The following is a 56,632-nucleotide window of genomic DNA, read 5'->3' as shown; positions in this document are numbered from 1 at the left end:
CATGATCCCGAAGGCCGCAGACCGCCTGCTCTTCTCGATGGCGCCGGCAATGGCCGCAATCCCGGCCATACTGACCTTCGCCATCATCCCGGTGGGGGCTCCGCTGCAGCTCTTCGGGCGCCAGGTGAACCTGCAGGTCGCCGACCTGAACGTAGGGGTGCTCTTCTTCATGGCGCTCTCCTCCGTCGCGGTCTACGGCATCGCGCTGGGGGGGTGGGCCTCCAACTCCAAGTACGCGCTCTTGGGAAGCATCCGCGGCCTGTCCCAGCTGATCTCCTACGAACTGTCCATGGGGCTGTCGCTGGTCCCGGTGGTGATGCTGGCCAAGTCGCTGAGCCTCGCCGATATCGTCAACGCGCAGGCCGACATGCCCTTCATCGTGTACCAGCCGGTCGCCTTCGTGATCTTCCTGGTCAGTATCCTCGCCGAGTGCCGCAGGATCCCCTTCGACCTGCCCGAGGCGGAGGGGGAACTGGTGGCCGGCTTTCACACCGAATATTCCGGGATGCGCTTCGGGCTCTTCTTCGTCGGGGAGTACATCAACATCATCTCGCTGAGCTCGCTCGCTTCGCTCTTCTTCCTGGGCGGATGGCGCGGGCCGCTGCTGCCGCCGATCGTGTGGTTCTTCATCAAGGTCGGATTATTCTCGTTCCTGTTTATCTGGGTCAGGGGAACCCTCCCACGCCTTCGCTACGACCAGCTCATGCACCTGGGCTGGAAGTTCCTGACACCGCTAGCTCTTCTCAATATTCTAGTCACCGGGTGGTGGCTGGCTTTACGATAAGAGGCGTTGTACTGGGCAATGTATTCTCACAAAGGAGGAACTGCGATGACAACAACCGTGGAAGTCGAGTTGGGGGCAGGGTTCAGGGCACAGGTGGATGCGGTGGACAAAAACGGCCACACCGCTCTCATGGACGCAGCGAAGGCCGGCAACCTGGCCGAGGTGGTCGACCTGATGGAGAGGGGCGCCAACCTCGCGGCCAGAAGCGACAAGGGAAAGACCGCGCTGCACTTCGCGGCGGCGCACGGCAACGCGGACGTGGTACGCCTGCTGTTGCAAAAGGGGGCCGAGGTCGACGCCCGCGACCGTGACGGCCACACGCCTCTCATGCTGGCAGCGAACTACGGCTGCACCCAGACCACGCAGATGCTGGTCGACAGCGGGGCCGACCCGCTGGCAATGTCGTACTCCGGAACCACCGCCCTGGCCTACGCAGAGAACAACCAGCACAGACAGACCCTCGACGTCTTGATGAAGTCACTACGGCCCAACTAACACCTCCTTCCGGCAGGCAGCCCCGCGCTGCCTGCCGGGCCCCGGCCGCGCCGGCTGAGCTGTTGACGCTGCGAGCGGCCGAAACCCATTTCGCCGGCATCTACCACGGCACCAACGACACTTCGAGCAGGAACAGATGCCCATACTGAACGACATAAAAGAAATCCTGACCGGACTTTCCATCACCTTCCGGCACATCTTCCGGAAGCCGGTCACGGTGCAGTTCCCCGAGGAACGCAGGGCGATGCCCGAGCGCTTTAGGGGCAGCATCGTCCTGACCCGCGACCCCGACGGCGCCGAGCGCTGCGTCGCGTGCTATCTGTGCTCCGGGGCCTGCCCCGTCGACTGCATCTCGATGGCCGCGGCGGAGGGGGAGAACGGACGGCGCTACGCCGCGTGGTTCCGTATCAATTTCTCGCGCTGCATCCTGTGCGGCATGTGCGCCGAGGCGTGCCCGACGCTGGCCATCCAGATGTCGCCCGAGATGTTCCATTGCAAGCGCCAGGTCATCGACATGGTCTACGAGAAGGAGGACCTGCTGATCGACGGCACCGGCAAGGATCCCAATTACAATTTCTACCGCCATGCCGGGACCGGCGTGGTGCAGCCGCGCGGTAGCGGCGCAGGTGAACAGGCACCGGCAGATCCGAGGAGCCTGTTGCCGTAAGGCTAGGAGTCCGGAGACTTGCCCCCTCTCCCTCTGGGAGAGGGGATGAAGAAGCCCCATCTCATGCAGATGAGGAAAACTGGAGCGAAATGGAAGCAACCCTTTTCTACATACTGGCGGCGGTACTCCTGATCGGGATCCTGCTCGCCATAACGGCCCGGCAGGTGGTGCGCTCCATCGTGTACCTGGTGACCTCGTTCTTCGCCCTGGCCCTGATGTTCTACCTCCTGGGTGCGCCGCTCATCGCGGCCTTCGAGGTGATCATCTACGCCGGGGCCATCATGGTGCTCTTCCTGTTCGTCATCATGATGCTGGAACTGGAATCGCCCGAGAAGCTGCCGCACCCGCACCTGAAAAACTGGCTCCCGGCCCTGCTCCTGGCCGGCGCCGTTGTCGGGTCGCTGGTGGTCCTGCTCTGCTCCCGCCTGCAGGCGGTGCCGCCCGGATTCATCGAGATCCCGGTACGGCAGTTCGCCTTCGCCCTCTTCAAGCAGTACGGGGTTGCCGTGGAGGTGGTTTCCATGCAGCTTCTCTTCGCGCTGGTGGGCGCACTCTACCTCGGGAGGCGCAGATGAGCGTACCGCTTTCCCACGTGCTGATCGTGGCGTCGCTGATGTTCGCCATGGGCCTTGGCTGCGTGGTCGCCTGGCGCGCCAACGTGATCATGATGCTGATCGGCATCGAGATCATGCTGAACGCGGTGATGCTCACCTTCGTCGGCGGCTCCGCCCACTGGGGCATCGCCGATGGCCAATTGTTCTCCCTGATGCTGATGGCGCTGACCTCGGCGGAGGTCTCGCTGGCGCTCGCCATGGTCGTGTACCTGCACCGGCGCAAGCAGACGGTCGATACGGACCAGTTCGATTCGATGAAGGGATAGCGTTCTTTCCCTCCCTCTCCCCCCGGGAGAGGGCCGGGGTGAGGGCGCCGGCAGCGGCAACCAGGTGCCTTGGCACCGCCCTCACCCGCCCTGCGGGCACCCTCTCCCAAAGGGAGAGGGGATGTGGACGGACACAAGGACAACAAATTACGGCAAGGATGACAATGCTTCCCATCTACCTGACATTCATGCTCCTGTTACCGCTCCTAGGCGGCCTCACCTGCGCCGTTGCGGGCCGCAAGCTGCCGCGCGCGCTGGTGGAGGTGCTGGCCTGCGCCACGGTCTGGGGAAGCTTCGTCTGCTCCGTCTTGGCGGCCACAGTCTACACCGGTCCGCAGGTGATCACCCTTGCCGACTGGTTCGCCAGCTTCGACCTTGCCATCCCGGTCTCGCTCTACCTCGACCCCCTTTCGCTCTCCATGGTCGTCATGATCGGCTTCGTCTGCGGGCTGATCCACGTCTATTCGGTGTTCTACATGCGCGAAGACGAGGACTACGCGCGCTACTTCGCCCTGCTGAACCTGTTCGTGTTCGCCATGCTGACCCTGGTCCTCGGGGAGACCCTGCCGCTTCTGTACCTCGGCTGGGAAGGAGTCGGCTTCTGCTCCTACCTCCTGATCGGCTTCTGGTACTCGGATCCCGACAACGCCACCGCCGGCAGGAAAGCATTCATCACCACCAGGTTCGGCGACGTCGCGCTGATGATCGCACTGGCCTGGATGTTCCAGCTCTTCGGCACCCTCTCCATCACCAAGGTGAACGGGATGGGCTTCCTGATGCCCGTCTCCGTCCTCACCATGCTGGGCATCCTGTTCCTGGTCGCCGCCATGGGCAAGTCGGCGCAGATGCCGCTCATGGTCTGGCTCCCGGACGCGATGGCCGGCCCGACACCGGTCTCCGCCATGATCCACGCCGCCACCATGGTGACCGCAGGGGTCTACCTGCTGGCGCGCCTGTTGCCGCTCATCGGCAGTTCCAAGGCTGCCCTCGCCGCCATCGCCGTGACCGGCGGACTCACGGCCTTCTACGGCGCCACCTGCGCGCTGGCGCAGCGGGACCTGAAACGGGTGCTGGCCTATTCGACCATCAGTCAGATCGGCTACATGATGCTCGGCGTCGGCGCCGGGGCGGTGACCGCGGCCACCTTCCACCTGCTGGTGCACGCCTTCTTCAAGGCGCTGCTCTTCCTCGGAGCCGGCTGCGTCATCGCGGCCATGCACCACGAGCAGGATATCTACAAGATGGGCGGCCTGAGGCGCTCGCTGCCGCTCACCTTCTGGAGCTTCCTGATCGGCGCCGCCTGCCTGGCCGGAATTCCGCTCACCGGCGGCTTCTTCAGCAAGGACAGCATCCTGCTGGCGGTGTGGCTCAAGGGGGGCGTGCTGTACCAGGCCCTGTACCTGCTTGGCCTGCTCACGGCCCTGATCACCGCCTTCTACAGTTTCCGCCTGATGTTCCTGGTCTTTGGCGGGGGCAACGGGCACGTGCACCGCAGTTCCGGCCTCACCGTCATGCAAGCCGTGCTGATCCCGCTCGCCATCCTGGGTCTGTTCGGCGGCCTGCTCGACCTCCCCTCTTACCTCGGCGGCGGCTACCTGAGCGGCTTCTTCGCGACGCTTCCTGCCAGCGACATCCCGACCGGTTCGCACGAGCAGGAGATTGCGCTGCAGGTCGTGGCAGGGATCGTGGCGCTGCTTGGTCTGGGAGCCGCGTACTTCCGCTATGGCAAGGGACGCTCCGAGCGGATGCGGGAGGCGCAGGCGCAGCCGTCGCCCCTGCTCTCTTTCCTGGCCCAGGGTTGGTATTTCGACAAGCTGTACCACCTGGTCCTGATCCGTCCCTACCAGGCCTGCGCCGGTTTCTTCTCGGAGCGGGTGGACCGCGGAGTCATCGACGCCTCCGTGGACGGTCTCAGTGCCGGACTCGGCGGCGCCGGGCGCCTGTTCGGGCGCTGGAGCACCGGGAAGGTCGCCGTGTATCTCATCAGTTTCGCCGCCGGGGGAGCCCTGATCCTGGGCTACCTCGCCTGGCTCGCGCTGTAACGTAACCGGCGCCTGCGCGCCAACGGGAATTGCCGATGACTTCTCTCATCCCGATGCTCACGCTGCTCATCTTCCTCCCGCTCTGCGGGTCGCTGCTGGTCTTCGCCCTCCGGCGCAGCGATGCGGCAGTGCGCGGTGTGGCGCTCGCCTTCAGCCTGGCTGAACTGGCGCTGTGCCTTTGGCCGCTCGCGCTCTCCGGTGAGAAAGCCACCGGCGCGCCTGCCGGGTTCTTCCTGTACCAGGATGCGGCGTGGATCGAGCGTTTCGGGATCCGCTACACCCTGGGCATGGACGGGATCAGCCTGGTCATGACTATCCTCACCGCCTTCATCACCTTGATCGCGGTCCTCTCGGCCTGGCAGGTGAAGGAGCGCGCCGGGCTGTTCTTCGCGCTTCTGCTCGCCCTGCAAGCCGCCGTCCAGGGGCTGTTCCTGAGCCTCGACCTGTTCCTCTTCTACCTTTTCTGGGAGGCGATGCTGATCCCGATGCTGCTGCTGATCGGCGTCTGGGGGAGCGGCCGCCCGGTGTACTCCACCATCAAGTTCTTCATCTACACCTTCGTGGGTTCGCTGCTCATGCTGTTGGCGATCATCGCGCTCTACCTGATGCACGGCGCGCAGAGCGGGAGCTACACCTTCGCGCTTCCCGAACTGGTGCGCACCAACATCCCGTACGACATCGGGCTGTGGCTGTTCGCCGCGTTCCTGCTCTCCTTCGCAATCAAATTCCCGCTGTTCCCGCTGCACACCTGGCAGCCCGACGCCTACTGCGACGCCCCGGTAGCCGGCACCCTGATGCTCGGCAGCCTCCTCTCCAAGACCGCCGCCTACGGCTTGATCCGCATCGCCTTTCCGCTCTTCCCGGAGGCATCCCGGGCGCTCACGCCGCTGATCTTCGTGGTGGCCGTGCTCGGCATCGGCTACTTCGCCTGGATCGCTTTCGCGCAGCGGGACATGAAGCGGATGCTGGCATATTCCAGCGTCAGCCACATGGGCTTTGTCGCGCTCGGCATCGCCGCCTGGAGCCCCGTCGCGGTCTCCGGCGCGCTGCTGCAGATGGTGAACCATGCCGTCACCACCGGCGCGCTGTTCATCGTGGTGGGCATGCTGGAGCAGCGGGCAGAGAGCCGCGATCTTTCCAGCTACGGCGGCACCTGGGGCAAGATCCCGGTCTTTTCCTTCTTCTTCCTGCTCTTCAACATGGCGTCAGCCGGGGTGCCGGGGCTAAACAACTTCGTAAGCGAGCTGATCATCCTGGTGGGGACCTTCCGGGTCGCGCCGTTAGCGGCGGCCATTGCCTTCCTCGGGACGATACTGACACTGGTCTACACGGTGCGGCTGGTGCAGGAGGTGCTGTTCGGCAAAGAGAAGCAGCCGCTGGAACTGAAGGACCTGTCGCTGAGAGAGGCGGGGGTATTGGCGGTTATGGCGCTGGTGGTGGTAGGGCTGGGCGTGCACCCCGGGCCGGTGCTGGAGCTGTTCAGGATGCCGTTGGAGGTACTGCTTAAACCATAACCCCGGAACACAGAGGACCCAGAGGTCCACAGAGGGCACGGAGGAAAACCTTGTATGGATGCTAACGTCATTACAGGGCATATCATCGATGCAGCTCTCAAAGTCCATACGGCACTAGGTCCGGGCCTACTGGAAAGCGCGTACAAGGCATGTCTGGTCCACGAAAGAATTATCCTCTGAGCCCTCTGTGGACCTCTGTGTCCTCTGTGGTGAGCTTTTCTGCTTTGGAGCCTGAATGACTCTACAAGACTTATATACGATCATGCCGATCTTGATCACCGCTGGGGCCGCGCTGTTTGTGCTGCTGTGCGGACCGGTGCTCTTGTCGGCGAGCCTCACGGCCATTGGGGTGACCGCGTCGGCGGCGGCGGGCGTGTGGGCGGCGCTCTCGATACCGACATCCACCCAGGCGGTCGCGGGCCTCGCATTCACGCCGCTGGCGCGATTCCTTATCCCGCTTTTTTGCTTTGCGGCGGCACTCACACTGCTCCTCTCCCATAGCTACAACGAACGCCGCGGCATCAAGGGTGAGGAGTTCCCCGCCACGGTGCTCTTCGCCCTGTTCGCCTTGTGCGTCCTTCCTTGCGCCACCAACATGCTGATCCTGTTCCTCGCGCTTGAGTCGGTCTCCTTCGCCTTCTACATCCTGGTCAGCATGGACCTGAACCGGGCCGAATCGGGAGAGGCCGGCCTTAAGTACCTGCTTCTGGGGGCAGTGGCTGCGGCCTTCACGGCCTTCGGCTTCGCCCTCCTCTTCACCGGCAGCGGGACGCTGCAGCTCTCCGGGGCCCTGGCCCGGCCCGACAACAGGGCCATCATCTCCGCGGGATGGGGCGTCATCCTGGTGGGCATCGCCTTCAAGCTCTCCCTGGTCCCCGGGCACCTCTGGACGCCGGACGTCTACCAGGGCGCCCCGGCGCCTGTCTCGGCCTTTCTCTCCACCAGCTCTAAGGTCGCCGCCGCAGCGCTGCTGCTGATGCTGCTGGCCCTGTCCCCCCCGATGCCGGAGCTGCGCGTCCCGCTGGCCGCGTTGTCGGTGCTCTCCATGGTACTGGGTAACCTGGCCGCGCTGATGCAGCAGAACATCAAGAGGATGCTGGCCTACTCGTCGGTGGCCCACATGGGCTACCTTACCCTCGCCCTCTTGAGTGGCAGCCGTGACGGCTATGCCGCCGTCCTCCTATACGGCGCCATCTACACCGCGATGAATCTTGCCGCCTTTGGCGCGATTGCCTCCCTCTCTGTCGATCAGGAAAGGGAACTGCTCACCGATTATGCCGGACTCGGCTTTGCGGCTCCCCTCCGTGGGGGCGTGCTGGCCCTCGCCATGATCTCCCTGGCCGGCATCCCGCCGGCTGCGGGATTCATCGGCAAATTCTTCATCTTCTACTCCGCCATCAAAGGCGGGGCGATCTCCCTCGCCATCATCGGCATCCTGAGCGCTGCCGCTTCGGCCTATTTCTACCTCAGGGTGGTGGCTCAACTTTACATGCACCGTAGTGAAGCTCCTGCGCCTCAGCCCGTCTCTCTCGCTGAAGGCCTCGCCCTCTGCTGCGCATCTGTCGTGATCCTCGTGATCGGTGTCTACCCTGGGCCGCTGCTGGACGCCATCGAGGCGGTGCTGCACTGAAGCGGTGTTGGGAGGGATGGCAGAGGGGACAGGCTCCGTAGGTGCCTGTCCCCCTAGCGGAACGCTCACTTCTGCACTTCTTTCCACAGGCCTAAGGGGACAGGCACCTAGCGGAGCCAGTCCCCTCCTTCGGGGAGAAAAAGGCACCGCCCCATCGGGCAGGTGCCTTTTTCTTTTACCCACGTTATCTCGTGTTGTGATTACTGCAGGCTATCCCGGAAGGTGTTCAGGTACTGAAGATCGAAGGAACCGTCCATCTCGCCGTACATGATCTCGAGGGCCTTCTCTTTGGTAAGTGCCTGTCGATAGGACCTGTTGGTGGTCAGAGCGCTGAAGACGTCGGCAATGGCGGTGATCTTCGAGCTCCTGGCGATGTCGTAGCTGGAGAGGCCATCGGGGTAGCCGCTGCCGTTCTCCTTTTCGTGGTGGTGTTTGACGATGCCGAGGGCAACGGGCGTGAAGATCTCCAGGTCCTTCAAAGTGCTGTAGCCGTAGACCGGATGTTTCTTCACTTCCATGAACTCCGACGCCGAGAGCTTGCCCGGCTTGTCCAGCAGTTCCTTGGGCACGTAGACCTTGCCGTAGTCGTGGAACAGCGACCCCATACCGACGTCCATAAGTTCGTCCTTGCCCAAGTCGAACTCCCTGATATGCAGCGATATCGAGTAGGTAGCGACCTGCACCGAATGCACGTAGGTATAGGCATTGTGGTCCACCAGGCTGCTCAGGGCCGGCATCACCCCGTCCGAACCCATCACGTCATTGAGGATGTGCTTGATAAGGTTGCGACAGCGATCCACGTTCTGCCTGATGGCAATGGCGGGACTATCGAAGATTTCCTGCACGTAGTTCACCGATGCCTGGTACAGCATGGTCTGCTTGAGCTCCGGCTCGATGCTGTCATCACCCAGCAGCAACGGAAGATTCGCCTCCACGTACTGGTTGTAGGTCGACATTTCCGCTGCCTTGACAAAGAGGTGCTTCACGTTGTTGTCCAGCAGCCGTTCCTTGTCGCTTTGGGTGAATGAGAGCTTGGGGTCCTTGTACAGCACGTGGTTTTCGCCGTGCTTGATGAACAGGGCGACACCCGGCAGTGTTTCCGGTATCAGGGATTCCAGCTGAATCATTCGGTACATGCCCTACCTCCTGAAGAAGTGGGAACCGCGCCGCAGCAATGTTACTGGAACATTCGGATCGTCTGCCTGTGTCATTATTAAAAAATACAAACGTTAGTCTATCATGTCTTTTCTGGATTACCGCCTCAGGAATTCCTCCTTTCAGTCCCGGACTTCGGCCACAAAAAAGGGGAGCGGCCTGCCGGCCCTCCCCTTCTTCACACTTCGTTTTTTCGATTTTTACCAGGTCTCGTCCGGCTCGCCCCAAAGGTTCAGGGCGATGTCATCGAGGAGTTCCGGTATCCCCTCACCGGTCGCGGCGGAAATCGGGAAAACCTTGATGCCGCGCTCCTCGAAGTAGGGGAGCACCTGTTTCAGGTTCTCCTTGACGTGCGGCAGGTCGATCTTGTTGACCACCACGGTCTGCCGCTTCTCGGCCAGTTCCGGATTGAAGAGGGCCAGCTCGCGGTTGATCGCCTCGTACTCGGCGATGGGGTCGCGGTCCGGCATCCAGGAGAGGTCGAGCAGGTGCAACAACTGCCCGGTGCGCTCCAGGTGCTTGAGGAAACGGTGGCCAAGCCCGGCCCCTTCGCTCGCCCCCTCGATGAGGCCCGGGATGTCGGCCATCACGAAGCTGCGGTAGTTCTTGTACTTGACCACGCCGAGGTTCGGCTTGAGCGTGGTGAAGTGGTATTCCGCGATCTTCGGGCGCGCCGCCGAGATCTTGCTGATCAGCGAGGACTTGCCCACGCTCGGCATGCCCAGGAGGCCGACGTCGGCCATCAGCTTCAGCTCCAGGCGGATCCAGCGCTCCTCGCCCGGCTCACCCGGCTGGGCGAACTTGGGCGCCTTGTGGGTCGCGGTCTTGAAGCGGGCGTTGCCCTGCCCGCCGCGTCCCCCCTTGAGGAGCACGATGCAGGAATCCGGCTCGGTGAGATCGGCCAGGATCTCGTCGGTCTCGGCGTCCTTGATCACGGTGCCGCGCGGCACCAGGATCTCCTTCGCCTCGCCGTTGGCGCCGTGGCGGTCGCTGCCCATGCCGTTTCTGCCGCGGCCGGCCTTCTGGTGCGGATGCTGGCGCAGGTCGAGCAGCGTGGAGAGATGCGGCGACACCTTGAAAACCACGTCGCCACCCTTGCCGCCGTCGCCGCCGTCGGGCCCGCCCAGCGGAATGAATTTCTCACGCCGGAACGACACGCACCCTGCGCCGCCGTCACCGGACTTCACATATATTTTTACTTCATCAATGAAACTCATTAACTATTTTCCTGTGCAAACGGCAAAAGCCCGGACCTTGCGGCTCCGGGCTTTCACACTTTGTTTCTACTGCGCTGGCTAGTTGGCCGGGTAGACGGAGACCTTCTTGCGGTCTTTGCCCAGACGCTCGAACTTCACCACGCCCTCGATCAGGGCGTACAGCGTGTAATCCTTGCCAAGGCCCACGTTGTTGCCCGGGTGGATCTTGGTGCCGTGCTGACGGTAGATGATGTTGCCAGCTTTGACGGCTTCGCCGCCAAACTTCTTGCAACCAAGTCTTTGGCCGTCGGAGTCGCGACCGTTCCTGGAACTACCGACGCCTTTCTTGTGTGCCATTTTCTGCTCCTTCTGCCGGTAGCGGCCCTGATCCCAACGAATCCCGGCTGCCGCACCGCCGTTTGAATATTACCTAGGCGTTAATCTTCTCAATCAACAGAATAGTCCTGAGTTGACGGTGCCCGTTAAGTTTCCTGGAGTTTTTCCGGCGCTTGGACTTGAAGACCAGAATCTTCTTGTCTTTGCCCTGCTCGACAATCTTGCCGACAACAGAGGCGCTGGGCACTAAAGGTGTTCCGATAACAACCTTATCGCCGCCAACCATCAGGACGTCGGAGATTTCGACGGTATCACCTACCGCACCCTCCAGCTTTTCGACTTTGAGAAAGTCGCCTTCGGAAACTTTATACTGCTTCCCTCCGGTTTTGACTACTGCGTACATGTACTTCACCACCTTTACTCTGGATTTACAATTGAGCGGTCAAACTTATCTTGAAAAGTATTTTGAGTCAAGGTTTTTTTCTGCCACTCGCTTTTTTTCTGCTGAGTAAGCGGCACAGGTTAATCGAGATCCACGAAAACCTCGTCGCCGCGGATCTCTACCGGGTAGATCTTCAGCGGAACGCATTCCTTGTGCTCCGCGCAGACGCCGGTTACCAGGTCGAAGCGGTAACCGTGACGCTGGCAGGAGAGCTTGCCGGCCTCCTTGATCAGTGCCCCCTGCAGCGGCGCCCCCTGGTGCGGACACTCGTGCTCGCAGGCGTAGATCGTCCCCTTGGTCTTAACCAGGAGGACCTGCACCCCGCCGACTTCGACCAGCTTCTTGCCAAATTCAGGAATCTCGGAAACTTTCGCGGCAAATACCATGGAACACCTCCGGTTTTAGATGTGGTCCCGCTGTATTCAATCAGTCAGTTTTTGCTACCGCAGCCCATTCACGTCCCCGCCCCCGGAGGGGGAGGGACAGGGAGGGGGAAATTCCTTTTGGTCAGCGACTGCAGCCCCCCTCCCAACCTCCCCCCTCCGGGGGGAGGAGCACCAACACACATTACCGCTTGACGATCTTCACGCAGTGGGCCGACTGCTCGGCCTTGGCGCGGGCCTCGTCGCAATCGGCGCCAGACACGAGCGCGACGCCCATGCGGCGCCCCTTCCTGGTGTCGGGCTTGCCGAACAGGCGCAGCTTGCTGTTGGGAACGGCCAGCGCCTCGGCTACCCCTTCGAACCCCACCTCGGCGGCAGCGTCCTCGGCCAGGATGACGTGGGATGCCGCGCACCCCTGGCTCACCACCTCCGGCACGGGCAGCCCGAGGATGGCGCGCACGTGCAGTTCGAACTCGGACAGGTTCTGGGAGATCATGGTGACCATGCCGGTGTCGTGCGGCCTGGGGGAAACCTCGGAGAACCAGACCTTGTCGCCGGTGACGAAGAATTCGCACCCGAAGATGCCGCGCCCCCCCAAGGCCCCAGTCACGGCCTCCGCCTGGCGCTGCGCCTCGGCCAGCACCGCAGGCGTCATCGGGGTCGGTTGCCACGACTCGTGATAGTCGCCGTCGATCTGGCGGTGGCCGATGGGAGGGCAGAAGCTGGTGCCGCCCACGTGGCGCACGGTCAGGAGGGTGATCTCGTAGTCGAACGGGATGAACTGCTCCACGATGACCTTGTTGGAGGCGCCGCGCGCCCCTTCGATGGCGTACTTGAAGCAGCGCTCCATGTCCCCCGCGTCGCGCAGGACACTCTGGCCTTTGCCCGACGAGCTCATGATCGGCTTCACTACGCAGGGAAGGCCGATGGCGGCGACCGCCTCGCCAAACTCCTCCATGCTGGTGGCGAAACGGTAGGCGGCGGTGGGGAGGCCCAGTTCCTCGGCGGCGAGGCGACGGATCCCCTCGCGGTTCATGGTCAGGTTGGTGGCGCGCGCCGTCGGAACGACGTTGAAGCCTTCCTTCTCCAGCTCCAGGAGGTACTCGGTGTTGATCGCCTCGATCTCCGGCACGATGTAGGCGGGATTTTCCAGGCGTACCACCCGGTCCAGTTCTTCACGGTTCAGCATGTCGATGACATGGCTTCTGTGCGCGACCTGCATCGCCGGCGCATCCGCGTAGCGGTCCACCGCGACCACCTCGATCCCGAACCTCTGGGCCTCGATGGCCACTTCCTTGCCGAGCTCACCCGAGCCCAACAGCATCATCCTCGTCGCACCATTTTTCAGCGGCGTGCCAATCATCTTTTCTCCTGGATATTTAAATTAGCTGACTGCTACTTCGAACTGTTCCTGGTGGAACCCGGGCTTGGCGCGCACGGTGATACGTTTCTTGAAGTTCTTCTCCAGCTCCTCGAGACCGCGACGCTCCTCGTCGTAGAGGAGATCGGCCACCTGCGGGTGCACGGTGAGCATCACCTTGGTGCCGCGGATGTCGAGCATCTCGCGACGCAGCTCGCGGAAGATCTCGTGGCAGACGGTGATCTTGGACTTCACGTAGCCGCGCCCCTCGCAGTACGGGCAGGGCTCACACATCATGCGCCCGAGGCTCTCGCGCACGCGCTTCCTGGTCATCTCCACCAGGCCGAGTTCGGAGATCTTCAGGATGTTGGTCTTGGACTTGTCGCTCTTGAGCGCCTCCTCCAGCGCACCGTAGACCTTCTCGCGGTTCACCTCCTTCTCCATGTCGATGAAGTCGATGATGATGATGCCGCCCAGGTTCCTGAGGCGCAGCTGGTAGGCGATCTCCTTGACCGCTTCCAGGTTGGTCTTGAGGATGGTGTCTTCGAGGTTGTGTTTGCCGACGTAGCGACCGGTGTTGACGTCGATGGCGGTGAGCGCCTCGGTCTGCTCGATGATGATGTAGCCGCCCGATTTCAGCCAGACCTTGCGTCCCAGCGCGCGGCTGATCTCCACCTCGAGGCCGAAGTGGTCGAAGATCGGCTCCTCCTCGTCGTAGAGCTCGATGGAGTACTTCATCTTGGGCATGAAGGTGCTGATGAACTGGACGATCTTGTCGTGCTCGGGCTTGGAATCGACCACGATCCGCTCGACCGACTCGGTAAGGATGTCGCGCACCACCTTCTGGGTCACGTCCAGGTCGGAGTGGATCAGGGTCGGTGCACCCGCCTTGTCCTTCTTCTTGGCGATCTCGTCCCAGAGCTTGGTGAGGTAGTGCAGGTCGGCAACCAGATCCTCCTCGCTCTTTCCTTCCGAGACCGTCCTGACGATGAATCCGCCGCCGACCGGCTTGATGCGGTCGACGATCTCCTTCAGGCGCTCGCGCTCGGCCTCGTCCTCGATGCGGCGGGAGATGCCGACGTGGTCCACGGTCGGCATGTAGACCAGGTGCCGTCCCGGGAGCGAGATGTGGGCGGTGATGCGCGCCCCCTTGGTGCCGATCGGCTCCTTGGAGATCTGCACCAGGAGTTCCTGCCCTTCCTGCAGCAGTTCCTCGATCGGGTGCAGCGGGTGCGGCACCGGCTCCTCACCCTCCTCCGGCTCGATGTAGCTGTCGTACTCGTCCATGGCGTCGAACACGTCCGCCACGTAGAGGAAGGCCGCTTTTTCCAGCCCGATGTCCACGAACGCCGCCTGCATGCCCGGCAGCACCCGGACCACCCTTCCCTTGTAGATGTTGCCGATGATCCCCTTCACCCTGCTCCTCTCGACGTACAGCTCCGCTATGGTGCCGTTCTCGATGAGCGCGATGCGGGTCTCGTGGGAGGTGGTGTTGATGACCAACTCGTTTCCCATGCTAACCCCTTCCTGTATATAAAATTCAAAAACAGATCAAAAAGATGTTCAACGTTCAAGGTTCAACGTTCGACGTCAGTTCTGGTGGCGCCGCATGCGTCCCGACGGCACCAGCAACAAGGTCACGGCCTCAACGCCGGAGCCGATGGACCCGCCGTCACCGAGTCTTGGCGACAGGCAGCGCCCTGGGCGAACGTTGAACGTTGAACCTCCGTTACGGTTTAAAGATGACTTCCAGCTTCTCCAGCCGCGCCTCTTTCAAGGCATCGTTGGGGACACCGAGGATGGCGCCGACGAACTCGACCAGCTTGCCGCGCCCCGCCACCATCTCCAGCGCCCGCCCCTCGACCTTCAGCTCGGCCAGCTCGTGACGCAGGTCGAACTCGGTCGCTTTCCCCTTCTTCTCGCGCTTGACCGGCGACGACTCCAGGGCAAGGAAGGCTGCCGCCTTGGCCTCCAGGTCGACCGCCAACTCCTCGGGAAGCGTCACGCGGTAGCGCACCTTGTCCATGATGACGGACAGCGCCGGTGCGCGCAGGTCGATCTCATCAGCCTCCAGCACCCGCACCCCCTCCGGGAGGGTCGCGTTCAGCGCTTGCTGCAGCTGGGCTGCCGTATATCCGGCATCGACCTCGAAGTCCATGTACTCCGCGTAGGACTCGATGCCGACGGAGAGCGCGGTGGCAAAGGAGAACTTCGGGTGGGGATGGAATCCCTGAGAGAAGCGGATCGGGATGCCGGAGCGCCCCACCGCCCTGGTGAACAGGGTCAGCATCTCCAGGTGGCTCAAGAAACGCATCCGGCCGACCTTCTCGAAACGGATCCGGATCCTCTGCGCGTCTTCGGTCGGCTCCGGGACCATGGCCTGGCTGGCGTAGGTGTCGAAGGGAACCGGCTCGTTGAGCCGCAGTTTTATCTCCTTGAAGTCGCATACCCCGCAGCCGGTGCAGCGATCGAAGCGGCAGTCAGGGGTGGCGGCGCCGATGAGCGATGCCTCGCGCTCCTTGAGCAGGAAGGACTTGGTCACGCCGCAGTCGATGTGATCCCAGGGCAGCACCTCGTCCAGTTCACGGCGCCTGAGGTAGAAGGTGGGATCGATGCCGCAGTTCTCGAAGGCCTGCGCCCATTTGAGGCGATCGAAATGTTCCCACCAGCCATCGAAACGGCAGCCGAGGCGATGCGCTTCAATGAGGAGCTTGGCAAGCCTGCGGTCGCCGCGGGCGAAGACCCCCTCCATGCCGGAGAGAGAGGCATCCTGCCACTTCATGATCAGCTTCTTTTTCTTGAGGGCGTCGCGCAGGTAGCGCTGCTTCTCCACGATCTCGGTTTCGCTGATCTGCGGCTCCCACTGGAACGGGGTGTGCGGCTTGGGCACGAAGCTCGATACGGAGACGTTGACGTCGCCGCCGTTGCCGGCGAATTTCCCCTGCCGCTTCACCTCGCGCGACAGTTCCACGATCCCGTCCACATCCTCCATGGTCTCCGTCGGCAGGCCGATCATGAAGTAGAGCTTGATGAGACGCCACCCGTTACGGTAGACGGAAGCCGCGTTCTCCAGGAGCGCCTGCTCGGTAATCCCCTTGTTGATCACGCTCCTGAGCCGCTCGCTCCCCGCCTCGGGGGCCAAGGTGAAGCCGGTCTTGCGCACCCGGCGGATTTCCTCGGCCATCTCGTCGCTCAAGCTCCCGACCCGCATCGAGGGAAGGGAGACCGCCTTCTTCTGGGCCGAGTAGCGGTCCATGAGCCCTTTCAGCAGCGGGGTCAGGCAGCCATAGTCGCCGGTGGAGAGGGAGAGGAGCGAAATCTCGTCGTAGCCGGTGTTGTGCAGCGCCTCTTCCATGATCGAGAAGACCCGCTCCGGGCTGCGCTCGCGCACAGGCCGATAAATATACCCTGCCTGGCAGAACCTGCAACCCCTCGTACAGCCACGGGAAATCTCCACGCTGACCCGGTCGTGCACCGTCTTCAGGAACGGCACGATGGGAGAGGTCGGGTAATAGGCGGTCTCCAGGTCGGCGACGAAACGCCGGCGCACGCTCTGGTACCACTCCTTCCTGGGAGCGATGGCGGCGATCCTGCCATCGTCGTGATAGTTCACCTCGAACAGGGAGGGGACGTAGACCCCCTCGATCCGTGCCAGGCGTTCCAGGAGTTCCGCCTTGGCAATGCCCTGCTCTTTCGCGGCCCGCACGCAGTCGGCCAGTTCGATGACCGCTTCCTCGCCGTCGCCGATCAGGAAGGCGTCGAAGAAGTCGGCCAGCGGTTCCGGATTGTAGGCGCAGGGGCCGCCGGCGATGACCAGCGGATACCCCTCGGGCCGGTCGCAGGCGAGCAGCGGGATCCCGGAGAGATCCAGCATGTTCAGGATGTTGGTGTAGGAAAGCTCGTACTGCAGGGTGAAACCGAGGATGTCGGCCTGCGCCAGGGGCGTTCCTGCCTCCAGCGTGACCAGGGGCTTGGCCTCGGCGCGCAGCGACTCCTCGAGGTCGGGCCACGGCGCGTAGGCGCGCTCGGGCATGACCCACGGCACTCCTTTCAGGACGCCGTAGAGGACCTGCAGCCCGAGATGACTCATCCCTATCTCATATACGTCAGGGAAGGCGAGCACAAAGCGGAGCGCTCCTTCCCGGTCGGCAACTGTTCCCATCTCCCCACCCATGTAGCGGGCGGGTTTTTCCACTGACAAAAGTATGTTATTGCTCAAAAATCCCCCATATAGCCCGGCTCAGCCGTGACCGGCCATAATAACAAAATATTGGAAGCGCTGGCAAGCAATATACCCTCGGCTACAGGACGGCTCTCCACGAACCATACCGCATATGCGGTACTCATTGGAGCATATGCGGCGGCATTATCATGAGAGTCCGCAGCCACCCTACTGCCGCCACACCGTTTTTCAACTGTTTACGCTTATAATGAGAGATTGGCACGCAACCTGCTCTGTGTCGGGTACCAACCCATTTTGCAAAAGGAGAATTACCATGAAAAAAGTTCTGTCCTCCGTAGTTGCTGCTCTTGTTGCTGTTGCTTTCGCTGGTGTTGTTTTCGCTGCTGACGCTGCTCCGGCTGCTGCTCCGGCTGCAGAGGCTAAGAAAGAAGAGAAAGCTCCGGCTAAGAAAGCTGCTCCGAAGAAGAAAAAAGCTGCTAAGAAAGCCGCTGCTAAGAAAGAAGAGAAGAAAGAAGAAGCTCCGGCTGCTGCTCCGGCTGCAAAGTAATTTCCCCTTAACGGGTAATTGCGAAAGGCCGCATCTCACGATGCGGCCTTTTTTTATTCCCTTATTTGCGATGCCAATACGGTAAGTCCCTCTCCCCCCGGGAGAGGGTGCCCGTAGGGCGGGTGAGGGCTGGGGCCCGCAAGGTAGCTCGTCGCCAATTGCATCGCCCTCACCCCTGCCCCTCTCCCGGAGGGCGAGGGGATACTGCTACGCCACTTTCGTGGCCGGGCAAAAAAAAGATCCAAGGGTTCCGGCTGCGGAACGTGCCTTGGATCTTTTTTGCGTTTCGGAGCAGCGGTGCCCGGTCCGCCTATTCCTTCTGCCAGGCGTAGGCCGGATCGAGGTAGGGGGCGTAGAAGCCGGGGTAGGCCAGGAAGAAGGTGGCTGTCTCACCGACACCCGATGCCGTACGCACCAGCGTCATCCCTATCCCTTTCAGCGGACCGACGGTGACGCACTTGGCCGCCCCTTCTTCCTTGCAGGTGATGTAAATCTGCTTCGGGAGTTCCAACCACCCGGTCGCGATATTGGCGACACCACGAGCCAGTTTGTTGGCCATGCCGTCCACCACCTCTTGCGGCGAGGCGGTATCGATGGTCTGCATCTCGGCGGCACGCCCTTTTTCTGCTGTGAGCACCAGGGCCAGCGCCAGTATGGCCAGAACGACAAACTTCTTCTGCATCATCTACTCTCCCTTGCCCTGAGCTGGTTGCGCCTCGCTCTGGCCTCTCGGTTCGACCCTTTTTTCTTCCCACCCTTCCCAGACGAATTCCGGGGTGATCAGGGGATCGTAGTAGCCGGGCTGGGGTACCGCGAAAAAGACGGTCTCGGTCAGGCCGGTCAGCAGGCGGTAGAAGGCCATGCCCGCGCCTTTCAGGGGGCCGACCACGTAGCCGATGCCGCCGCGGTCCCGCACCATCAGGTAGGACTGTTTGGGCACCTCGACCACGGAGGTCACCGTGTTGGTCACGCCGCGAACCAGCTTGAACGCCATCTTCTCGGCAATCGCCTCAGGTTGCTGACCTTCCAAAGCAAACGAAGAGGTAGCAAAAACCATGAGCAGCAACAGAGATAACAAGGTCGCCTTGATACGCATGTCGACTCCTTTTTGAGCTACATGTCGATAAATGCTATGTTCTTGTAGCATAGATGGCTTTCATTGGCAAGACAGCACTACCTCTGTCATTGCTGAGGACAGTAACAAAAAAGGCGCGGTTGGAAAAACCGCGCCTTTTCTTCATTCAATGTCTGGTGTGGATGTTACTTCTTGCCGTGTTTCTTGGCGAGATATTCGGCGACGCCGCTGGTGGAAGCCTTCATGGACTCCTCACCTTCCTGCCAGTTGGCGGGGCAGACTTCACCGCCGTGGGTCTCGACGAACTGGAGCGCGTCCAGCATCCTGAGCGCCTCGCCGACGCTGCGGCCCAGCGGCAGGTCGTTGATGACGGCGTGGCGTATAACGCCCTTGGTATCGATGAGGAAGAGCCCGCGCAGCGCGACCGACTCGTTCAGCAGGATCCCGTAGCTCCTGGCGATGGACTTGTCGAGGTCCTCGACCAGCGGGTACTGCACGTTGCCGATGCCGCCGTTTTCCACCGCGGTGTTCTTCCAGGCCAGGTGAGTGAACCTGGAGTCTACCGAGACGCCGATCACTTCGCAGTTCTTCTCCTTGAATTCCGCCACCCTCTTGTCGAAGGCGAGGATTTCGGAGGGGCAAACGAAGGTGAAGTCGAGCGGGTAGAAAAAGAGGACGACGTACTTGCCGCGATATTTGGACAGAGTGAGCTCTGCGAAGGAGTTATCGGGCAGTACCGCCTGTGCAGTAAAATCGGGCGCTTCCTTAGTCACCAAGGTAGTAAGACTCATAGGTTCTGTTCTCCTTTCGGCTGATTGGGATTCTAATGGGAGCAACTGTACCAGCGGTCCAATCCCGTGTCAATCAAAAAAGATAAAAAGCGTCCTATTTGTCCTTTGGGCCTTTCGGAAGGCCCGATTTCCTCCTACGCGTGTCTCTTAGCGCTCCACTATTTCGCCGCGAATACTGACAGTTACCTCACGGAACGGGATCTCCATGCCCGAAGCCGCCAGGGCCTGGCGCGCCGCCATCACGATGCCGCCGCAGCAGGGGACTTCCATCCTGAGGACGGTAATGCCCTTGATGCCGGAGACGCGGAACAACTCGGTCAGCTTGGCCAGGTAGGCGTTGTTGTCATCCAGCTTCGGGCAGCCGACCACCACCGCCTTGCCGGCGAGGAAGTCCTGGTGGTAGTTCGCGTAGGCGAAGGGGACGCAGTCCGCGGTGATGAGCAGTTCGGCATCCTTGAAGTAAGGCGCCGTTACCGGGACCAGGTGCAGCTGCACCGGCCACTGGGCCAACTGGCTCTGGATCGACCCGGTCGTCGCTGCCGGAGCCGACGGGGCCGGTGCGAAGCTCTGGACGCGGGAGCCCGGGCAGCCGCCGCCATGCCCATGCCCATGCCCATGCCCATGCCCATGGCCGTGGCCATGGCCGTGGCCGTGGGTTGCCGGCGCCGCGCCGTGCGCGCTCAGATGCTTTTCGACGGCGGCCTCGTCAAACTCGTCGGCTTCGCGCTCGATAATGGTGATGGCGTCCTGCGGGCACTCGCCCAGACAGGCGCCCAAGCCGTCGCACAGGTTGTCCGCCGCGATCTGGGCCTTGCCGTCCACGATCTTGATCGCGCCTTCCGCGCAAGAGGGAACGCAAAGCCCGCAGCCGTCGCACTTGTCTTGGTCTATGTGCACGATTTTCCTGATCATCTTAACCCCCTAAAGTCCGTTCTACGTTCTATGTTCTACGTTCTAAGTTAAAAGCAAAAGCTGACTGTTGCTGTGGTCCTGAGTTCATACTCCAGGTTCTAACGTAGAACGTAGAACCTAGAACGTAGAACCGCCGTTAAAAAAAGTAGTGCCAGAGCAGATCGAGGCGGCCGCGCAGCATCAGGTGCTTGCCGGAATAGGCCATGATCTCGCGGACCTTGGCGCGCTGCGCCTTGCCGTAGCAGTGTACGTGACAATGCTTGCAGGTCGGCTTGGGATCGAGCGGGCATTTTTCCCGCTTCAGCTTGGCATAAGCCAACAGTTCGGAGCACTCCTCACAAAGCACGCCCTTCGGACTTTTATGCTTGCTCCGGCAGTAGCAGCCGATGAAGGTTTCCAGAATCCGAATGTCTTTTTCCTGTTTCGCTTGCTTTTCCATGCTCGCCACCATAGCAGAACAAATCCACAGAAGTCATGACCAAAGTCAATAAAATCAACTCCGCACCCTTTGCCTTTGCGGCGGTTTTATGCTACTTTCCCGCGAATGAACACTAACATGGAAAAAGTCATCATCCCGCGTGGAGAGCATTCCATCTCTCGCTCGCTGCTCAGCCCCAATGGCGTCAAGGTGCTCTACAAGCTCAGGGAGCACGGCTTCATCGCCTACCTGGTAGGCGGCGGCGTCAGGGACCTGCTCCTGGGACGTGAGCCCAAGGATTTCGACGTCGTCACCGACGCCACGCCCAACCAGCTCAAGAAGCTGTTCCGCAACTGCCGCCTGATCGGCCGCCGCTTCCGCCTCGCCCACATCCATTTCCACGACGAGATCATAGAGGTCGCCACCTTCCGCTCCACCGTCGATGCGGCCGAGGCCGCCCTCGAGGAAGTTGCCGAGGTTGCTCCCGAAGAGCCCGGCGAGGCTGCTGCCGAGGCTGAGCAGCTCGAAGAGGAGCGTGACCGGAGACGCCGCCGGCACCACCATGGCCCGCCCATCCTGAAGAGCGAAGACGGCATGGTGCTCAGGGACAACGTCTTCGGCACCCCCGAAGAGGACGCTGTCCGCCGCGACTTCACCGTCAACGCCCTGTTCTACAACATCGCCGACTTCTCCATCATCGATCATGTCGGCGGCATGGAGGATCTGAAAAACGGGCTGATCCGCACCATCGGCGACCCCATGGTCCGCTTCACCGAAGACCCGGTGCGCATGATCCGGGCCATCCGTTTCGCTTCCATGCTCGGCTTCAACATCGAGCCGCGCACCGAGGCCGCCATCGAGGCATTGTGCGGCACCATCAACAAGGCGACCCCGCCGCGCCTCTACGAGGAGGTGCTGAAGCTGCTGCTCATGGGCGCCGGGGAACGTACCTACCAGATGATGCGCCACAGCGGACTGTTCGAGCCCCTCTTCCCCCACTTTGACGCCTGGCTGTCCCGCGAATCGGACTGCTATCCCCACGTCCGCGTCGGCAAGGCGTTGGAATGGGCGGATGACCAGATCGGGCAAGGAATCGCCGTCACCCCCCCGCTGTTGATTGCGTTGATGTTTGGGGAGTACCTGGAGGAGAAGGTAGCCCAGTTCCGCGACGAGGGGCTTCCCCCGCAGCAGGCGACCGATGCCGCGGTGGCCGCCTTCGCCGGCGAACTCGCTCCGACCGTCTCGGTCCCCAACCGGGTGCTGGTGGCGGTACGTGACATCCTCAACATGCAGCATCGCTTCCAGAAGACGCCGGGGCGCAACGGCCGCGGCGTGGTGGCGCGGCTCGGCTTCCGCGACGCGCTCCAGTACCTGCGTTTCATGGAGCAGCTCACGCCGCCCAAGCGCTCGCTGGCAGATTGGTGGGAGCGCTTCGCCGCGCAGCAGGCGGAGGGAGTGGAAGCCGCGCCGCAGCCGAAAGGTGAGGCGGCAGCCGCCGAGGGTGCGAAGAAAAAGCGGCGCCGGAGAAGGCGGCGCCGGAAACCCGGAGGAGCGCCGGAATAAGGATTTCCCCCCTCCCCAGCCCTCCCCCTCCGGGGGCGGGAGCAGAAAAAGCCCCTCACCCGTACCACCGGTTCGAGGGGCTTTTTGCTTTATGCGCCGCAGCCGTCCGCAATCCCCTCTCCCTCCGGGAGAGGGTTAGGGTGAGGGGATTTCCTTGCTAGCACCGCCCTCACCCGCCCTTCGGGCACCCTCTCCCAGAGGGAGAGGGGACCAGGGTCGGTTCGATTGCCAAGCTTCTGCTGTCAACTGCCTTTCGTTATTTCCGCCACTTCCAGCCTCTTGATCTTGTCGCGCAACTCCGCCGCCCGCTCGAACTCCTGGGCCTTGGCCGCAGCCAGCATCTCCTTCTTCAACCGTTTCAGGGTCTTCTCCAGGTCCTTCGGGTTGAGGAAATCCTCGCCCTTCACCGGGACGGTGACATAGTCCTTCTCCTCGGGGGCCTGCAGCACGTTGGCGATCAGCCTCTTCACGCTCTCGGGCGTGATGCCGTGCTCCAGGTTGTAGGCCTGCTGCAGTTCGCGGCGCCGGATGGTCTCGTCGATGGCGTCTTTCATGGACCCGGTTATCTTGTCCGCGTACATGAGCACCCGCCCGGACACGTTCCTCGCGGCGCGGCCGCAGGTCTGGATCAGGGAGCGGGTCGAGCGCAGGAACCCTTCCTTGTCGGCGTCGAGGATGGCGACCAGGGACACCTCGGGGAGGTCCAGCCCCTCGCGCAGCAGGTTGATACCCACCAGCACGTCGAACTCGCCCAGCCGCAGGTCGCGCAGGATCTCCATGCGCTGGAAGGTATCGATGTCGGAGTGCAGGTAGCGCACGCGGATGCCAAGCTCGCGGTAGTAGTCGGTGAGTTCCTCCGCCATCCTCTTGGTGAGCGTGGTGACCAGGACGCGCTCGTCCCGCTCGGAGGTGAGCCTGACCTCGTGCAGCAGGTCGTCCACCTGCCCCGCCGCGGGACGCACCTCGATCACCGGGTCGATGAGGCCGGTGGGGCGGATCAACTGCTCCACCACGACGCCCCCCGACATCTTCAGCTCGTGCTCCGCGGGGGTCGCCGAGACGTAGATGGCCTGGTTCAGCTTCCTGCTGAACTCCTGGAAGGTGAGCGGCCGGTTGTCCAGGGCCGAGGGGAGCCGGAATCCGAAGTTGACCAGGGTTTCCTTGCGGCTGCGGTCGCCGCGGTACATCCCGCCGACCTGGGAGACCGTGATGTGGGACTCGTCCACCACCAGCAGGAAGTCGTCGGGGAAGTAGTCGATCAGGGTGTAGGGCGGCTCCCCCGCCCGGCGCCCGTCGAAATGCCGGGAGTAGTTCTCGATCCCCTGGCAAAAGCCCATCTGCTCCATCATCTCGATGTCGAAGAAGGTGCGCTGCTCGATGCGCTGCGCCTCCAGGAGCATGTTCTGCTCCTTGAAGTAGCGGATACGCTCCTCCAACTCGAGCCGGATCTGCTCGACGGCCCGCTCCAGGGTCTGGCGGCTCGCCACGTAGTGCGACGCCGGGTAGATGGCGAAGCGCGGCAGTTTCTGCAGCTGCACACCGCGCAGGGGGTCGATCTCGGAGATGGTCTCCACGGTGTCGCCCCAGAACTCGATCCGGATTGCCCGTTCGTCGTCGTGCGCCGGGAACACCTCGACGGTGTCGCCGCGCACCCGGAAGCTGCCGCGGTGGAAGTCCACGTCGTTTCTTTCGTACTGGATCTCCACCAGCCGTTTCAACAGCTCGTCACGCCCGAGGTCGTCCCCCTCGCGTACCCGGATCTGCATCTCCTGGTACGATTCGGGCGAACCGATGCCGTAGATGCAGGAAACCGAGGCGACGATGATCACGTCGCGCCGGGTCAACAGGCTCCTGGTGGCGGCATGGCGGAACTTGTCGATCTCGTCGTTGATCGAGGAGTCTTTTTCGATGAAGGTGTCCGAGGAGGGGATGTAGGCTTCGGGCTGGTAGTAATCGTAATAGGAAACGAAGTACTCTACGGCGTTGTTGGGGAACAGCTCCTTGAATTCTCCGTAGAGCTGTGCCGCCAGGGTCTTGTTGGGGGCGAGCACCAGGGCGGGGCGGTTGCACCTGGCGATCACCTGCGCCATGGTGAAGGTCTTGCCGGAGCCGGTGACCCCGAGCAGGACCTGGTGCTGGTCGCCGCGCAGCACCCCTTCGGAAAGTTCTTCGATGGCGCGGGGCTGGTCGCCCCGCGCCTGGAAACCAGTAACCAGTTCGAATTTGTCCATGCGCAGGATATTAACAGTATGGGGTGCGCCTTGGCAACAGGGGCGTCAGGCCGCGGCGCAGGTCCGGTGCGGCGGGAGCTGGTTCACACTCAGCCAGTAGTTCATCACCTGCTTCATGTTTTCGCAGAACTGGCTGTAGTCCACCGGCTTGCGGATGTAGCTGTTGGCGCCCAGACGGTAGCTGTCCAGGATATCCTGCTCCTCGGTGGAAGAGGTGAACACGATCACGGGAATGGAGCGGGTCTTCGCCTCCTCCCTCATGCGGCGCAGCACCTCCAGCCCGTTGACCTTGGGGAGCTTCAGGTCGAGCAGAACCAGCAGTGGGGTCGGGGTCGACTCGCCGCCGTTGCGCCCGGTGCCGAACAGGTGGTCCAGCGCCTCGGCGCCATCGCGCGCCACCACGATGCCGTACGGCATGTGCTTGCGTATCGCCCTAAGGGTCAGAGCCTCGTCATCAGGATTGTCCTCGACCAGCAGGATCATCTTGTTCATCTGAGTCCTCCTTGTTAGAGAGATAGAGGGAGAAAGTTAACAAATTTCCAACGCGTTTACAATAATATTTTAATAATTTTATTCTTAGCCCCACCTTAATCGGAACTGTTGATTTTTCCGACGCCCCTGTGCGATACTGCAGCATCTTACGCAACTCAACAAAGGGAGGTCACATGTTTGGATTCGGCATGCCGGAGCTCATTATTATCCTCGTGATCGTGCTCGTGGTGTTCGGTGCCGGCCGGCTCCCGGAGATCGGCGGCGCGCTCGGCAAGAGCATCAGGAACTTCAAGAAGGCTTCCAGCGGCAAGGATGAAATTGAGATTAAAGCCGGCCGCCCTGATGACGATAAGAAAGGGAGCTAGCTCCAGCTAATTAGTTTTGCGTCTCGTCGTTTCCGAGGTCCCCGCTGCAGCTTGCGGGGACCTTTTGTTTTTTTTTTGCGGCCAACGGCAGGACAGGCAGTCACAGCGGAAAGATCATGAGAAAACATCACAAGGACGCAGCCCCCCACGGCGCCGGACAGATCGTCGAGCTGCTGGTCGCCACCGGCGTCATCACCACGCAGCAACTCCTCTACGCCCAACGTGTGCACGGGAAGTTGCAGTCCACCAAAACGCTGATCGACGTGCTCCAGGAACTGGAGTACATCCGGCGCGAGGACGTGGTGCGTACCTTGCGCGAGAACAGCCTCTCCATCCGGATCGGGGACCTGCTGGTCGAGCTCGGCTACCTGAAGCAGAGCGAGCTGCTCACGGCGCTCAACCTGCAGAAGGAGGGGGGCACCCCGCGCAAGATGCTCGGCGACATCATCGTCGAGAAGGGGTTCATCGAGGAGCGCCGGCTGACCGAGGTGCTCTCCTTCCAGCTCGGCTTCCCGATGGCGGAGCTGGAGTTCCGCAAGCTGGACCGCAAGCTCTTCGCCAAGGCCCCCTTCGAGGTGTTCCGGGACGAGCTTTTCGTCCCGTACGCCGTGGACGACGAGGGGGCGACGCTGGTCGCCTTCGCCAACCCGCTGGAGAAGTACTCGCGCCTCTCCGCGGAGAAGATCTTCGGCAGGAACGTGAAGCCGGCGATCGCCACCCGTACCGCCATCCTCTCCGCCATCGCCGCCGCCCAGAAAACGGCCGGCGACGACGCCGTGGTGCCCGACGAGACCACCGTCGTGGGCATGATCAACAAGCTCTTCGACGACGCCATGACCATGGGGGCCAGCGACATCCACATCGAGCCGCTCAGGGACCGGCTGCGCATACGGCTGCGCCACGACGGGGTCATGATGCCGCACATGGAGCTGTCGCTCGACCTGGCGCCGCAGCTTTCCTCGCGCATCAAGGTCATGGCCCAGGCCGACATCGCCGAGAAGAGGCGCCACCAGGACGGGCGCATCATCTACGAGAGCCGGCTGCACGGCTTCAACCTCGACATGCGCGTCTCCGTCTACATCACCATCTTCGGCGAAAAGATCGTGCTGCGCCTTTTGAACAAGAAGGAGGCCATCCTCGAGGTGTCGCAGATCGGCATGGCGCCGCGCATGCTCAAGCAGTTCATGGAAGACGCCCTGGACACCCCGTCCGGCGTCATGATCATCACCGGCCCCACCGGCAGCGGCAAGACCTCGACCCTTTACGGCTGCGTCAGCCACCTGAACAACATCAACACCAGCATCATCACCGCCGAGGACCCGGTGGAGTACGTCATCGAGGGGGTGGCCCAGTGCTCCATCAACCAGAAGATCGGGGTGACCTTCGACGAGACCCTGCGCCACATGGTGCGCCAGGATCCGGACGTGATCGTGCTGGGCGAGATCCGCGACAACTTCTCCGCCGAGACCGCCATCCAGGCCGCGCTTACCGGCCACAAGGTGCTCACCACCTTCCACACCGAAGACAGCATCGGCGGCCTTTTGCGCCTGATGAACATGCAGATCGAGTCGTTCCTGATCTCCTCCACCGTGGTCTGCGTCGTCGCCCAGCGCCTGCTGCGCCTGGTCTGCAACGACTGCGCGGAGCCCTACATTCCCGCACCGGCTGAGTACGGCCGCATGGGGATGTCGGCCAAGGACCTGGCCGGCGCCAACTTCCGCGCCGGACGGGGCTGCACCAACTGCCGCTTCACCGGGTTCAAGGGGAGAAGCGCCGTCTTCGAGCTGTTGATCCTCAACGAGCCGGTGAAGGAGGCGATCCTGCAGAACAGGTCCTCCGCCGAGATCCGCAGGCTGAGCATGGAGACTTCGGGGCTGGTGACCCTGTTCGAGGACGGCCTGGTGAAGGCAGCCAACGGGCTGATTTCGCTCCAGGAGGTGCTGCGCGACCTCCCCCGCATCGGGTCGCCCAGGCCGCTCATGGAACTGCGGCGCCTCCTGGGCTATTGAGGGAAACAGCGATGCACACGGCAAGGAGAGCAGCTGACATGAACCAGCAAGCCTCGATAGTTGAGGTGATCAAGGCCCGGCTCGCTGAGGGACGCCTCAGCATCCCGGTCTTCCACGCCGTAGCCGTCAGGCTGCAACAGGCGCTGGCCCGCCCCGATTTCGACATCAAGGAGGTGCATCAGCTCCTGAACGCCGACCCCGGCATTGCCACCGGCGTCCTCAGGGCGGCCAACTCCGCCTTCTACGCCGGGCTCACCAAGGTGAGCACCATCAGGGAGGCGATCATCAGGCTGGGCGCCAACGAGGTGGCCAACCTGGCCATGGCCACCACGCAGCAGGACCTGTACCGCTCCAACGACACGCGCTACAACGCGGTGATGCAGACGCTCTGGAAGCATTCTTTCTCGTGTGCGGTGGGGAGCAAGTGGCTGGCGCAAAAGGTGGGATTCGCAGCACAGGCCCAGGAAGCCTTCTTGGGGGGACTGCTGCACGACCTGGGCAAACTGTTCCTGCTGAAGTGCATGGAGGAGGTGTGCCGCGAGCAGCATTTCAACGCGGTGACCAGCCAGGCGGTGCTGAGGGAGGTGCTCGCGACGCTGCACGTGGAGCAGGGATACCAGCTCATGGTGCAGTGGCAGATGCCGCAGGTCTACTGCGACATCGTGGCCGGGCACCAGCAGGAGCGCTGGGACCAGGGCAACGTGCTTTTGGCCATGGTGCGCCTGGCGAACCTGGCGTGCCGCAAGTTGGGCATCGGTTTGAACCGCGATCCGTCGGTCCTGCTCTTTGCCTCGGGCGAGGCACAGGTGCTGGGTCTCAAGGAGACCGCCCTGGCGGAACTGGAGATCGTCATCGAGGACGCACTAGCCGTCCCCATTTCAGGTGAATAAACATGCGGCGGCACAGCTTCAGTGCAGCCACCGCTTGAGCAGCTCCGGATTGAGCGGTTTGGGCAGGACGGCCAGCACGCCCAGGCTCTTGCACTGCTCTATGTCCTTGGGATCTTCAGAGGAGGAGAGTGCGAACACCTTGAGGGCCTTGGTGCGATCGTCGCTGCGCAACCGCCGCAGTACCCCGACGCCGTCGATCTTGGGCAGCTTCATGTCCAGCAGTACGAAGTTGGGTTCACGGTGCTCACCCCAGCCGTTCCCCTCTCCCAGTAGCATCCCCAACGCCTCAGCCCCGTCGCGCGCAACCGCGACCTTGTCGTAGCCCGCTTTTTTCAGGGCCCGCAAGGCGAGTTCTTCGCAATTGCTGTTATCTTCGACCAACAAAATCTCAGCTTCTTGCATAGCGCCTCCCACTTCTGCGGTTCAGGGTCCTTTTACTGTCAACTGCCTCGGTGATTCGACGGTTATTCCGTGTACTTTATTAGCACATTTTTAACATCAATTTTTATAAGACCATCGTTATTTCCGCTGCAGCGCAGCTTCCCGCTCATTTTGCCCACTTCCAACTCCGGCACGATGCCTGACTGTCAAAGCGGTGATTTCACCGTAACTGCAGCACTCATAGCGACGAGAGAGCCAAGGTTTTTGAGAGCAGTGAATTCGACTGTGACAGTGCCGGATGAATCCTCTGAGCTAGGCATAATTTTATATCATACATTAACTCACACACAAGTAGGAAATTTCGAAAGTCATACAAAAAAGGCGCCGCCCCAGTGAGTTCACACCGGCGCGGCGCCCTTGTTATCTGCTGCGGTCGATGCTATCCCTCGACCGGCGCTCCCCGTGAGGGCTTGCGTCCCTCCCGCTTGCTCCTTTGGAAGGCGAGGGCTATTTCGTGCTGCTGCTCCTTGCCGAGGGCTTTGCGGGCCATCTTGAAGATCTCTTTCTCCTCTTCCTGCATGTGGTGCTCCACGATCTCGCTGAGCACCTGGAGCTTGGCCATCCAGCGCTCGTCATCCACCGCCAGGGCCTGGAAGGTCCCCAGCATGGTCTTCGCCACCTGGTGCTCTTCGAAAGCCTGCAGCACCTTGTCGCGCATCTCCTCGTTCTGCTCCAGGACGCTGTAGAAGAAGCGCTCCTCCCCTTCCATGTGCAGTTCGAGCTCTTCCTCCAGTTGGGCGAAGAGCTTCTGCAGGGAGGCGATATCCTTCTTGCCGGCCTTCGCCGCCTTGTCGAAAAGGTAGCGTGCCTTTTCGTGGTCCTGTTTCAGCACGTCGAAGATGGTCATCTCCGCACGGCTGTGCGATTCGCTCGTCTTCTGGCTCGTGGGCATCTGGCTTCTCCTTTAGGCGCCGCAGTACCCGGCGCCGATACATGTAGGGGCGAACTTACGTTCGCCCCCGCGTTGCAACTTCCAGATTTTCATTTCGTTCCTAGGCCATACCCCTCGGCTTGGGTTTGTCGGAGCTGGCGAAGTCCGCCTTGGACTCGCCCTCGGCCCCGATGTCGGTCGCGCCGGTCTGCTTCAGGATCTCGATGGCGCGCTTTTTCCAGTCCGCGTTGTCGCAGTGCACCGAAAGGAGGATGCCCCCTTCCTTGACGCGGCCTTCATAGCGCTTGGCCTCGTACTCCGGGATGCCCATGCCGATGAGCGCCCCGGCGACGCCGCCGATGACCCCGCCAGCGCCCACACCGGCCAGCGCCGCGACGATCGGCCCTGCTGCGATGAAGGGGCCGACCCCGGGGATGGCCAGGGCACCGATGCCGGAGAGCCACCCCAGTGCCCCGCCGATCACCGCGCCGGTCCCTGCGCCCGCCGTCGAGCCTTCCGGGACCTTGGTGTGTTTCTCGTGGGCGAAGTCCTTGGTGCCGACGTTCTCGGAGAACAGGACCGAGATGTCGGTGTTACGGAAGTCCGCCGCGCGCAGCGAATCGACTGCCTGTTCAACGCTGTCGCGGCTGCGGTAGATGCCGAAAACTGCCGTGTTCTTTGCCATGTCTGGCCTCCTTTTCCTGGTACTGCATGATTGCGGTGCCCGCTTATTTCTTCTTCGGAGGCTCAGGCACCTTGGCTCCCTTCTCGCGCGCCTCCGAAAGACCGATGGCTACGGCCTGTTTGCGGTCGGTGACCTTCTTGCCGCTGCCACCGCTCTTCAGTTCCCCTTTCTTGAACTTGTCCATCACCTCGTGCACCGTTTCCTGCGCCTTCTTCCCGTACTTGGCCATCACGCTTTCCTCCCCGTCCCTTCACGCTGCTAGATGCGTCCCAGGAGTACCAGGATCAGCAGGATGAGCAGGACCAGTCCCAAGCCGCCGCTTGGGTAGTATCCCCACCCGGCGCTGTAAGGCCAAGTTGGGAGTGAACCGATGAGCAGCAAGATCACGATGATAAGCAGTATCAACCTCATGACTTCCTCCTTTTCCCCTGGAAATCTGCTGCGGTTGCATCACTTGCGTTTCCCCAGTGCGTCGACGTTCCTCTCGAAGGTGGGCAGGATCGCCTTGATGAATGCGTTTTTGATCAGTTCCACCACGACCTGCCAGGTGCTGGTCTTGGGATTCTTCAGCGGGCCGGAAATGTCCGCCTTGGTGGCCACCTGGTCACGGGGCTTGTTTTCCAGCAGTTTCGCTACCCCCCCGACCAGCATCTCGTACACCCTGTGGAAGAACCCCTTGTTCTTGTCCTGGCGCCGGTCATAGACCTTCATGTCCTTGAAGAAGGGCTTGATGTAGCCGTCCACCCTGTTGTTCTTCACGTGCAGCTCCGTCACCAGCGAAAAGGTGCCGGCGGTGACGTCGAAGTTGCCGTAGCTGCGCAACAGGTCGTTCAGCGAAACCAACTGGGTGTTGTCGATTTTCAGGTACAGGTCGAGGTCCGGCCCCTTGTCTTCGGGACGGAAGGTGGCGGTGGCCTGGGTGGCGCCGCTCCCCATGAATCTGCCGGAGAGCCTCGCCTTGGCCGGTCCCTTGGAAAACTGGTTGGAGAAGTTGTCCAGGTAGAGGTTGGCGTCCGACAGGAACAGGCGGACTTTTCTGCCCCCGTAGGTGTTGATGAAGCCGACGTTGGACTCGGTCAGGCTGAAGTGCTCGATGGTGAGGATGAGGTCGGGCTTGTTGCTGACCTCCTTGGCCGCCTCCTTCACCTTCTCCGCCCTTCTCGCTTCAGCGCGCGCCGTCTGCACGGTATGGATGTAGTCGAGCTTCACGCCGTGGATGCTGAGCTTTTTGAGCCGGACCGTTTGCACCTTGCGGCCGTACTCCACGTTGCCGCTCGCACTCAGGACGCCCCCCTCGATCCTGACGTTGGAGCGGGCGGCCATAGGCGCGAAGTAGGCGATGGGGACCTTGGCCAGTTCGATGGCGGCCTTCACTGCGGGCGTCGGTTCCGCCAGAAAGTTCGCCCTCCCTTCCACGGTGCCGTGCCCGCTGCCGAAGATGTCGGTCTCCAGGCGGAAGTCGGACGGGTACACCTTGTCGGGCAGATGTATGTTGCGGATGTTGTTGGCGGTCAGGCTCAGGCCGGAGAGTTTCAGCGGCCGCTTGGGGTCCTGGTCGATGTAGGTGAGGCTGCCGTCGGTGATCTTCAAGAGGTTGATCTTCAGAGGGTAAATTGCCTCGAAGGCCTGTTGCCATCCCTTTTGTTTCATGGGGACCTTGCTGGCCGCCTCGGCTTTGAGTTGCAGCAGGTTGACGTGGACCTTGGGCCCGTCCACCCGCATGTCGCCGACCAGCTTGCCGGACAGGATCTCGCGCCACTGCACGCTCGCCCTGAGGTAGGGGAACTCGGCCACCGGCGGCTGGGGGTGCGCCTCCTGGGAGATGGTCAATCCTTTCAGGGTGATGGAAAGGCCGATCAGGCTGAAGTGCAGCTTGGGGAGCCGTACCTTGTACCCCTTGAGGCTCTGGTTCATGCGCCGTTCCGTGGTGCGCCGCAGCGGCTCGTCGATGAAGAAGCTGGCGATGAAGACGATCAGCACCAGGGAGACCACGATCCCCACGATCCAGAGCAGCACCTTGGGGACCCTTACCCCGCGGTCGGTGCCACGCAACGCCGGTTCGCTCGGTTCAACCATAACGATCTCCAGAGGTTACGGGTGAAGGCCTAATACAAGATGAAAACACGCTAATAAATGTATGCGTTGCGCCTGCTTTGTCAATCACGACAGCCGCTTTAAGCCCGACCGCCACCGCAAAAAAGAGCCTGATTAGCTACAATCTTCCGCTAATGCCCTCTCCCTCTGGGAGAGGGTGCCCGAAGGGCGGGTGAGGGAGGTGCCACGAAGCGGGATCATTGCCTATTGCAGCGCCCTCACCCCAGCCCTCTCCCGGAGGGAGAGGGGGGATGGGCATCGTGGCGGAAGATCATCGCTAGTCAGGAGAATGAGTAAGGTTGCATGTGGGCCAACGCCCGGCGGGGCCGGCGCTACATCTGGATGTGGTTGGTCGCACTCCGGCAATAATGGTAAAATGCGAGCTGTGCCTGAATAAGTCGGCAACGAAAGGTCTGCGACCGAGGAGGTTAACGATGAGAGCGATGTGGTCGGGTTCGATAAGCTTCGGCTTGGTGAACATCCCGGTGAAACTTTACAGCGGCTCGCAGAGCAACTCGCTCGATCTGGACATGCTGCGCAAGAACGACCTCTGCCCGATCAAGTACCTGCGGGTTTGCAAGACCGACAACAAGGAAGTCCCCTACGAGGAGATCGTCAAGGGCTATGAGTACAGTGACGGTGAGTACATCGTGCTGACCGACCAGGATTTCGAGAACGCGAGTCTGGAAAAGACGCACCTGATCGACATCGTGGACTTCATCGACGAGAAGGAGATCGACACCCGTTACTTCGAGAAGCCGTACTACCTGGAGCCGGACAAGAGCGGACCCAAGGCGTATGCGCTGCTCAGGGAGGCGTTGAAGCGCTCGGGCAAGGTGGGGGTCGCCTACTACGTGCTGAGAAACCGCGGCAGCCTCGGCATCGTCCGTCCGCTGGACGACCTGCTGGTTTTGAACCAGATCCGGTACGCCGCAGAGGTGCGTGACGCCTCCGACCTGAAGCTCCCGGGCAACGAGCAGGTGCGGGAGCAGGAGGTCAGCCTGGCGCTCTCCCTGATCGACCAGCTGACCGTGAAGTTCGACCCGGCCAAGTACAAGGACCAGTACATCGACGACCTGAAAAGGGTGATCGAAGAGAAGGCGCAGGGTCGCCAGCCCGCCCCGGCCAAGGCAGCGCCGCCGCCCAAGGTCGCCGACATGATGGCCCTTTTGAAAGAGAGCCTGAAGCAAAAGCGCAAAGAGGCAGCGTGACCCGCACCGTCGCACTGTCGCCGACATACCCTCCCCCGCCCCGGCCCTCCCCCTCCGGGGGAGGGGGCCCGCCACCGTCGTCACCGTATCAAGTTCGCAGTCCCATTATTCCCATCACTCCCATACTTCCCATCGCTCCCATTATTCCCATCACTCCCATATTTCCCCCACCGCCCGTTGCATTCCCGCCTCGTTATGTTAGCTTCTTCTAATTCAAAAACCGGAACCTTAATAAGAACGAGCGGCAACAGCTTCCAAGGGAGGATCAGGCATGGAACCGAGTGAAACCGAACGCGGCCAGTCCAGAGAATGGCGAAGGGAGAAGCGGGTAAACGTGGGTCCCGCCGAGCGGAAGGCGTCCGTCGTCGGCGGCGCCGCCCTGGCGGTATCGGGGCTCAGGTGCATCAGCAAGAGGAACTACGCCTCGGGCTTGGCCATGATGATTGCGGGAGGAATGTTCCTGTACCGGGGTCAAACCGGGCACTGCGGCATCTACGACGCAATGGGGGTCGACACCGTGCACACGCACAATTCTGCCCTGACCATAACCAAGGCGGTTACTATCGGACTGCCGCCACAGGATGTCTACGAATTCTGGCGCAACCTCGAGAACCTGCCTCGCTTCATGAGACACCTGGAGTCGGTTCAGGTGACCGGCGCGCGCACCTCGCATTGGAAAGCGGTCGGCCCGGGCGGCATCAGCGCCGAATGGGACGCCGAGATGATGGAGGACGTGCCGGGCCAGCAGATCAGCTGGCATTCCGTGGGGGAGGCCGACGTGCCCAACAAGGGAAGCGTGGAGTTCAAGGAGGCGCCGGGACACCGGGGGACCGAGGTTAAGGTGAGCATCGACTACTACCCTCCCGGCGGTGGCGCGGGGAAGGTGGCGGCCAAGCTCGCCCAGGGGATCAACGCGCAGCAGCTCGAGGAAGACCTGAAAAGGCTCAAGCAGATCCTGGAGGTGGGAGAGGAAACGACGGCACGGCGCACGGTCGAATAAAGGCTATCCCGCCCGGCACGCGGCGGACAAGGAGGGTATATGAGGGCGGTATGCTGGCACGGCAAGCACGACGTGCGGGTGGACGAGGTAGCGGACCCGCAGATCGTCAGCAAGGGGGATGTCATCGTCAAGGTCGGGCTCACCTGCATCTGCGGCTCCGACCTGCACCTGTATAACGGCTACGTCCCCACCATGAAGAAAGGGGACATCATGGGGCACGAGTTCGTCGGCGAGATCGTCGAGGTGGGAAGCGGCGTCTCCCGCTTCCATGTCGGGGACCGGGTCATCGTCCCCTTCCCGATCTCCTGCGGCGTCTGCTGGTACTGCAAACACGAGCTCTGGTCGCTGTGCGACAACTCCAACCCCAACTCCTGGATGCTGGAGCACCTCTACGGCGACACCGGCGGCGGCATCTTCGGCTATTCGCACATGTACGGCGGCTTCTCCGGCGGCCAGGCGGAATACGTCCGGGTTCCCTTCGCGGACGTCGGGCTGGAGAAGATCCCCGACGGCATCCCCTACGAGCAGGTGGTGCTCCTCACCGACATCTGCCCGACCGGGTACCAGGCCGCCGACAACTGCAACATCAACCCCGGCAATACCGTCGCCGTATGGGGCTGCGGTCCGGTAGGGCTCATGGCGATGATGTCGGCGCGACACCTTGGGGCCGAGCGGGTCATCGGCATCGACCGCTTCCCCGACCGGCTGCAGATGGCCCACTCCCAGTGCCGGGCCGAGGTGCTCAACTACGAGGAGGTGGACGTCGCCGAGGCGCTGCAGAATATGACCGGCGGGCGCGGCCCGGACTCCTGCATCGACGCGGTGGGGCTGGAAGCGGTCGGAACCGGCATCGAAGGGTTCTACGATTCCGTGAAACAGACCCTCAGGCTGGAAAGCGACCGGGCCTCCGCGCTGCGCCAGCTGACCAAGGCCTGCCGCAAGGGGGGGACCCTCTCCATCGTCGGGGTCTACAGCGGCTTCGTCGACAAGTTCCCCATGGGCGCCATCTTCGCCAAGGGGCTCACGGTACACGCGGGGCAGGCCCACGTGCACAAATACCTGCCGCACCTGCTCAAACTGGTTGAGGAGCAGCAGTTGAACCCCTCCTCGATCATCACACACCGGCTGCCGCTCGAACAGGCGCCCGGCGCCTACAAGACCTTCCTGAACAAGCAGGATTCCTGCATCAAAATCGTGTTGAACCCTCAGGCACAGGGAGCCGCAGCCACACTGGGCTCCAAACAGGCGAGCGCCGTCTGAGCCGCAACCCCGGTCGCGCGAGTGTCCGGCAAAGCTTCGGTTGCCCCCCCCTCCCTTGACGGGAGGGGGGGGCACGAAGAGCCAACAAGGAGCGTCCATGAAATCTGACGATCGACGCAATACGCTGGCCCTGGCCATGTTAGGCGCCGGGGCCGCTTTCTTTCTCTGGAGCCTGCGCCGCAAAGCGCGCCGCATCGACTTTCTCGGCAAAACCGTCGTGATCGTGGGAGGGTCGCGCGGGCTCGGCCTGGAGATCGCCCGGCAACTGGTGAAGGAAGGCGCGCGGCTGGTGCTCTTGGCGCGCAGGCCTGACGAACTGGAACGGGCCCGCGCCGAACTGGCGCGCTCCGGCGGCGACGTGATCACCTTCCCCTGCGACGTGGGGGTGCGCCAGCAGGTCGAGGAGGCGGTGGCCGCGACGATCGAGCTGCGCGGCAGGATCGACGTCCTGATCAACGTTGCCGGCGTGATCCAGGTGGCCCCTTTCGAGAACCTGGAGTTGAAGGATTTCCAGGAGTCGATGGACGTGCACGCCTGGGGCCCTTACCACATGATGCGCGCCGTGGCCCCGCACATGCAGCGGCGCAAAAGCGGGCGCATCGTCAACGTCTCCTCGATAGGCGGACTGGTGGCGGTGCCGCACCTTTTGGCCTACACCATGGGCAAGTTCGCTCTTACCGGCCTCTCCGACGGCTTCCGAGCCGAGCTCGCCAAGGATGGCATCTACGTCACCACGGTAGCCCCGGGGCTGATGCGCACCGGCTCCCATATCAACGCCAATTTCAAGGGGCAGCACAAAAAGGAGTTCGCCTGGTTCGCGATATCGGGCGCCAACCCCGCACTCTCGACAGCGGCGCCGGCCGCCGCGCGCAAGATCATCGAGGCCTGCCGCTACGGCCAGGCCAGGCTGATCATCAATTGGCCGGCGCGCCTGCTGCACGCCGCCAACGCCCTGCTCCCCGAGGTCACCTCCTTCGCCACCGGGGTGGCGGCACGGATGCTCCCCGCGCCTGCGGCTGCCGCCGACAATGAGCAGCACCCCGGCTGGGACAGCCGCTCGAGGCTGGCCCCGTCCCTGCTTACCCGTCCCAGCGACCGCGCCATCGAGGCGAACAACGAGCAGCCGGCTGATTCCGGTTACGTGGCAGCTGCCTACCGCAGGAGACAATAAGCCCGCCGTCCGGCGAACCTTAAGTGCCGCAGCCCTTTCGTCCCCTCCCCCGGAGGGGGAGGGACAGGGAGGGGTATCACCGGCTGTCACGGCCTTCCCCCCTCCCGACCTCCCCCCTCCGGGGGGAGGAGCGGCACTGCAGTGAACTGCTAAGCCTTTCAAACTGAAAAGGAGTCGACCATGTTCTCACTGCGCAGCTACTTCAAACTGGGTGACGCCAGCTACATGGAGCTGGCCAAGAAGGTCTACCGCAAGTTCAGCGACGAGGACTGCCCCGAACATGCCGCCGCCATGGCCTACTACTTCCTGTTCGCCTCGTTCCCGTTCCTGCTCTTTCTCACCACCCTGATCGGATACCTCCCCATCCCGCACCTGATGGACTACATGCTGGCCAACGCGGCCAAGTTTCTGCCCTCGGAAGCGTTCGCCCTGATCGAGAGCAACATCCGGGCGCTGTTCATGAACAAGAAGCAGGGGCTGCTGTCGGTCGGCATCCTGCTGGCACTGTGGGCTTCATCGAACGCCATCGTTTCGGTGATGGACGCCATGAACAACCTCTACGACGTCAAGGAGGGGCGCCCGTTCTGGAAGGTGCGCCTGACCGCGATAGGGCTGGTGGTGGGGCTTTCCCTGCTGATTTTGTGTGCCATGGTCCTGCTCATGTTCGGAGTGAAGATCGCCAACTTCATCGCCGGGCTGATCAACTTCGGCGTCGCCTTCAAGGTCGGCTTCGTGATCGGCCTGATCCCCGTAACCCTCTTCCTCCTGGTCCTCGCCGTCGCCGTCATCTACTACTTCACGCCCGACGTGGAGCACGAATGGAAATGGATCAGCCCGGGCGCCGTGGTGGCCATCCCGTGCTGGGTGGTGATGTCCTTCGGCTTCTCCTACTACATCAACAACTTCGGCTCCTACGACAAGACCTACGGCAGCATCGGGGCGGTCATCGTGCTCCTTTTGTGGCTGTACCTGAGCGGGCTGATCATCCTGGCGGGTGCCGTCATCAACGCGGTGATCGAACACAGTTCGGAGGAAGGAAAGGAGCCGGGTGAAAAGGTGGAAGGGGAACATGCCGCGGAGCGCGGCACCCATTCCAAAGGGGAATCGCAGCAGAAGGCGAAGGAAGAGGCGGCAAGGTCGTAGCGGTAAAACTGAGGGAGAAGAAGTTGCTACTAAGGTGTGAAGCAACGTGATGTGTGCCTGGCTGCAAAAGCCCCTCCCCCCGGAGGGGGGAGGCTGGGAGGGGGGAGGCTGTGGCAGCGGGTGATCCCCCTCCCTGTCCCTCCCCCTCCGGGGGAGGGGACGCCCTTACTTGATTTGCCCCCGGATCTCGCCCATGGGGTAGGTCACCGTCGGCACGTCCACGTAGGCCTCGCCGGCATCGATAATACGCAGCAGGTCCTCCACCGCTTTCCCCTCCAGTTCTCCAATCAGGTTCTCGTTGGTGATGAGTCCTTCAGAAAGGATCCCCTTGAACTTGCCCATCTTCACCGGTCCGCCGAACAGCCCCACCAGCGGGGGACCGTTCTGCCCCGGCTTGCCGTGGTGGATATGGGCCGCAACCGGACTGGTTATCCTGCTCACGTTGAGCTCGTAACTCATCTCGCCATCCCTGTAGATCATCTTCAGATCGCCGCGCGCCGGTGTCTTCACGGCCGGCACCTCCTGCTTCCCGGAAAGCTGCGCCCTGAAGATCCGCTGCTCCGCCCCCGCCGGCAGGGCTGCCAGCACTGCCATCACCACCATCGACATCTGCCATTTCCTCATGACGTTTTCCCCTTTTCAGCGCCCTCCGGCCTGGCGGGACCCTGCCCCACGGCCAGCAGGTCGAGAATGCCGGAGAGCGGGATCGATACCCACTCCGGACGGTTGTTGAGCTCGTAGCCCAGTTCGTAGATCGCCTTGTCCAGCATGAAGGTCTGCAGCATGATTTCGATCTCGTCCGGCGCCGTCGGCATGAAGCGGGCTCCCGCCACCCCCTCCTTGTAGGCCTCAAGGAACACCGACGCGCTGTAGCGGTACCAGGCCTGCACCCAGGGGAGCAGGTAGGCGATATCCTCGTCGCGGACCTGGGTGCGCTGCATGATCACCGCATGCGCCGCGTAGTGGAAGGAACGCATCATCCCCGCCACGTCCCGCAGCGGCGACTGCTTGATCCTGCGCTCGCTGAGCGATTTGACCGGCTCCCCTTCGAGGTCGATGATGAGGAAGTTGTCGCCGGTGTAGAGCAGTTGGCCCAGATGGTAATCGCCGTGGACGCGGGTCTTCATGGCGCCGAACTTGCGCACCATGAACTTCTGGAACACCGCCAGCACGTCGTTCTCCATGGCGAGCAGCCCCTCCGCATCGCCGGCGATATGCTGCGGGATGCGCGCCATGTTCTTGCGCAAAAGGTCGAAGACCTTCTTGCAGCGGCTGCGCATGGACTGGTACACCGAGCGTTGGTACAGGAGCGCAAACGGCTCCGGGGCGAAAGCGGGATCGTCAGTTCGGGAGGAGAGCGCCAGGTGAAATTCGGCCGTCCTCCTGCCGATCAGGGCCACCATCTCCGGATAGACCCCCTGGATCGACTCCAGGAGAGCCGGGGTGTAACCGCTGGACTCGTTGCCGGGATGCGGCTCCAGCTTCGACTTCCTGGCCTCCTCGCGCTGGGCGAGGACCCGGTCCACGAACTGGCCGACCTCACCCAGGGTGAAGGTCCAGGCGTCCCCCTGGTTGGGGACGAACCCCTGCAAAAGCCCCAGGGCAAAGCTCTCGCCGTTGCTGCGCCGGTACTCCAGCGCGCCCGCCAGGGGTGCCACGTGCTGGAAGCGGACCCGGTCCAGGAAGGTCCCGATCTCCACCTCGGGATGGTCCCCTTCCTCCATGCGCCGGTACATCTTGAAGAAGAAACTCTTATCGAACAGCACCGAGCTGTTGCTCTGCTCCGATTTCGCTACCTGCGAGGGGAAGGGAGGCTGCTTTTCTTCCATGAGCGCGGCCATGCCGGAAGCGGGACGCCCCCACAGCCTGCCGCTGTCGCCGCGCAGCGTCTTGCGACGCCAGATCAGCTCGAAGAGGACCCAGCGCAAGTGGGAGTTGTGCAGCCCGTCGTAGAGCACCCCCGGGCGGTCGCCGACCTTAAGCAGGCAGATCACCGCCTCCGGCGCGTCGCCCAGCAGCGCTTCGCCTCCGCCATCCATGGGGAGATAATGCAGCGGCAGCAGATACACCTCGGCGGCCCCTTCGCTGTAGGTCACCTCCAGGAAGGTGATGATGACGGAAGAGCTGTCGATGGGGACCGGGAGCCGGTCCAGCACCGAGAAGCGCACCATGATGCGGCTCTTGCCCTGGAACCAGCGCGACTTCCGGAGATAGTCCGGCAGCACCGATTGCTCCAGCTGGCGCAGCCCGGCCGCCTTGAGCACGTTCTCCCAACCACCGGTCACCGCGATCTCCTCCAGTACCCCCTCTTCGCGCGGCTTGGTCATCTCGCGGCCGTCGGTCAGAAGAAGCAGGTGGTAGTCGTACGGCCCCATGATCACGCCGTAGGCGGAGTCCTTGATGGCCGGGAAGCGGTTGCGGCTGAACATCTCCTCGGGGTAGAACCCCACGAAGCGGGGCTGGTTCACCTGCACGAACTGGGTGGCCCGGGAGAGGTTGATCAGCACCAGGATGGTCTGGTCCTCGTACTGGCGCAGCATGGCGAGCACCTTGGGGTTGTCCAGTGTGATGAACTCCAGCGTGCCCCAGCCGAAGGCCCGAAAGCGCTTCCTCAGGTCGATCATGCGCTTCATCCACCAGAGCAGGGAGGAGGGGTTCTTGGCCTGGTTCTCGACGTTGCGCGCCTCGTAGTGATACTCCGGATCGATGATGGCCGGAAGATAGAGCTTCTGCGGGTTGGCGGGCGAGAACCCGGCGTTGCGGTCCGGGCTCCACTGCATCGGGGTGCGCACGCCGTTTCTGTCGCCCAGGTAGTAGTTGTCCCCCATGCCGATCTCGTCGCCGTAGTAGATGATGGGGGTGCCCGGCATGGTGAACAGGAGCACGTTCATCAGCTCGATCTTGCGCCGGTCGTCACCCATGAGCGGCGCCAGCCGGCGCCGGATGCCCAGGTTGATGCGGGCCCGCGGGTCCCGGGCGTAGATGCGGTACATGTAGTCCCGCTCCTCGTCGGTCACCATCTCCAGGGTCAGCTCGTCGTGGTTTCTCAGGAACATGGCCCACTGGCAGTGCGGGGGGATGGTCGGGGTCTGCTGCATGATGTTGATGATGGGGAAGGAGTCCTCCATCTGCAGCGCCATGAACATGCGGGGCATGAGCGGGAAGTGGAACGCCATCTGGCAGGCGGCGCCGCCGCCGAAATAGGAGGCGGCATCCTCGGGCCACTGGTTGGCCTCGGCGAGCAGCATCTTGTCGGGGTACTTGGCGTCGATGTAGGAGCGCAGCTTCTTCAGGAATTCGTAGGTTTCCGGGAGGTTCTCGCAGTTGGTCCCTTCACGCTCGTACAGGTAGGGGACCGCGTCCAGCCTCAGGCCGTCCACGCCCATGCCGAGCCAGAAGTCGATGACCCGGAACATCGCCTCGTGCACCCGCGGGTTGTCGTAGTTCAGGTCGGGCTGGTGCGAGTAGAAGCGGTGCCAGTAGTAGCTCTTGGCGACCGGGTCGCGGGTCCAGTTGGAGACCTCGAAGTCCTTGAAGATGATGCGCGCGTCCAGGTACTTGTCCGGGGTGTCGCTCCAGACGTAGAAGTCGCGCCAGGGGGAGCCGGGCCTGGCGTTGCGGGATTTCTGGAACCAGGGGTGCTGGTCCGAGGTGTGGTTCAGCACCAGTTCGGTGATGACCCGCATGCCGAGGGCGTGCGCCCCCTTGAGGAACTCCTGGAAGTCGCGCAGCGTGCCGTAGTCCGGGTGGACGCTGCGGTAGTCGGCGATGTCGTAGCCGTCGTCCCTGAGCGGCGAGGGGTAGAAGGGGAGCACCCAGACCGCGGTGATGCCCAGGTCGCGCAGGTACGGGAGCTTCTGCAAGAGGCCGCGGAAATCGCCGATGCCGTCCCCGTTGGAGTCGCAGAAGCTCCTGATGTGCACCTCGTAGATGACGGCGTCCTTGAACCAGAGCGGGTTCTTCTCGTTGCGAAATGGCATGTGGTCACCCCAAGTTGCTTGCTGGTCGGTCCTTGTCCCCCTCCCCTTGCGGGAGGGGGTCAGGGGGTGGGGGACGTTGCCAGGGCCTGCCATCCTGCCGCTGCCGCCGTCACCCTCCCCCCGGCCCCCTCCCGTCAAGGGAGGGGGAGAAGTTATCAAAAGTAGTAGTCGAAATCGGACTCCCGGCGCTGCCAGGTGCTGATGCGGTAGATGCAGGCCGGGTTCACCTGCGGGTCGAGCCGCACGGTGGTGGTCTCACCCTGCCAGATGGAGTGATCGCCGCCGATCAGGTCGTGCAACAGGTAGGACTGCCCCGGCAGGACCCCGAACAGCTGCAGCGGCAGAGTGAGCCGCGCCGTGCGCACCCGGAACGGGTCCAGGTTCACCGCGACCAGGAGCGAACCCTTCTTCTGCCTGGCGATCTTGGCGTAGAAGATGACGCTGTCGTCGTCGGAAGGGAGGAAGGTGAGGTTGTTGGTCTGCTGCAGCGCAACGTGGTCGCGGCGGATCCGGTTCAGGGTGACGATCAGTTCGCGGATGTTGCCGGCCCCCTTCCGGTCCCACCGGCGGATCTCGTATTTCTCGGCGTCCAGGTACTCCTCGGATCCCGGCTTCTCCGGCTTCCCCACGCAGAGCTCGTACACCGGCCCGTAGATGCCGTAACTGGAGGAAAGCGTGGCGGCGAGCACGAGCCGGATCATGAAGGCGGGGCGCCCGCCGTACTGCAGGTACTCGGTCAGGATGTCCGGCGTGTTGGGCCAGAAGTTCGGGCGCATGAACTCCCTGGTGTCGCCGCGGGTCAGCTCGGTCAGGTAGTCGGTCAACTCACCCTTGCTGTTGCGCCAGGAGAAGTAGCTGTAGGACTGGGTGAAGCCGAGCTTGGCGAGCCGGGCCATGATCTTCGGGCGGGTGAACGCCTCGGCCAGGAAGATGACGTCCTGGCATTTCTCTTTGGCCTGGTCGATGAGCCACTCCCACATCGGGAACGGTTTCGTGTGCGGGTTGTCCACCCGGAAGATGCGCACCCCCTGGTCCATCCAGAAGAAGACGATGGACTTCAACTCCTCCCAGAGTTCCTCCCACTGCGGCGTCTCGAAGTTGATCGGCACGATGTCCTGGTACTTCTTGGGCGGATTCTCCGCGTACTGCACGGTGCCGTCGGGGCGCCACTTGAACCACTCCGGGTGTTCCTTCAGGTAGGGATGGTCCGGCGAGCACTGGAAGGCGAGGTCGAGGGCGATCTCGATGTCCCGCTTTTCGGCCTCGCGCACCAGGTCCCGGAAATCGTCCAGTGTCCCCAGTTCCGGGTGCACCGCCTTGTGCCCTCCCTGCTCCGAGCCGATGGCCCAGGGGCTGCCGGGGTCGCCCGGCTGCGCCTCGACGGCGTTGGCCTTTCCCTTGCGCTTGCTGGAGCCGATGGGGTGGATAGGGGGGAGGTAGAGGACGTCGAAGCCCATCTCCTCTATGTCCGGGAGGAGATCGATGCAGTCGCGCAGCGTGCCGTGGCGCCCCTCTTTACCGAGCGAGCGCGGGAACAGCTCGTACCAGCTGCTGAAGAGCGCCTTCTTGCGGTCCACCCGGACCACCAGTTCCTTGTGGTAGCGGGTGGCGAGCCCGCGGGCGCAGCAGGTGCTGACCAGGTCGGACAGCCGCGTGTCGAGCCCAAGCGCCACGGCACCTTCCTGTTCCTGTTCCGCGGAGAGCTCAGCCACCGCCTCGCGCAGCCGCGCCGCGTCCTCCTGGTTGGCCTCGCCGACCGCCTGTTCCAGGATCTTGGCGCCGATTCTCAGGTCGACCGCCACGTCCTGCCCCGCCTCGAACCTCTTTTGCAGGTCACGCTGCCAGGTGCGGAAGTGGTCCACCCACCCCATCAGGGTGTACTGGTAAAAGCCCGGGTCGCCGAGGACGAAGCTCCCCTCCCAGCGATCGTTGTCCAGGCGGCGCATCTCCTTCTCCTGCCACTGTTCCTCGCCCATGCGGCGGTACAACAGCAGCGCCACGACCTCGTCGTGGCCGTCGCTGAAGACGTCGGCCTGCACCACCATCTCGTCGCCGGTCACCCGCTGCACGGCGAACCTGCCACAGTCGATCTGCGGGTGCACGGCCTCGATCGCTATCCGGGCTCTCCCTTCCATAGGCTCACCTCGCTTTCTACGCCGGCAGTTGCAACTGAGGAAAGTTCTACCTTTTGCTGTCCGTGCCTGCTGGGATAGGGTGCTGCGCAAGACAGGATGGCGGCGGGGGCACCGCCCTCACCCCTACCCCTCTCCCGGTGGGCGAGGGGATTAAAGAAGCACCCGCCCTTCGTGCACCCTTTCCCGGGGGGAGAGGGGATTGCGACGTCCATTCCCCCCTCGCCCTCGGGGAGAGGGGCGGGGGTGAGGGAGCCACTAGGCAGGTTCCAACAGCGCCACGCTCACCTCGCTGAACAGTGCCGCAAGGGGGATCGCCAGCCGTCCGTCGCGCCGCTCCGCCTCTACCTGCTGGTCGTTGACGACGTTGCGGAACCGCTCCCCAGACCCTTCCGGCAGCAGCAGCACGGTGTCCTGCCACACCGTCTCGCCCAGCGGGCTATCCCCCGCCTCCGGCATCAGCGTCGCCACCAGCCGCGCCGCCGCCACGATCAGCGTGCGCGCGCCTCCCTTCCTGGCGAAGGCGCAGACGTGCCGCTCCCGCGCCCCCTGGGCCTCGAGCGGCAGGTACTCGCCGGCGTCGAAGGGGTCCCGGCTCTGCCGGCGGTAGTTGAGCACCCGGTAGATGAGGAAGAGCTTGATCCTGCCGTTGTCACCCTGTTCCAGGAGCTCGCGGCACAGGGCCTGCGCCCCGATCTCAGCCTCGCGCGCCCGCAGCTCCCGCAGCGCCTCGATCCTGGCGCCGTAGTCGACCTGGCGGCGGTTGTCGGGGTCGACCAGGGTGAACTCGATCAGCTCGGTCCCCTGGTAGAAATCGGGCACGCCGGGAGCGGTCATCTTCAAGAGCGACTGGGACAGCGAGCTGAACAGCCCGCAACGGGAGAGCCGCCGCTGCAGCGGCTGGAACTCGCGCAGGAAGGGGTTGCCCGGCGACTGCTCCAGGATGCCGTCCAGGAAACCGAGCACGGCATCCTCGTAGGTGCTGTTGGGGCTCACCCAACTGCTGTTGACCTTGGCCTCGCGCAGGGCCTTGATCATGTAATCCTTGATGCGCCCCCTGAAGGCGTCGTACCCGGCCTGGTCCAGCCCGCCCGCGGGCCACGCGCCCAGCAGGGTCTGGTAGATCAGGTACTCCTCGTTGCGGTCCGGGACGCGCTGGTTTTCGATGAGGCTGCCCCGCCCCTTGTTGATCCGGCTCCAGCGCATCACCGATTTCTGCCACAGCTCCGGCAGCTCTGACAGGGCGTCGATCCTGGTGCGCACGTCCTCGCCGCGCTTGGAGTCGTGGGTCGAGGTGGTGATCATGGCGTGGGGGAAGTTCTTGTTGCGCTCCAGGTTCTGACCGTGGAAGGCCTCCACGGTGGTGCCGAACTTGCCCGGCATGCCGCCGACGTCGTTCAAGGAGATGAGCCGGTGGTAGACGTAAAAGGCGGTGTCCTCCAGCCCCTTGGCCATGACCGGCCCGGTGATCTGCTGGAAGCGCATGGCGAAGTAGAGCCAGGCGCGCCGGCTCTCCTCGCTGGCGCGCTCCGGCGCTTTCAGAAGGAGCACGTCGCGCAGGAAGTCGAACACGGAGCCGCTGATGGCGGGGTTCCAGCGCTTGGCCTTGGAGACCGCCGCCTCGATGTACTGCACGTCCTTGTCCCGCACCGAGGCGGAGTTGGCGTAGGTGCGGTACACCGGGAAGCAGGCGATGACTTCGCTGATGGCGCGCACCAGGCTGTTCAGGGTGAAGTCGCGGGTGAGCCGGTCCTGCTCGGCGATGTTGTTCAACTGGTGCGCCAGCATGTTGACCTCGCCCGAGAGCGAGACCTGCATCACCAGCTTCTTCTTCTGGTAGACGATCTCGGTGAAATCAAAGGCGCGGTTCACGAAGCGGTCGTAGATGCGGTCGAACTGCTTGGCGGCCTCCGTGTCCACGAAGATGCCGTTCACGCTGTTCAGGAACTCGTACCCGGTGCTCCCGGCCACCGGCCACTGTTCGGGGAGCTGCTCCCCCTTCATCAGGATCTTCTCCACCACGGCGTAGAGCGGCTGGTAGCAAGGTTGGCGCTCCAGTTCCCGGAAATACTCCGCCTCCGCGCCGTTACCCCCCTCCCCTCCGGGTTCCCAGCCGCACAGCTGGATGTAGGCGCTCTTTTGCAGGTTCTGCAGGTAGGAGACCGGGTCGTAGAGGCCGTCGACGTGGTCGATACGCACGCCGGTCACCTTCCCCTCCCGGATCAGCTTGAAGAGCAGGGCGTGGGTGAGGTCGTACACCCCCTGGTCCTCCATGCGGATCGCGGCCAGCGCGTTGATGTCGAAGAAGCGCCGGTAATTGATCTCCTCGGTGGCCACCCGCCAGTAGGAGAGACGGTAGACCTGCTCGCGCAGCAGCTGGTCCAAGAGGTCGAAAGAGTTGGGATCCCCCTTGCTGCCGTTGAAGATCCTCACGTTCTCCGCGATGAACTCCATCACTTCCGGCGCGTCCTGGCACAGTTGCCAGAGCCGTTTCTTGATGATCTCCTTCTCCCGGTGCCGCTCGCCCATCTGCGCCGGGTCGCGCTCGGTGGGTAGCGGCAGGTGCTGCAGCCCGGTCTCGATGCTCAAGAGCTCCTGCACCGGGCCGGCGTCGGGCGGGAACCGCTCTTTGAGAGTGTCCAGGCGATGCTGGAGAATGCGGAGGTAGCTGCGCGGTTCGATCGGGATCGGCAGGGAGTAGCACTGCACGAAGAAAGCACCCTCGCGGAACAGGAGCTGCAAACCGCCCGCTTCGAGCACCTTGCCGTACTGGTCGCCCAGTAGTGGCAACAGCACCTTGCCGGTCAGTTCCTTTTTCACCGGCTCCCAGTCGATGTCGAAGAAGTGGGCGTAGGGCGAGCTCATGCCGTTTTCCAGCACGTCCATCCACCAGACGTTGTCGGCGCTCTCGATGCACATGTGGTTGGGAACGAAGTCGAGGATGTGCCCCATGCCGTGGCGGGAGAGTTCCTCCACCATGGCCTGGTAGCTCTGCTCGTCCCCGACCTCCTTGTTCAGGATGGTCTGGTTCACCACGTCGTAGCCGTGCACGCTCCCCTCCTTGGCGGCCAGGTAGGAGGAGGCGTACACGTCGCTGACGCCGAGGTCGTGCAGGTAGCCGATCATCCTGGTGGCGTCGGCGAAGGTGAAACCGGCGTTGAACTGCAGCCGGTAGGTCGCGCTGGGAATGTGCGCGTTGGGCAGGTTCGGTGCTCCCATGCTTCCCCCCGGTCTAGGCCTGCGGCAGCACCGCCCCCAGGTTGAAGCGCAGGGAATCCCCCAGCTTCCTGAATGCGTCCAGCCAGATGCCGGCCCCTTCCTCGCCGCCGGCGGAGCGGGTGAGGTATTCCGGGTACACGGTCTTGGCGAGCTGGTAGTAGTGGTTCTGCATCTGCCAGAGCACCACGTTGACGGGAATCTCGTTCAGAAGGTCCATGTACTTCTGCATCCGGGCGATCAGCTTCAGGTCGGACGGGTCCTGCACCAGCTGGCCCGACATCTCTTCCAGCCGCCGCCTCATGAAGTACTCGGTTCCCGGCTCCTCGATGGCCACGCCCCAGGACCGGATCTGCCCCACGATCCTGCGCACCTGGTCCGCGTCCACCTCGTCCTCGCTCATGGCGTGCCTGAGCGCCTCGTTGAGCGCGGGCTGCGCCACCGCCATGAAGATGTGCGGCACCGGGACGCGGGTCTCCTTGACGAACTCCATGAGCGGCCGGCTGCGTTCGTACATCTCCTGGTAGCTCGCGATCTCCTCTTCCATGTTCTGCCGGATGATCTGGTTGATGATCTTGCGCTGCTCGTCGCTGAAGAGGTTGATCAACGAGAAGCTGTGGGTGCCGAAGTGCTTGTCCATCAGGGTGACCAGGTCGGTGTAGAGCCCCTTGTCGAAGGCGCCGCTCATCTCCTCGCGCATGGCCGCGTAACCGCCGGCGTCGCAGACCTCCTTCACGCCCCCCTTGAAGTCGTGACTGCCGATGCGCATGACGCAGAAGGTGAGGCAGGTCTCCTCCTCGGTGATCTCGCTGGCCACGTGGATGCGCCCCATCGCCATCACCGCGTCGGCGCTGGCGATTTTGTGGTACTCCTCCCTGGCGATGGCGTAGCAGTAGATCTGGGAGTGCTCCTCGTACTCTTCGTAAAGAGAACTGAAGGCATAGTGGGCGCCGACCTTGACCAGGTCGAGCCGGATCGGGAGCACGAAGTTCTGGTAGATCCAGAGCCCGTCGTGGTGCTCGGGGATGTTGCTCTTCGCCTCCTTGAGGCGGTCCAGGAAAGCCTTTTCCACCTCGCCCTCGGCAATCCCCTCCGACAGCTGCAGGGCCCGGCTCGCGTAGTCGATCACCTGCACCGTCTCCAGGCCGGAAAGCTCGTCGAAGAACCAGCCGCAGCTGGTGTACATGAGCATGGCGTGGCGCTGCATCTCCAACAGCTTGAGCGCCATGATCTTCTCGTCCTTGGACAGCTCGCGCGCGGCGTGCTGCGCCAGGAAACGCTCCGCCTGCTCCATGCCGCGGTCCAGGATCACCTCGATGTAGGCGTCACGGGCCTGCCAGGGATCCTTGAACAGCTCGCGCCCCTTCTGCTCGAAGGCCTTGGCGAGGCGGTCGCGCAGCCAGTCCAGCGAGGCGCGCAGCGGGGTGCGCCACTGCTGGTTCCATCCCTGGATGCCCCCCGAGCAGCCGCAGTCGCTGTTCCAGCGTTCGACGCCGTGGGCGCAGCTCCAGGAGGTGCGTTCGCGGATCCGCACCTCCATCGCCGGCGGGCACAGTTCCAGGTACTCGCCGTAGTTGGTGAGCCGCGCCAGGTTGTTCCCCTCGATGTGGTTCAGGCACGCGGCCAGCGCCATGTCGCCGAACTTCTGGTGGTGGCCGTAGGTCTCCCCGTCGGTGGCGATGTGCATCAGTTGCGGCCAGTCCCGGTCTTCGGTGAAGCCGCCCACCAGCCGGCCGGCCAGGGCTTCGCCGCTGTCCAACAGGTTCTCGAAGGCGACCGCGCGGGAGATGGGACCGTCATAGAAAAACAGGGTGATGGAGCGACCGGAGGGGAGCTTGCACAGGTAGGCCCGGGTCGGGTCGATCTCGGTCTCGGTCCACTCCTCGGTCCCCAGGGCGCGGTAGGCATCCGCCTGGTGCGGGGCGAGCACGGTGTACTTGATCCCCTGCTCGGCAAGAATGGTGAGGGTCTCCAGGTCGACCGCGGTCTCCGCGAGCCACATCCCCTCCGGGAAGCGGCCGAACCGTTTCTGGAAGTCCGCGATGCCCCACACCACCTGGGTGCGCTTGTCGCGCGCGTTGGCGAGCGGCATGATCATGTGGTTGTAAACCTGGGCGATGGCCGAGCCGTGCCCGGAGCGCCACTCCATGCTCTGCTGGTCCGCGGCCAGGATGGCGTTGTAGATGTTGGGCGCGGCCAGTTCCATCCAGGAAAGGACCGTGGGGCCGAAGTTGAAGCTGATCTTGGCGTAATTGCTGGTGATGTCCATGACGCGGCTGTCGCCGTCCAGGATGCGCGACGCCGAATTGGAGGCGTAGCACTCCGCGGTGATGCGCTCGTTCCAGTCATGGTAGGGGAAGGCGGAATCCTGTATCTCCACTGCCTCGAGCCACGGGTTTTCCCGGGGTGGCTGGTAAAAGTGTCCGTGGATGCAGACGAAACGCTCCTTAGCTTGCTCCATGGTCTCCTCCTGAAGTAGTAGTGCTGTAGACCACCACGCTGAACGGGTTGATCCTGATCATGCGGTGCCGCTCCGCCTCGCCTCCCTCTAGCCGCTCCGGCGCCTCTTCACCCGGGCCGCGCCACTGATGACCGGACGAGTCCAGCACCCGCTCCCAGTTCCCCTGCGGGAGGTCGACGGGGACCTCCTGCTGGATGTTGCTGTAACTGAACAGGCAGAGCACCGAGTTTTCGCCGCTCCACCTGCGCAGGAAGAGGACCTTCTGCTCGGGAAGGCCGGCAATGGCCATCGAGTCGCGCTGGAACACCTGCAGCGCCGGGAGGCCGGTGCGCAGCGCGAAGAGCTTCCTGTAAAAGGCGAGGATCACCGCCTGCTCCCCTTCTTTCGGCGTCGCCACGTCGATGATGGACTCTTCGAAAGTGGATTCCGCGGCGGGATCGGGAATGTCCCCCTCGCAAATACCCGAGGCGTGCTCCTCGTGCTTCCCCTTGCGCACCAACTCCACCAGTTCCAGGTCGGTGTGGTCGATGAAGTAATGGAAGGGGGCGCGCTCGCCGTACTCCTCGCCCATGAAGAGCAGCGGCAGGTAGGGGGAGAGGATCACGGTGGCGGCCGCCAGAAGCAGCTGGCTCAGCGGCAGCGTCGCGCTCAGCCGGTCGCCGCACTTTCTGTTGCCGACCTGGTCGTGGTTCTGCGAGAAGACCACGAACTGGGATCCGGGATGGTTCTCGGTGGGCCCGCCGTGGCGCCGCCGGCGGTATCTCGAGTACTGGCCGGTATAGACGAAGGCCTCCTCGAACGCCTTCTGCAGCTGGCTGAACTGGCCGAAATCCTCGTAGTAGCCGGTGATCTCGCCGGTAAGGAGCGCGCGCAGCGCGTGGTGGAAGTTGTCGCACCACTGGGCGTCGAGGCCGAAGCCGCATTTCTCCGGCGAGTTGATCAGGCGCACGTCGTTGGTGTCGTTCTCGGCGAAGAGGCAGAACTCCCGCCCGAGCCGCTCGCGGTGCTGGTGGATCTCGTCGGCCAGGCGCCGCAAAAGGGGCTTGGGAGTCTGGTCGAAGATCCAGTCCACCGCGTCCAGGCGCAGGGCGTCGAAACGGAATTCCGTGAGCCAGTACGCCGCGTTACACAGGAAGTATTCCAGGACCGGGTCGCTGTCGGCGTCGTCCAGATTCATCGCCCGGCCCCAGGGAGTGCGGTACTTGTTGGTGAAATAGGGTCCGAAGCGGTCCAGGTAGCATCCTTCCGGGCCGAAGTGGTTGTAGACCACGTCCAGCACCACGGCGAGCCCTTTCCTGTGGCAGGCGTTCACCAGCCTTCTCAGCCCTTCCGGACCGCCGTAGTTGCTCTGCGGCGCGAAGTGGTACACGCCGTCGTAGCCCCAGTTGCGCTTGCCGGGGCACTGCGAAACCGGCATCAGTTCGACTGCCGTGATGCCCAGGTCGACCAGGTAGTCGAGGTGCTGGATCACCGCCTCGAAGGTCCCTTCCCTGGTGAAGGTGCCGACGTGGATCTCGTAGATGCGGTACTGCTCCAGCGGGATCCCCTGCCACCCCTCCTCGGTCCAGAGGAATTGCTCCGGGTCTACCACCTGGGACGGCTCATGGACCCCCTCCGGCTGAAAGCGCGACACCGGGTCGGGGAAGGTGCTGCCCGATTCGAGTTGGTAGAGGTAGCGGTCGCCGTCGGCCACGCCGGGGACGGTGATCGAGTAGTATCCCTTTCCCTCCGGCTGCATGGCCACCGTGCCGGTTGCCTTGCCGGACAGGATCAGCACGTTCACCGTCTTCGAGTTGGGAGCCCAGACCCGGAACTGCGTCCCCCCCTCCTTCAGGACCGTAGCCCCCAGTTCAACGCGCCAGCCACCAGCTACCATGCCCCACCTCCGCCAGCCATGACCGCCCTGCTCATGAGACCGCTGCAGCTCACATAAAAAAACACTCACCAAAGATACATTAGCGGCCGTTCATGTCAACGCCTTGCGCAAGGCAGTTTCGCAGAAGATGAGTACCGCTGAGCGCGCTGCTAATGAAAAAAAAGAGCCCGGATCCATTGGATCCGGGCTGCCCTGTGATCGCCCTGGCCGGCGCGGGGCGTCCCCGTCGCGCGGTCAGTGTTAGCCCCGCCGGGGGGCGCCGCGTTTACGGCCCCTGCGGTTTTCGTTGTCACTTGTCCATTGTCAACTGTCCACTGCCTTGCTGCTACTTGCGCAGGGTTGCGATCGCCTCGCGGATGAAAGAGAGGTGGCGCTGCTCATCCGCATAGTTGGCGCGCACGATGGCCGAGATGTCCACCGGGAAGTCGAGCTGCGAGGCTTCCTCGTAGCGGCTGGTAGTGAGGCGCTCGTTGCTCTCCATCGCCTCCAGGGCTCCTTTCGACCCGGTCAGGCTGCGCAGGGCCGTGAAGCCGGAGATCAGGAACCCCTTGAAGTCGGAGGTCAGTTCCGGCGGGGTCCCCCCCAACTCCAGCATCTTCGCGGAAAGGAGGTCGATGTGTTTGCGGTGGTCCGCCTGGAATTGAATCAGCTTGTCCTTGATGGCCACCTCGTTCACGTTCTTGATGGCTTGGTCATAGGCGTGGGTGGCATCCACGTCGAGCTGAATCAATTTTTCCAATTGGTCGAGAATGTCGTCTCTGTTCATGCTTTCCTCCGGATCAGCTGTTGGTATTGTTTGCACGCGGCACGTCGCACGCGGGAAAACCGCTCTCCCCCCTGCAGTAGCATGAAGCCGATAACATGACGACCTTTACTCCTCCCGCATCTTCTCGATCAGTACCCAATCATGACCCGTCGACTTGTGGTGGTTCTCCCCCGCCTCGCGCGCCATCTCCCTGCTGCTCAACCAGTCCGTGATGGCGCCGCAGCCGTCCTTGCAGTCCGGCAGGTAGATGTACTTGGTGTAGTCGAAGTCCATGTGGCGCCTCCTCTCCCGGAAGGGATCAGTTGCAGTCCTCCGCCCAGAGGCAGCCCCCTTGGCCGCACTGGGACGACTGCCCCGAATCGAAACACGCGCTATTCCCTTCCTTGGTTTGGATCAGGCGGATCAGTTCACCTTTTTTCAGCTTGCCGCAGGAGATGTCCATCCTTTGGGCTATTTCCTTGATGTCCTGGACCTTCATGCTTCTTCTCCTTTCTGGTGCCCGGTCGGGCTTGGATAGGCCAAAATTGGCAACGCCTAATAATCTAGCCGCCCGACTTCTTTTGTCAATCTCCCGGATCATGCTGCTGTGATAGACTCATGTGCAGCCAAAGGAGGTGTTCTCATGGGACTGGAGGAGTATCAGCGCAAACGGGATCTGAGCAAAACGCCTGAACCATGGGGAAAAGGGGGGCGGTCGACGCGGGCGCTGCGTTTCGTCGTCCACAAGCATGCCGCCTCCCACCTGCACTACGATTTTCGCCTGGAGATCGACGGGGTGCTCAAGAGTTGGGCGATACCCAAGGGGCCGTCGTTGGATCCGGCAGTGAAGCGGCTGGCCATGATGGTGGAGGACCATCCGTACGAGTACGGCGATTTCGAGGGCGTGATTCCGAAAGGGAACTACGGCGCCGGCGAGGTGATCATCTGGGATACCGGCACCTTCCACGCCGCGGGGAGCGAGGAACCGGAGCAGAGTCTGAAGCTTTTGCGCGAGGGGTTGCAGAAGGGCGACCTGAAGTTCGTTCTGCACGGCGAGAAGCTGAATGGCGAGTTCGCCCTGGTGCGCATCAAGGGCGACAAGGGGAATTCGTGGCTCTTGATCAAGAAAAAGGACCGGTATGCCGGCAGTGAGGACGTGACCCTGCAGGAGCGTTCCGTGGTGAGCAACGTCACCATCGAGGACCTCCGTGCCGGCCGTATGCCGCAGCGCCGGCCGGTGCAGGCCGAAGGCGGTGTGGCCGCTACGCCCGCTTCCCCCCACCCGCCCTCCCCCCTCCAGGGGGAGGAGCAAGCCAGCGCCCCCCCACCACCGCCCGCAAAGTTCGCCAACACCACCCCGCCGACAACCGCGCTCCCCCCCACCAACACCACCAACACCACCAACACCACCAACCCCACCAGCTCTTCCGGGTCCACTGCGTCCACCTGGTCCACCGGGTCCACCAGGTCCACGGTGTCAGCCGGCACCCCCATGCTGGCCACCTCCGCCGCCGAGCCCTTCGACGACCCGGACTGGCTCTTCGAGATCAAGCTGGACGGCTACCGCACCATCGCCGAGGTTTCCGGCCGGGACGTCGCCCTCTACTCGCGCAACAACCTCCCCTTCAACAAGAAGTTTCCCAGCATCGTCACGGCGCTGGCCGCGCTCGGCGTCGATGCCGTCTTCGACGGCGAGGTGGTGGTTGTCGATGAAACCGGCCGCTCCTACTTTCAACTGCTGCAGAACTACCAGCGCACCGGCCGCGGCAACATCGCCTACTACGTCTTCGACCTGCTCTACCTGAACGGCGAAGACCTGCGCAACCAGCCTCTCTTGGCCCGCAAGGAGAGGCTGCGCGCCCTGCTGCCCGACCTCCCCGAGATCCGCTACAGCGACCACATCATTGAGTCCGGCAAGGAGTTCTTCGAACTGGCGCGCCAGAACAACCTGGAAGGGATCCTGGCCAAGCGCGCCGCGAGCCTGTACCAGTCCGGGAAGAGAAGCAAGGAGTGGTTGAAAATCAAGGTGCGCTTCCAGCAGGAGGCGGTCATCTGCGGCTTCACCCAGCCGCGCCGCAGCCGGAAAGGGCTGGGGGCGCTGGTGCTCGGCGTCTACGAGGATGACCGCTTGGTCTGCATCGGCTTCGCCGGCGGAGGCTTTGACGACGCCGGCCTCAAGGAGATGTACGACCTGCTGCAGCCGCTGGTGCAGGACAACTCCCCCTTTCAGCAGCCGGTGAAGTCCGACATGCCGATTACCTGGGTAAGGCCGGAACTGGTCTGCGAGGTGGAGTTTTCCGAGTGGACCGACGAGAACGTGATGCGCCAGCCCATCTACCTGGGATTGAGGGAGGACAAGGACCCGAAGAGCGTGGTGCGCGAACTGGTCGGTTCCACGCCGCCCCCGCCGCCGGAGCCCGCCGCGTCCCCGTCGCCCCCTTCACTTCCAAAGGGTTCCGGCAGCAGGAAGGGTTCGAGTAGCAAGAAAGGACAGGAGGAAGTCCTCATCCTGGACGGCCACCGGCTGGAGCTTTCCAACCTGGACAAGGTGTTCTGGCCGGACCAGGGGTACACCAAGGGAGATGTCATCAACTACTACCGCACCATGGCCCACGCCATGCTCCCCCACCTGGTCGACCGGCCGGAGTCCCTGTACCGCACCCCCAACGGCATCGCCGAGCCGGGCTTTTTCCAGAAGGAAGCGGGCGAGCTGCCGCCATCCTGGATCACCACCCGGGAGATCTACTCCAAGCACGTGGACAAGAACATCAAGTTCTTCGTGTGCCAGGACGAGGCGACCCTGGTCTACATGGCCAACCTCGGCTGCATCGAGATCAACCCCTGGCTGTCGCGCCTGCAGAACCTCGACTACCCTGACTACTTCGTGATCGACCTCGACCCGGAGGACATCCCGTTCGCCAAGGTGATCGAGACGGCGCTGGCGGTCCGGGAGGTGCTGGAGCGGGCCGGCGCGGTCAGCTTCCCCAAGACCTCCGGCGCCACCGGGATCCATATCTACGTGCCGCTGGGGGCCAAGTACGACTACGACGCCGCGGGCGAGTTCGCCCGGGTCATCGCCACCCTCGTGCACCACAGGGTCCCGGAGTTCACCAGCATCCTGCGCAGCCCGAAGCTGCGCCAGAAAAAGGTCTACCTCGATTTCCTGCAGAACAAGCCGGGCCAGACCCTGGCCGCACCCTACAGCATCCGCCCCAGGCCGGGGGCCACGGTCTCAGCCCCGCTTAAATGGGAGGAGGTGCAGCCGGGTCTCGATCCGAGTCAGTTCACCATCACCACCATGCCTCGGCGGCTGGAACACCTGGGCGACCTGTTCGCCGGCGTGCTGGGGCCGGGAATCGACCTGGAGCAGTGCATCGAGAACCTGGAGCGGTGACCCGAAACTGGCACAACTGCAACGACGGAAATTAAAAAAATACAAGATTTAAAAGGCAACCTTTCCCATGATACACTTTGTTTAAGGAAGTTAATGAGGGTGCGGGGAGGTGAGAGATCATGTTACGTTGGGCCATCATATTCTTCATTATCGCCGTAATAGCCGCGGTGTTCGGTTTCGGCGGTATTGCAACAGCAGCAGCCGGTATTGCCAAACTGCTCTTCTACCTGTTCCTGGTCGTTGCAGTGGTCATGCTGGTGGCAGGCCTTCTGGCAGGACGGAGCATCACACGATAGCTACTTTGGCAGGACTTTCAATCAAGGCGGCGCAAGCCGCCTTTTGTTTATCTGAAACCACCACTTCTTATTGCACCAACTCGTCTCTTATGGCCAGCAGTTCCCGGTGCTTCTCCTCCGAGGTCTCCGGATAGCTCATCTTCAGTTCTTCCAAGAGGTTCACCACCACCTGGGCCACGATCAGCCTCGCGTTCTTCTTGTCGTCCGCCGGCACCACGTACCAGGGTGCGTCCTTGCTGCTGGTGGCGCTAAGGCATTGCTCGTAGGCATTCATGTACTGCTTCCAGCGCTTGCGC

At 62.8% G+C, this 56,632-nt stretch carries 52 protein-coding genes (2 of these 52 cut by a window edge); 21 read left to right on the top strand and 31 right to left on the bottom strand.

The window, feature by feature from the left end; genetic code table 11:
• The 9 genes from nuoH to H7687_RS01715 all read left to right on the top strand — a co-directional run.
• Nucleotides 1-784: the 3' portion of an NADH-quinone oxidoreductase subunit NuoH gene (nuoH, locus tag H7687_RS01755; protein ID WP_183344457.1), read on the top strand. The gene continues 206 nt to the left of window position 1, outside the view; only the last 784 of its 990 coding nucleotides appear in the window; its start codon lies beyond the left edge, outside the window; the stop codon is at nt 782-784.
• Nucleotides 785-829: 45 nt separating this feature from the next.
• Nucleotides 830-1,279, top strand: a complete 450-nt coding sequence (locus H7687_RS01750) for an ankyrin repeat domain-containing protein (RefSeq protein ID WP_183344455.1) — start codon at nt 830-832, stop codon at nt 1,277-1,279.
• Nucleotides 1,280-1,415: 136 nt separating this feature from the next.
• Entirely contained in the window at nt 1,416-1,946 is a 531-nt protein-coding gene (gene nuoI, locus H7687_RS01745; RefSeq protein WP_183344453.1) for an NADH-quinone oxidoreductase subunit NuoI, read from the top strand.
• 89 nt (nt 1,947-2,035) lie between these two features.
• Complete coding sequence (locus tag H7687_RS01740; RefSeq protein WP_183344451.1) at nt 2,036-2,521, top strand: NADH-quinone oxidoreductase subunit J family protein; 486 nt, start codon at nt 2,036-2,038, stop codon at nt 2,519-2,521.
• Nucleotides 2,518-2,826: an NADH-quinone oxidoreductase subunit NuoK gene (nuoK, locus tag H7687_RS01735; RefSeq protein WP_183344449.1), complete on the top strand. Its 309-nt coding sequence runs from the start codon at nt 2,518-2,520 to the stop codon at nt 2,824-2,826. The genes H7687_RS01740 and nuoK overlap by 4 nt, the downstream gene beginning before the upstream one ends.
• Before the next feature lie 164 nt (nt 2,827-2,990).
• Entirely contained in the window at nt 2,991-4,868 is a 1,878-nt protein-coding gene (gene nuoL, locus H7687_RS01730) for an NADH-quinone oxidoreductase subunit L (protein WP_183344447.1), read from the top strand.
• 35 nt (nt 4,869-4,903) lie between these two features.
• Entirely contained in the window at nt 4,904-6,382 is a 1,479-nt protein-coding gene (locus H7687_RS01725) for a complex I subunit 4 family protein (protein WP_183344445.1), read from the top strand.
• A 54-nt stretch (nt 6,383-6,436) separates the two neighbouring features.
• Nucleotides 6,437-6,562, top strand: a complete 126-nt coding sequence (locus H7687_RS01720) for a GxxExxY protein (protein WP_246404511.1) — start codon at nt 6,437-6,439, stop codon at nt 6,560-6,562.
• Between the two features lie 55 nt (nt 6,563-6,617).
• Nucleotides 6,618-8,012, top strand: a complete 1,395-nt coding sequence (locus H7687_RS01715) for an NADH-quinone oxidoreductase subunit N (protein ID WP_183344444.1) — start codon at nt 6,618-6,620, stop codon at nt 8,010-8,012.
• A gap of 200 nt (nt 8,013-8,212) precedes the next feature.
• Here H7687_RS01715 and H7687_RS01710 read toward each other — a convergent pair whose 3' ends face one another.
• The 8 genes from H7687_RS01710 to H7687_RS01675 form a co-directional block, all read right to left on the bottom strand.
• Nucleotides 8,213-9,148, bottom strand: coding sequence for an HD-GYP domain-containing protein (locus H7687_RS01710; RefSeq protein ID WP_183344441.1), 936 nt, complete (start codon nt 9,146-9,148; stop codon nt 8,213-8,215).
• A 219-nt stretch (nt 9,149-9,367) separates the two neighbouring features.
• Nucleotides 9,368-10,384, bottom strand: a complete 1,017-nt coding sequence (gene obgE, locus H7687_RS01705; RefSeq protein WP_183344439.1) for a GTPase ObgE — start codon at nt 10,382-10,384, stop codon at nt 9,368-9,370.
• Between the two features lie 78 nt (nt 10,385-10,462).
• A complete protein-coding gene (rpmA, locus tag H7687_RS01700; RefSeq protein WP_183344437.1) occupies nt 10,463-10,720 on the bottom strand; it encodes a 50S ribosomal protein L27 in 258 nt (85 codons plus the stop codon).
• A gap of 73 nt (nt 10,721-10,793) precedes the next feature.
• Entirely contained in the window at nt 10,794-11,102 is a 309-nt protein-coding gene (gene rplU, locus H7687_RS01695; protein WP_015718499.1) for a 50S ribosomal protein L21, read from the bottom strand.
• Nucleotides 11,103-11,221: 119 nt separating this feature from the next.
• The gene (locus H7687_RS01690) at nt 11,222-11,527 is read right to left on the bottom strand and encodes a Rieske (2Fe-2S) protein (RefSeq protein WP_183344435.1); all 306 of its coding nucleotides are present in this window, start codon (nt 11,525-11,527) and stop codon (nt 11,222-11,224) included.
• Between the two features lie 181 nt (nt 11,528-11,708).
• Entirely contained in the window at nt 11,709-12,887 is a 1,179-nt protein-coding gene (gene purT / locus H7687_RS01685) for a formate-dependent phosphoribosylglycinamide formyltransferase (RefSeq protein WP_183344433.1), read from the bottom strand.
• A 21-nt stretch (nt 12,888-12,908) separates the two neighbouring features.
• A complete protein-coding gene (locus H7687_RS01680) occupies nt 12,909-14,399 on the bottom strand; it encodes an Rne/Rng family ribonuclease (protein ID WP_183344431.1) in 1,491 nt (496 codons plus the stop codon).
• Between the two features lie 214 nt (nt 14,400-14,613).
• Complete coding sequence (locus H7687_RS01675; RefSeq protein ID WP_183344429.1) at nt 14,614-17,103, bottom strand: TIGR03960 family B12-binding radical SAM protein; 2,490 nt, start codon at nt 17,101-17,103, stop codon at nt 14,614-14,616.
• A gap of 277 nt (nt 17,104-17,380) precedes the next feature.
• Here H7687_RS01675 and H7687_RS01670 point away from each other — a divergent pair, with 277 nt between their 5' ends.
• Nucleotides 17,381-17,614: a hypothetical protein gene (locus H7687_RS01670; RefSeq protein ID WP_183344427.1), complete on the top strand. Its 234-nt coding sequence runs from the start codon at nt 17,381-17,383 to the stop codon at nt 17,612-17,614.
• 310 nt (nt 17,615-17,924) lie between these two features.
• Here the strand turns inward: H7687_RS01670 and H7687_RS01665 are convergent, their stop codons facing one another.
• From H7687_RS01665 to H7687_RS01645, 5 genes are all read right to left on the bottom strand, one after another.
• Entirely contained in the window at nt 17,925-18,296 is a 372-nt protein-coding gene (locus H7687_RS01665) for an exosortase system-associated protein, TIGR04073 family (protein WP_183346005.1), read from the bottom strand.
• A 3-nt stretch (nt 18,297-18,299) separates the two neighbouring features.
• Complete coding sequence (locus tag H7687_RS01660; protein ID WP_183344425.1) at nt 18,300-18,710, bottom strand: exosortase system-associated protein, TIGR04073 family; 411 nt, start codon at nt 18,708-18,710, stop codon at nt 18,300-18,302.
• A gap of 164 nt (nt 18,711-18,874) precedes the next feature.
• On the bottom strand, nt 18,875-19,480 hold the full coding sequence (locus H7687_RS01655) for a peroxiredoxin (RefSeq protein ID WP_183344424.1): 606 nt from the start codon (nt 19,478-19,480) through the stop codon (nt 18,875-18,877).
• A gap of 147 nt (nt 19,481-19,627) precedes the next feature.
• Complete coding sequence (locus H7687_RS01650) at nt 19,628-20,392, bottom strand: ATP-binding protein (protein ID WP_183344422.1); 765 nt, start codon at nt 20,390-20,392, stop codon at nt 19,628-19,630.
• Between the two features lie 136 nt (nt 20,393-20,528).
• Entirely contained in the window at nt 20,529-20,831 is a 303-nt protein-coding gene (locus tag H7687_RS01645) for a nitrous oxide-stimulated promoter family protein (RefSeq protein WP_246404508.1), read from the bottom strand.
• Between the two features lie 105 nt (nt 20,832-20,936).
• Between H7687_RS01645 and pcnB the strand changes: the two genes are divergently transcribed.
• On the top strand, nt 20,937-22,373 hold the full coding sequence (pcnB, locus tag H7687_RS01640) for a polynucleotide adenylyltransferase PcnB (RefSeq protein WP_183344418.1): 1,437 nt from the start codon (nt 20,937-20,939) through the stop codon (nt 22,371-22,373).
• 242 nt (nt 22,374-22,615) lie between these two features.
• On the opposite strand, the gene uvrB is transcribed toward pcnB, so the two are convergent.
• Nucleotides 22,616-24,604 (bottom strand): excinuclease ABC subunit UvrB, encoded by a 1,989-nt coding sequence (uvrB, locus tag H7687_RS01635; RefSeq protein WP_183344408.1) that lies wholly within the window; start codon nt 24,602-24,604, stop codon nt 22,616-22,618.
• A 45-nt stretch (nt 24,605-24,649) separates the two neighbouring features.
• Nucleotides 24,650-25,096 (bottom strand): response regulator, encoded by a 447-nt coding sequence (locus H7687_RS01630; RefSeq protein ID WP_183344406.1) that lies wholly within the window; start codon nt 25,094-25,096, stop codon nt 24,650-24,652.
• 173 nt (nt 25,097-25,269) lie between these two features.
• On the opposite strand from H7687_RS01630, the gene H7687_RS01625 reads away from it, so the two are divergent.
• The 3 genes from H7687_RS01625 (at nt 25,270) to H7687_RS01615 (ending at nt 28,360) form a co-directional block, all read left to right on the top strand.
• Nucleotides 25,270-25,461, top strand: coding sequence for a twin-arginine translocase TatA/TatE family subunit (locus H7687_RS01625; RefSeq protein ID WP_015718486.1), 192 nt, complete (start codon nt 25,270-25,272; stop codon nt 25,459-25,461).
• A 116-nt stretch (nt 25,462-25,577) separates the two neighbouring features.
• Entirely contained in the window at nt 25,578-27,470 is a 1,893-nt protein-coding gene (locus H7687_RS01620; protein ID WP_183344404.1) for a GspE/PulE family protein, read from the top strand.
• A gap of 38 nt (nt 27,471-27,508) precedes the next feature.
• Entirely contained in the window at nt 27,509-28,360 is an 852-nt protein-coding gene (locus H7687_RS01615; protein ID WP_183344403.1) for an HDOD domain-containing protein, read from the top strand.
• A gap of 18 nt (nt 28,361-28,378) precedes the next feature.
• Here the strand turns inward: H7687_RS01615 and H7687_RS01610 are convergent, their stop codons facing one another.
• The 6 genes from H7687_RS01610 to H7687_RS01585 all read right to left on the bottom strand — a co-directional run bounded on the left by H7687_RS01610 (nt 28,379) and on the right by H7687_RS01585 (nt 32,433).
• Nucleotides 28,379-28,762 carry a response regulator gene (locus H7687_RS01610; RefSeq protein WP_183344401.1) on the bottom strand — a complete coding sequence of 128 codons (384 nt, stop codon included), beginning with the start codon at nt 28,760-28,762 and terminating at the stop codon, nt 28,379-28,381.
• A gap of 418 nt (nt 28,763-29,180) precedes the next feature.
• A complete protein-coding gene (locus tag H7687_RS01605; RefSeq protein ID WP_183344389.1) occupies nt 29,181-29,693 on the bottom strand; it encodes a hemerythrin domain-containing protein in 513 nt (170 codons plus the stop codon).
• 100 nt (nt 29,694-29,793) lie between these two features.
• Nucleotides 29,794-30,357 carry a quinol:electron acceptor oxidoreductase subunit ActD gene (locus H7687_RS01600; protein ID WP_183344387.1) on the bottom strand — a complete coding sequence of 188 codons (564 nt, stop codon included), beginning with the start codon at nt 30,355-30,357 and terminating at the stop codon, nt 29,794-29,796.
• Between the two features lie 43 nt (nt 30,358-30,400).
• Nucleotides 30,401-30,586 carry a DUF6496 domain-containing protein gene (locus tag H7687_RS01595; protein ID WP_129124983.1) on the bottom strand — a complete coding sequence of 62 codons (186 nt, stop codon included), beginning with the start codon at nt 30,584-30,586 and terminating at the stop codon, nt 30,401-30,403.
• Nucleotides 30,587-30,615: 29 nt separating this feature from the next.
• Entirely contained in the window at nt 30,616-30,768 is a 153-nt protein-coding gene (locus H7687_RS01590; RefSeq protein ID WP_183344385.1) for a DUF3309 family protein, read from the bottom strand.
• A 39-nt stretch (nt 30,769-30,807) separates the two neighbouring features.
• On the bottom strand, nt 30,808-32,433 hold the full coding sequence (locus H7687_RS01585; RefSeq protein WP_183344382.1) for an AsmA family protein: 1,626 nt from the start codon (nt 32,431-32,433) through the stop codon (nt 30,808-30,810).
• Nucleotides 32,434-32,885: 452 nt separating this feature from the next.
• Between H7687_RS01585 and ku the strand changes: the two genes are divergently transcribed.
• The 5 genes from ku (at nt 32,886) to H7687_RS01560 (ending at nt 38,236) form a co-directional block, all read left to right on the top strand.
• Entirely contained in the window at nt 32,886-33,662 is a 777-nt protein-coding gene (gene ku, locus H7687_RS01580; protein WP_183344380.1) for a non-homologous end joining protein Ku, read from the top strand.
• A gap of 271 nt (nt 33,663-33,933) precedes the next feature.
• Complete coding sequence (locus H7687_RS01575) at nt 33,934-34,662, top strand: SRPBCC family protein (protein WP_183344378.1); 729 nt, start codon at nt 33,934-33,936, stop codon at nt 34,660-34,662.
• A gap of 39 nt (nt 34,663-34,701) precedes the next feature.
• A complete protein-coding gene (locus H7687_RS01570) occupies nt 34,702-35,922 on the top strand; it encodes a zinc-dependent alcohol dehydrogenase (RefSeq protein ID WP_183344376.1) in 1,221 nt (406 codons plus the stop codon).
• Nucleotides 35,923-36,019: 97 nt separating this feature from the next.
• A complete protein-coding gene (locus H7687_RS01565; protein ID WP_198424600.1) occupies nt 36,020-37,093 on the top strand; it encodes an SDR family NAD(P)-dependent oxidoreductase in 1,074 nt (357 codons plus the stop codon).
• A gap of 180 nt (nt 37,094-37,273) precedes the next feature.
• Entirely contained in the window at nt 37,274-38,236 is a 963-nt protein-coding gene (locus H7687_RS01560; RefSeq protein WP_183344374.1) for a YihY/virulence factor BrkB family protein, read from the top strand.
• Nucleotides 38,237-38,401: 165 nt separating this feature from the next.
• On the opposite strand, the gene H7687_RS01555 is transcribed toward H7687_RS01560, so the two are convergent.
• The 9 genes from H7687_RS01555 to H7687_RS01515 form a co-directional block, all read right to left on the bottom strand.
• The gene (locus H7687_RS01555; RefSeq protein ID WP_183344372.1) at nt 38,402-38,860 is read right to left on the bottom strand and encodes a CHRD domain-containing protein; all 459 of its coding nucleotides are present in this window, start codon (nt 38,858-38,860) and stop codon (nt 38,402-38,404) included.
• Nucleotides 38,857-42,216 carry a maltose alpha-D-glucosyltransferase gene (gene treS, locus H7687_RS01550; RefSeq protein WP_183344370.1) on the bottom strand — a complete coding sequence of 1,120 codons (3,360 nt, stop codon included), beginning with the start codon at nt 42,214-42,216 and terminating at the stop codon, nt 38,857-38,859. The genes H7687_RS01555 and treS overlap by 4 nt, the downstream gene beginning before the upstream one ends.
• 155 nt (nt 42,217-42,371) lie before the next feature.
• Complete coding sequence (locus H7687_RS01545) at nt 42,372-44,351, bottom strand: alpha-1,4-glucan--maltose-1-phosphate maltosyltransferase (RefSeq protein ID WP_183344368.1); 1,980 nt, start codon at nt 44,349-44,351, stop codon at nt 42,372-42,374.
• Nucleotides 44,352-44,606: 255 nt separating this feature from the next.
• Complete coding sequence (locus H7687_RS01540; protein ID WP_183344366.1) at nt 44,607-47,567, bottom strand: malto-oligosyltrehalose synthase; 2,961 nt, start codon at nt 47,565-47,567, stop codon at nt 44,607-44,609.
• A gap of 13 nt (nt 47,568-47,580) precedes the next feature.
• The gene (locus tag H7687_RS01535; protein WP_183344364.1) at nt 47,581-50,025 is read right to left on the bottom strand and encodes a DUF3536 domain-containing protein; all 2,445 of its coding nucleotides are present in this window, start codon (nt 50,023-50,025) and stop codon (nt 47,581-47,583) included.
• Entirely contained in the window at nt 50,012-51,901 is a 1,890-nt protein-coding gene (gene treZ, locus H7687_RS01530) for a malto-oligosyltrehalose trehalohydrolase (RefSeq protein WP_183344362.1), read from the bottom strand. Before treZ ends, H7687_RS01535 begins: the two co-directional genes overlap by 14 nt.
• A gap of 325 nt (nt 51,902-52,226) precedes the next feature.
• Nucleotides 52,227-52,667 (bottom strand): ferritin-like domain-containing protein, encoded by a 441-nt coding sequence (locus tag H7687_RS01525; protein WP_183344360.1) that lies wholly within the window; start codon nt 52,665-52,667, stop codon nt 52,227-52,229.
• A gap of 105 nt (nt 52,668-52,772) precedes the next feature.
• Nucleotides 52,773-52,940: a hypothetical protein gene (locus H7687_RS01520; protein WP_183344358.1), complete on the bottom strand. Its 168-nt coding sequence runs from the start codon at nt 52,938-52,940 to the stop codon at nt 52,773-52,775.
• 25 nt (nt 52,941-52,965) lie between these two features.
• Nucleotides 52,966-53,145 (bottom strand): YlxR family protein, encoded by a 180-nt coding sequence (locus H7687_RS01515; protein WP_183344357.1) that lies wholly within the window; start codon nt 53,143-53,145, stop codon nt 52,966-52,968.
• 144 nt (nt 53,146-53,289) lie between these two features.
• On the opposite strand from H7687_RS01515, the gene ligD reads away from it, so the two are divergent.
• On the top strand, nt 53,290-56,040 hold the full coding sequence (gene ligD, locus H7687_RS01510; protein WP_183344355.1) for a DNA ligase D: 2,751 nt from the start codon (nt 53,290-53,292) through the stop codon (nt 56,038-56,040).
• A gap of 119 nt (nt 56,041-56,159) precedes the next feature.
• A complete protein-coding gene (locus H7687_RS01505; RefSeq protein WP_183344353.1) occupies nt 56,160-56,336 on the top strand; it encodes a DUF1328 family protein in 177 nt (58 codons plus the stop codon).
• Between the two features lie 67 nt (nt 56,337-56,403).
• Here the strand turns inward: H7687_RS01505 and H7687_RS01500 are convergent, their stop codons facing one another.
• Nucleotides 56,404-56,632: the 3' end of an ADP-polyphosphate phosphotransferase gene (locus H7687_RS01500; RefSeq protein ID WP_183344351.1), read on the bottom strand. The gene runs 641 nt beyond the window's last position; 229 of the gene's 870 nt are visible here — the last part of the coding sequence; the start codon falls outside the window, past its right edge — the gene reads right to left on this strand; the stop codon is at nt 56,404-56,406.

The sequence above is a fragment of the Geomonas paludis genome, from assembly GCF_014193585.1.
Taxonomy (GTDB): domain Bacteria; phylum Desulfobacterota; class Desulfuromonadia; order Geobacterales; family Geobacteraceae; genus Geomonas; species Geomonas paludis.
The sequence above is the reverse complement of the archived record's forward strand: the minus strand, read 5'-3'. Positions and strand labels throughout refer to the sequence as shown.

Excerpts from the sequence above, each read along its gene's own strand:
- H7687_RS01665 (WP_183346005.1), bottom strand. The coding sequence starts at position 18,296 with ATGCAGAAGAAGTTTGTCGTTCTGGCCATACTGGCGCTGGCCCTGGTG.
- H7687_RS01615 (WP_183344403.1), top strand. The coding sequence starts at position 27,509 with ATGAACCAGCAAGCCTCGATAGTTGAGGTGATCAAGGCCCGGCTCGCT.
- pcnB (WP_183344418.1), top strand. The coding sequence starts at position 20,937 with ATGAACACTAACATGGAAAAAGTCATCATCCCGCGTGGAGAGCATTCC.
- obgE (WP_183344439.1), bottom strand. The coding sequence starts at position 10,384 with ATGAGTTTCATTGATGAAGTAAAAATATATGTGAAGTCCGGTGACGGC.
- nuoL (WP_183344447.1), top strand. The coding sequence starts at position 2,991 with ATGCTTCCCATCTACCTGACATTCATGCTCCTGTTACCGCTCCTAGGC.
- H7687_RS01605 (WP_183344389.1), bottom strand. The coding sequence starts at position 29,693 with ATGCCCACGAGCCAGAAGACGAGCGAATCGCACAGCCGTGCGGAGATG.
- treS (WP_183344370.1), bottom strand. The coding sequence starts at position 42,216 with ATGCCATTTCGCAACGAGAAGAACCCGCTCTGGTTCAAGGACGCCGTC.
- H7687_RS01600 (WP_183344387.1), bottom strand. The coding sequence starts at position 30,357 with ATGGCAAAGAACACGGCAGTTTTCGGCATCTACCGCAGCCGCGACAGC.
- rplU (WP_015718499.1), bottom strand. The coding sequence starts at position 11,102 with ATGTACGCAGTAGTCAAAACCGGAGGGAAGCAGTATAAAGTTTCCGAA.
- H7687_RS01590 (WP_183344385.1), bottom strand. The coding sequence starts at position 30,768 with ATGAGGTTGATACTGCTTATCATCGTGATCTTGCTGCTCATCGGTTCA.
- H7687_RS01565 (WP_198424600.1), top strand. The coding sequence starts at position 36,020 with ATGAAATCTGACGATCGACGCAATACGCTGGCCCTGGCCATGTTAGGC.
- H7687_RS01680 (WP_183344431.1), bottom strand. The coding sequence starts at position 14,399 with ATGGGAAACGAGTTGGTCATCAACACCACCTCCCACGAGACCCGCATC.
- treZ (WP_183344362.1), bottom strand. The coding sequence starts at position 51,901 with ATGGTAGCTGGTGGCTGGCGCGTTGAACTGGGGGCTACGGTCCTGAAG.
- H7687_RS01610 (WP_183344401.1), bottom strand. The coding sequence starts at position 28,762 with ATGCAAGAAGCTGAGATTTTGTTGGTCGAAGATAACAGCAATTGCGAA.
- H7687_RS01725 (WP_183344445.1), top strand. The coding sequence starts at position 4,904 with ATGACTTCTCTCATCCCGATGCTCACGCTGCTCATCTTCCTCCCGCTC.
- rpmA (WP_183344437.1), bottom strand. The coding sequence starts at position 10,720 with ATGGCACACAAGAAAGGCGTCGGTAGTTCCAGGAACGGTCGCGACTCC.
- H7687_RS01545 (WP_183344368.1), bottom strand. The coding sequence starts at position 44,351 with ATGGAAGGGAGAGCCCGGATAGCGATCGAGGCCGTGCACCCGCAGATC.
- H7687_RS01740 (WP_183344451.1), top strand. The coding sequence starts at position 2,036 with ATGGAAGCAACCCTTTTCTACATACTGGCGGCGGTACTCCTGATCGGG.
- H7687_RS01505 (WP_183344353.1), top strand. The coding sequence starts at position 56,160 with ATGTTACGTTGGGCCATCATATTCTTCATTATCGCCGTAATAGCCGCG.
- H7687_RS01535 (WP_183344364.1), bottom strand. The coding sequence starts at position 50,025 with ATGGAGCAAGCTAAGGAGCGTTTCGTCTGCATCCACGGACACTTTTAC.
- H7687_RS01715 (WP_183344444.1), top strand. The coding sequence starts at position 6,618 with ATGACTCTACAAGACTTATATACGATCATGCCGATCTTGATCACCGCT.
- H7687_RS01595 (WP_129124983.1), bottom strand. The coding sequence starts at position 30,586 with ATGGCCAAGTACGGGAAGAAGGCGCAGGAAACGGTGCACGAGGTGATG.
- H7687_RS01720 (WP_246404511.1), top strand. The coding sequence starts at position 6,437 with ATGGATGCTAACGTCATTACAGGGCATATCATCGATGCAGCTCTCAAA.
- H7687_RS01540 (WP_183344366.1), bottom strand. The coding sequence starts at position 47,567 with ATGGGAGCACCGAACCTGCCCAACGCGCACATTCCCAGCGCGACCTAC.
- H7687_RS01660 (WP_183344425.1), bottom strand. The coding sequence starts at position 18,710 with ATGCGTATCAAGGCGACCTTGTTATCTCTGTTGCTGCTCATGGTTTTT.
- H7687_RS01645 (WP_246404508.1), bottom strand. The coding sequence starts at position 20,831 with ATGGAAAAGCAAGCGAAACAGGAAAAAGACATTCGGATTCTGGAAACC.
- H7687_RS01690 (WP_183344435.1), bottom strand. The coding sequence starts at position 11,527 with ATGGTATTTGCCGCGAAAGTTTCCGAGATTCCTGAATTTGGCAAGAAG.
- nuoK (WP_183344449.1), top strand. The coding sequence starts at position 2,518 with ATGAGCGTACCGCTTTCCCACGTGCTGATCGTGGCGTCGCTGATGTTC.
- H7687_RS01525 (WP_183344360.1), bottom strand. The coding sequence starts at position 52,667 with ATGAACAGAGACGACATTCTCGACCAATTGGAAAAATTGATTCAGCTC.
- H7687_RS01630 (WP_183344406.1), bottom strand. The coding sequence starts at position 25,096 with ATGAACAAGATGATCCTGCTGGTCGAGGACAATCCTGATGACGAGGCT.
- ligD (WP_183344355.1), top strand. The coding sequence starts at position 53,290 with ATGGGACTGGAGGAGTATCAGCGCAAACGGGATCTGAGCAAAACGCCT.
- H7687_RS01555 (WP_183344372.1), bottom strand. The coding sequence starts at position 38,860 with ATGAGGAAATGGCAGATGTCGATGGTGGTGATGGCAGTGCTGGCAGCC.
- H7687_RS01670 (WP_183344427.1), top strand. The coding sequence starts at position 17,381 with ATGAAAAAAGTTCTGTCCTCCGTAGTTGCTGCTCTTGTTGCTGTTGCT.
- H7687_RS01575 (WP_183344378.1), top strand. The coding sequence starts at position 33,934 with ATGGAACCGAGTGAAACCGAACGCGGCCAGTCCAGAGAATGGCGAAGG.
- H7687_RS01585 (WP_183344382.1), bottom strand. The coding sequence starts at position 32,433 with ATGGTTGAACCGAGCGAACCGGCGTTGCGTGGCACCGACCGCGGGGTA.
- H7687_RS01655 (WP_183344424.1), bottom strand. The coding sequence starts at position 19,480 with ATGAGTCTTACTACCTTGGTGACTAAGGAAGCGCCCGATTTTACTGCA.
- H7687_RS01620 (WP_183344404.1), top strand. The coding sequence starts at position 25,578 with ATGAGAAAACATCACAAGGACGCAGCCCCCCACGGCGCCGGACAGATC.
- nuoI (WP_183344453.1), top strand. The coding sequence starts at position 1,416 with ATGCCCATACTGAACGACATAAAAGAAATCCTGACCGGACTTTCCATC.
- purT (WP_183344433.1), bottom strand. The coding sequence starts at position 12,887 with ATGATTGGCACGCCGCTGAAAAATGGTGCGACGAGGATGATGCTGTTG.
- H7687_RS01650 (WP_183344422.1), bottom strand. The coding sequence starts at position 20,392 with ATGATCAGGAAAATCGTGCACATAGACCAAGACAAGTGCGACGGCTGC.
- ku (WP_183344380.1), top strand. The coding sequence starts at position 32,886 with ATGAGAGCGATGTGGTCGGGTTCGATAAGCTTCGGCTTGGTGAACATC.
- H7687_RS01710 (WP_183344441.1), bottom strand. The coding sequence starts at position 9,148 with ATGTACCGAATGATTCAGCTGGAATCCCTGATACCGGAAACACTGCCG.
- H7687_RS01560 (WP_183344374.1), top strand. The coding sequence starts at position 37,274 with ATGTTCTCACTGCGCAGCTACTTCAAACTGGGTGACGCCAGCTACATG.
- H7687_RS01625 (WP_015718486.1), top strand. The coding sequence starts at position 25,270 with ATGTTTGGATTCGGCATGCCGGAGCTCATTATTATCCTCGTGATCGTG.
- H7687_RS01570 (WP_183344376.1), top strand. The coding sequence starts at position 34,702 with ATGAGGGCGGTATGCTGGCACGGCAAGCACGACGTGCGGGTGGACGAG.
- H7687_RS01515 (WP_183344357.1), bottom strand. The coding sequence starts at position 53,145 with ATGAAGGTCCAGGACATCAAGGAAATAGCCCAAAGGATGGACATCTCC.
- H7687_RS01750 (WP_183344455.1), top strand. The coding sequence starts at position 830 with ATGACAACAACCGTGGAAGTCGAGTTGGGGGCAGGGTTCAGGGCACAG.
- uvrB (WP_183344408.1), bottom strand. The coding sequence starts at position 24,604 with ATGGACAAATTCGAACTGGTTACTGGTTTCCAGGCGCGGGGCGACCAG.
- H7687_RS01520 (WP_183344358.1), bottom strand. The coding sequence starts at position 52,940 with ATGGACTTCGACTACACCAAGTACATCTACCTGCCGGACTGCAAGGAC.